The organism is Roseomonas sp. TS2, assembly GCF_058833935.1.
Map to the genome: position 1 here is coordinate 1 of NZ_JCACVY010000011.1, position 54905 is coordinate 54905.

At 69.2% G+C, this 54905-nt stretch carries 53 protein-coding genes and 4 pseudogenes (1 of these 57 running past the window's edge); 32 read left to right on the forward strand and 25 right to left on the reverse strand.

What is annotated here, in order from left to right; genetic code table 11:
- Nucleotides 1-120: 120 nt before the first annotated feature.
- Nucleotides 121-426, reverse strand: coding sequence for a hypothetical protein (locus ACZJYS_RS03940; RefSeq protein ID WP_493175942.1), 306 nt, complete (start codon nt 424-426; stop codon nt 121-123).
- Nucleotides 427-669: 243 nt separating this feature from the next.
- Here ACZJYS_RS03940 and ACZJYS_RS03945 point away from each other — a divergent pair, with 243 nt between their 5' ends.
- Nucleotides 670-1038: a DUF6481 family protein gene (locus ACZJYS_RS03945; protein WP_493175944.1), complete on the forward strand. Its 369-nt coding sequence runs from the start codon at nt 670-672 to the stop codon at nt 1036-1038.
- A 54-nt stretch (nt 1039-1092) separates the two neighbouring features.
- On the opposite strand, the gene ACZJYS_RS03950 is transcribed toward ACZJYS_RS03945, so the two are convergent.
- The 3 genes from ACZJYS_RS03950 to ACZJYS_RS03960 all read right to left on the reverse strand — a co-directional run bounded on the left by ACZJYS_RS03950 (nt 1093) and on the right by ACZJYS_RS03960 (nt 2010).
- A complete protein-coding gene (locus ACZJYS_RS03950; RefSeq protein WP_146202024.1) occupies nt 1093-1284 on the reverse strand; it encodes a hypothetical protein in 192 nt (63 codons plus the stop codon).
- Nucleotides 1285-1479: 195 nt separating this feature from the next.
- Entirely contained in the window at nt 1480-1686 is a 207-nt protein-coding gene (locus ACZJYS_RS03955) for a cold-shock protein (protein WP_109519260.1), read from the reverse strand.
- Nucleotides 1687-1737: 51 nt separating this feature from the next.
- Nucleotides 1738-2010, reverse strand: coding sequence for a hypothetical protein (locus ACZJYS_RS03960; RefSeq protein WP_493175946.1), 273 nt, complete (start codon nt 2008-2010; stop codon nt 1738-1740).
- Between the two features lie 120 nt (nt 2011-2130).
- Between ACZJYS_RS03960 and ACZJYS_RS03965 the strand changes: the two genes are divergently transcribed.
- The 5 genes and pseudogenes from ACZJYS_RS03965 to ACZJYS_RS03985 form a co-directional block, all read left to right on the forward strand.
- Nucleotides 2131-2385, forward strand: coding sequence for a hypothetical protein (locus ACZJYS_RS03965; protein ID WP_181378338.1), 255 nt, complete (start codon nt 2131-2133; stop codon nt 2383-2385).
- The gene (locus ACZJYS_RS03970; protein ID WP_379649860.1) at nt 2373-2759 is read left to right on the forward strand and encodes a hypothetical protein; all 387 of its coding nucleotides are present in this window, start codon (nt 2373-2375) and stop codon (nt 2757-2759) included. The genes ACZJYS_RS03965 and ACZJYS_RS03970 overlap by 13 nt, the downstream gene beginning before the upstream one ends.
- Nucleotides 2760-2769: 10 nt before the next feature.
- Nucleotides 2770-3108, forward strand: coding sequence for a hypothetical protein (locus ACZJYS_RS03975; protein WP_493175949.1), 339 nt, complete (start codon nt 2770-2772; stop codon nt 3106-3108).
- 116 nt (nt 3109-3224) lie between these two features.
- Nucleotides 3225-4451: an MFS transporter gene (locus ACZJYS_RS03980; RefSeq protein ID WP_493175951.1), complete on the forward strand. Its 1227-nt coding sequence runs from the start codon at nt 3225-3227 to the stop codon at nt 4449-4451.
- 51 nt (nt 4452-4502) lie between these two features.
- Nucleotides 4503-5000 (forward strand): annotated as a pseudogene (locus ACZJYS_RS03985) (BrnA antitoxin family protein); the annotation flags it as partial.
- Nucleotides 5001-5167: 167 nt separating this feature from the next.
- Here the strand turns inward: ACZJYS_RS03985 and ACZJYS_RS03990 are convergent.
- A complete protein-coding gene (locus ACZJYS_RS03990; protein ID WP_379637295.1) occupies nt 5168-6076 on the reverse strand; it encodes a polysaccharide deacetylase family protein in 909 nt (302 codons plus the stop codon).
- 20 nt (nt 6077-6096) lie between these two features.
- Nucleotides 6097-7119: a ketopantoate reductase family protein gene (locus ACZJYS_RS03995; RefSeq protein ID WP_109519255.1), complete on the reverse strand. Its 1023-nt coding sequence runs from the start codon at nt 7117-7119 to the stop codon at nt 6097-6099.
- A gap of 100 nt (nt 7120-7219) precedes the next feature.
- On the opposite strand from ACZJYS_RS03995, the gene ACZJYS_RS04000 reads away from it, so the two are divergent.
- From ACZJYS_RS04000 to ACZJYS_RS04010, 3 genes are all read left to right on the forward strand, one after another.
- Nucleotides 7220-7939: a GntR family transcriptional regulator gene (locus ACZJYS_RS04000; RefSeq protein WP_493175955.1), complete on the forward strand. Its 720-nt coding sequence runs from the start codon at nt 7220-7222 to the stop codon at nt 7937-7939.
- Nucleotides 7936-8694, forward strand: coding sequence for an SDR family NAD(P)-dependent oxidoreductase (locus tag ACZJYS_RS04005; protein ID WP_493175957.1), 759 nt, complete (start codon nt 7936-7938; stop codon nt 8692-8694). The genes ACZJYS_RS04000 and ACZJYS_RS04005 overlap by 4 nt, the downstream gene beginning before the upstream one ends.
- A gap of 79 nt (nt 8695-8773) precedes the next feature.
- Nucleotides 8774-9793 carry a Bug family tripartite tricarboxylate transporter substrate binding protein gene (locus ACZJYS_RS04010; RefSeq protein ID WP_493175959.1) on the forward strand — a complete coding sequence of 340 codons (1020 nt, stop codon included), beginning with the start codon at nt 8774-8776 and terminating at the stop codon, nt 9791-9793.
- A 526-nt stretch (nt 9794-10319) separates the two neighbouring features.
- On the opposite strand, the pseudogene ACZJYS_RS04015 reads toward ACZJYS_RS04010, so the two are convergent.
- The 3 genes and pseudogenes from ACZJYS_RS04015 to ACZJYS_RS04025 all read right to left on the reverse strand — a co-directional run.
- A pseudogene (locus ACZJYS_RS04015) lies at nt 10320-10761 on the reverse strand (transposase); the annotation flags it as partial.
- 18 nt (nt 10762-10779) lie between these two features.
- Nucleotides 10780-10923, reverse strand: a complete 144-nt coding sequence (locus ACZJYS_RS04020; protein ID WP_493175961.1) for a hypothetical protein — start codon at nt 10921-10923, stop codon at nt 10780-10782.
- A gap of 151 nt (nt 10924-11074) precedes the next feature.
- The gene (locus ACZJYS_RS04025; RefSeq protein ID WP_109519250.1) at nt 11075-11278 is read right to left on the reverse strand and encodes a cold-shock protein; all 204 of its coding nucleotides are present in this window, start codon (nt 11276-11278) and stop codon (nt 11075-11077) included.
- A 323-nt stretch (nt 11279-11601) separates the two neighbouring features.
- Here ACZJYS_RS04025 and hflX point away from each other — a divergent pair, with 323 nt between their 5' ends.
- A complete protein-coding gene (hflX, locus tag ACZJYS_RS04030; RefSeq protein ID WP_379649872.1) occupies nt 11602-12945 on the forward strand; it encodes a GTPase HflX in 1344 nt (447 codons plus the stop codon).
- Nucleotides 12946-13169: 224 nt separating this feature from the next.
- On the opposite strand, the gene ACZJYS_RS04035 is transcribed toward hflX, so the two are convergent.
- The gene (locus ACZJYS_RS04035) at nt 13170-13394 is read right to left on the reverse strand and encodes a YMGG-like glycine zipper-containing protein (RefSeq protein WP_109519248.1); all 225 of its coding nucleotides are present in this window, start codon (nt 13392-13394) and stop codon (nt 13170-13172) included.
- Nucleotides 13395-13448: 54 nt separating this feature from the next.
- On the reverse strand, nt 13449-14312 hold the full coding sequence (locus ACZJYS_RS04040; protein WP_493175964.1) for a transposase: 864 nt from the start codon (nt 14310-14312) through the stop codon (nt 13449-13451).
- Between ACZJYS_RS04040 and ACZJYS_RS04045 the strand changes: the two are divergent.
- Nucleotides 14311-15084 (forward strand): annotated as a pseudogene (locus ACZJYS_RS04045) (LysR substrate-binding domain-containing protein). The gene ACZJYS_RS04040 and the pseudogene ACZJYS_RS04045 overlap by 2 nt on opposite strands.
- 387 nt (nt 15085-15471) lie before the next feature.
- Here ACZJYS_RS04045 and ACZJYS_RS04050 read toward each other — a convergent pair.
- The 3 genes from ACZJYS_RS04050 to ACZJYS_RS04060 all read right to left on the reverse strand — a co-directional run bounded on the left by ACZJYS_RS04050 (nt 15472) and on the right by ACZJYS_RS04060 (nt 17748).
- A complete protein-coding gene (locus tag ACZJYS_RS04050) occupies nt 15472-15669 on the reverse strand; it encodes a hypothetical protein (protein ID WP_493175966.1) in 198 nt (65 codons plus the stop codon).
- A gap of 913 nt (nt 15670-16582) precedes the next feature.
- Nucleotides 16583-16918: a hypothetical protein gene (locus ACZJYS_RS04055; RefSeq protein ID WP_493175968.1), complete on the reverse strand. Its 336-nt coding sequence runs from the start codon at nt 16916-16918 to the stop codon at nt 16583-16585.
- A 29-nt stretch (nt 16919-16947) separates the two neighbouring features.
- On the reverse strand, nt 16948-17748 hold the full coding sequence (locus tag ACZJYS_RS04060) for a FadR/GntR family transcriptional regulator (protein WP_493175970.1): 801 nt from the start codon (nt 17746-17748) through the stop codon (nt 16948-16950).
- A gap of 100 nt (nt 17749-17848) precedes the next feature.
- On the opposite strand from ACZJYS_RS04060, the gene ACZJYS_RS04065 reads away from it, so the two are divergent.
- The 6 genes from ACZJYS_RS04065 (at nt 17849) to ACZJYS_RS04090 (ending at nt 24830) form a co-directional block, all read left to right on the forward strand.
- A complete protein-coding gene (locus ACZJYS_RS04065; protein ID WP_109517188.1) occupies nt 17849-18769 on the forward strand; it encodes an NAD(P)-dependent oxidoreductase in 921 nt (306 codons plus the stop codon).
- Between the two features lie 31 nt (nt 18770-18800).
- On the forward strand, nt 18801-19799 hold the full coding sequence (locus ACZJYS_RS04070; protein WP_493175972.1) for a TRAP transporter substrate-binding protein: 999 nt from the start codon (nt 18801-18803) through the stop codon (nt 19797-19799).
- A gap of 15 nt (nt 19800-19814) precedes the next feature.
- Nucleotides 19815-21098 carry a TRAP transporter large permease gene (locus tag ACZJYS_RS04075; RefSeq protein WP_493175974.1) on the forward strand — a complete coding sequence of 428 codons (1284 nt, stop codon included), beginning with the start codon at nt 19815-19817 and terminating at the stop codon, nt 21096-21098.
- Nucleotide 21099: 1 nt separating this feature from the next.
- Nucleotides 21100-21627 carry a TRAP transporter small permease gene (locus ACZJYS_RS04080; protein ID WP_379649878.1) on the forward strand — a complete coding sequence of 176 codons (528 nt, stop codon included), beginning with the start codon at nt 21100-21102 and terminating at the stop codon, nt 21625-21627.
- A gap of 542 nt (nt 21628-22169) precedes the next feature.
- Nucleotides 22170-22367, forward strand: coding sequence for a type II toxin-antitoxin system ParD family antitoxin (locus ACZJYS_RS04085; protein WP_109517184.1), 198 nt, complete (start codon nt 22170-22172; stop codon nt 22365-22367).
- A 6-nt stretch (nt 22368-22373) separates the two neighbouring features.
- Nucleotides 22374-24830, forward strand: a complete 2457-nt coding sequence (locus ACZJYS_RS04090) for a hybrid sensor histidine kinase/response regulator (protein WP_493175977.1) — start codon at nt 22374-22376, stop codon at nt 24828-24830.
- Between the two features lie 119 nt (nt 24831-24949).
- Here the strand turns inward: ACZJYS_RS04090 and ACZJYS_RS04095 are convergent, their stop codons facing one another.
- The gene (locus tag ACZJYS_RS04095; RefSeq protein ID WP_109517207.1) at nt 24950-25573 is read right to left on the reverse strand and encodes a LysE/ArgO family amino acid transporter; all 624 of its coding nucleotides are present in this window, start codon (nt 25571-25573) and stop codon (nt 24950-24952) included.
- 72 nt (nt 25574-25645) lie between these two features.
- Between ACZJYS_RS04095 and ACZJYS_RS04100 the strand changes: the two genes are divergently transcribed.
- Nucleotides 25646-26569 (forward strand): LysR family transcriptional regulator ArgP, encoded by a 924-nt coding sequence (locus ACZJYS_RS04100; RefSeq protein WP_493176020.1) that lies wholly within the window; start codon nt 25646-25648, stop codon nt 26567-26569.
- Nucleotides 26570-26687: 118 nt separating this feature from the next.
- On the opposite strand, the gene mog is transcribed toward ACZJYS_RS04100, so the two are convergent.
- From mog to ACZJYS_RS04125, 5 genes and pseudogenes are all read right to left on the reverse strand, one after another.
- On the reverse strand, nt 26688-27224 hold the full coding sequence (gene mog / locus ACZJYS_RS04105) for a molybdopterin adenylyltransferase (protein ID WP_493175979.1): 537 nt from the start codon (nt 27222-27224) through the stop codon (nt 26688-26690).
- 6 nt (nt 27225-27230) lie between these two features.
- Nucleotides 27231-27626, reverse strand: a pseudogene (locus ACZJYS_RS04110) (hemerythrin domain-containing protein); the annotation flags it as partial.
- A 12-nt stretch (nt 27627-27638) separates the two neighbouring features.
- Nucleotides 27639-27902: a DUF542 domain-containing protein gene (locus tag ACZJYS_RS04115; protein WP_493175981.1), complete on the reverse strand. Its 264-nt coding sequence runs from the start codon at nt 27900-27902 to the stop codon at nt 27639-27641.
- Nucleotides 27903-28032: 130 nt separating this feature from the next.
- Nucleotides 28033-30792: a nitrate/nitrite transporter gene (locus ACZJYS_RS04120; protein ID WP_493175983.1), complete on the reverse strand. Its 2760-nt coding sequence runs from the start codon at nt 30790-30792 to the stop codon at nt 28033-28035.
- The gene (locus ACZJYS_RS04125; protein ID WP_493175985.1) at nt 30789-31574 is read right to left on the reverse strand and encodes a helix-turn-helix domain-containing protein; all 786 of its coding nucleotides are present in this window, start codon (nt 31572-31574) and stop codon (nt 30789-30791) included. Before ACZJYS_RS04125 ends, ACZJYS_RS04120 begins: the two co-directional genes overlap by 4 nt.
- 210 nt (nt 31575-31784) lie before the next feature.
- Between ACZJYS_RS04125 and ACZJYS_RS04130 the strand changes: the two genes are divergently transcribed.
- Genes ACZJYS_RS04130 through ACZJYS_RS04175 form a run of 10 tightly spaced genes read left to right on the forward strand, consistent with a single transcriptional unit; the run spans nt 31785 to nt 42784 of the window.
- Complete coding sequence (locus tag ACZJYS_RS04130; RefSeq protein ID WP_493175987.1) at nt 31785-35492, forward strand: nitrate reductase subunit alpha; 3708 nt, start codon at nt 31785-31787, stop codon at nt 35490-35492.
- Nucleotides 35492-37024, forward strand: a complete 1533-nt coding sequence (gene narH / locus ACZJYS_RS04135) for a nitrate reductase subunit beta (protein ID WP_493175989.1) — start codon at nt 35492-35494, stop codon at nt 37022-37024. The genes ACZJYS_RS04130 and narH overlap by 1 nt, the downstream gene beginning before the upstream one ends.
- Nucleotides 37024-37704 carry a nitrate reductase molybdenum cofactor assembly chaperone gene (gene narJ, locus ACZJYS_RS04140; RefSeq protein WP_493175991.1) on the forward strand — a complete coding sequence of 227 codons (681 nt, stop codon included), beginning with the start codon at nt 37024-37026 and terminating at the stop codon, nt 37702-37704. The genes narH and narJ overlap by 1 nt, the downstream gene beginning before the upstream one ends.
- Before the next feature lie 13 nt (nt 37705-37717).
- Nucleotides 37718-38503 carry a respiratory nitrate reductase subunit gamma gene (gene narI / locus ACZJYS_RS04145; RefSeq protein ID WP_109517175.1) on the forward strand — a complete coding sequence of 262 codons (786 nt, stop codon included), beginning with the start codon at nt 37718-37720 and terminating at the stop codon, nt 38501-38503.
- Nucleotides 38504-38506: 3 nt separating this feature from the next.
- Nucleotides 38507-39337, forward strand: a complete 831-nt coding sequence (locus ACZJYS_RS04150) for a peptidylprolyl isomerase (RefSeq protein WP_109517174.1) — start codon at nt 38507-38509, stop codon at nt 39335-39337.
- Nucleotides 39338-39351: 14 nt separating this feature from the next.
- A complete protein-coding gene (locus tag ACZJYS_RS04155; protein WP_181378121.1) occupies nt 39352-39657 on the forward strand; it encodes a hypothetical protein in 306 nt (101 codons plus the stop codon).
- Complete coding sequence (locus ACZJYS_RS04160) at nt 39654-40916, forward strand: molybdopterin molybdotransferase MoeA (protein ID WP_493175993.1); 1263 nt, start codon at nt 39654-39656, stop codon at nt 40914-40916. The genes ACZJYS_RS04155 and ACZJYS_RS04160 overlap by 4 nt, the downstream gene beginning before the upstream one ends.
- The gene (locus tag ACZJYS_RS04165; protein WP_493175995.1) at nt 40913-41419 is read left to right on the forward strand and encodes a group III truncated hemoglobin; all 507 of its coding nucleotides are present in this window, start codon (nt 40913-40915) and stop codon (nt 41417-41419) included. Before ACZJYS_RS04160 ends, ACZJYS_RS04165 begins: the two co-directional genes overlap by 4 nt.
- A complete protein-coding gene (gene mobB, locus ACZJYS_RS04170; protein ID WP_493175997.1) occupies nt 41416-41946 on the forward strand; it encodes a molybdopterin-guanine dinucleotide biosynthesis protein B in 531 nt (176 codons plus the stop codon). The genes ACZJYS_RS04165 and mobB overlap by 4 nt, the downstream gene beginning before the upstream one ends.
- A gap of 13 nt (nt 41947-41959) precedes the next feature.
- Complete coding sequence (locus ACZJYS_RS04175; protein ID WP_493175999.1) at nt 41960-42784, forward strand: carbonic anhydrase; 825 nt, start codon at nt 41960-41962, stop codon at nt 42782-42784.
- Between the two features lie 172 nt (nt 42785-42956).
- On the opposite strand, the gene ACZJYS_RS04180 is transcribed toward ACZJYS_RS04175, so the two are convergent.
- Nucleotides 42957-43781 (reverse strand): hypothetical protein, encoded by an 825-nt coding sequence (locus tag ACZJYS_RS04180; RefSeq protein WP_493176001.1) that lies wholly within the window; start codon nt 43779-43781, stop codon nt 42957-42959.
- Nucleotides 43782-44856: 1075 nt separating this feature from the next.
- The gene (gene ilvD, locus ACZJYS_RS04185) at nt 44857-46710 is read right to left on the reverse strand and encodes a dihydroxy-acid dehydratase (protein ID WP_493176003.1); all 1854 of its coding nucleotides are present in this window, start codon (nt 46708-46710) and stop codon (nt 44857-44859) included.
- A gap of 99 nt (nt 46711-46809) precedes the next feature.
- Here ilvD and ACZJYS_RS04190 point away from each other — a divergent pair, with 99 nt between their 5' ends.
- Nucleotides 46810-47718 (forward strand): LysR family transcriptional regulator, encoded by a 909-nt coding sequence (locus tag ACZJYS_RS04190; RefSeq protein ID WP_493176005.1) that lies wholly within the window; start codon nt 46810-46812, stop codon nt 47716-47718.
- Between the two features lie 18 nt (nt 47719-47736).
- On the opposite strand, the gene hisD is transcribed toward ACZJYS_RS04190, so the two are convergent.
- A complete protein-coding gene (gene hisD, locus ACZJYS_RS04195; protein WP_493176007.1) occupies nt 47737-49020 on the reverse strand; it encodes a histidinol dehydrogenase in 1284 nt (427 codons plus the stop codon).
- Nucleotides 49021-49056: 36 nt separating this feature from the next.
- Nucleotides 49057-50661 (reverse strand): ABC transporter substrate-binding protein, encoded by a 1605-nt coding sequence (locus tag ACZJYS_RS04200; RefSeq protein ID WP_493176009.1) that lies wholly within the window; start codon nt 50659-50661, stop codon nt 49057-49059.
- Between the two features lie 238 nt (nt 50662-50899).
- Between ACZJYS_RS04200 and ACZJYS_RS04205 the strand changes: the two genes are divergently transcribed.
- Together ACZJYS_RS04205 and ACZJYS_RS04210 are read left to right on the forward strand one after the other, a co-directional pair.
- Nucleotides 50900-51448, forward strand: a complete 549-nt coding sequence (locus ACZJYS_RS04205; protein ID WP_493176011.1) for a cupin domain-containing protein — start codon at nt 50900-50902, stop codon at nt 51446-51448.
- 146 nt (nt 51449-51594) lie between these two features.
- On the forward strand, nt 51595-53091 hold the full coding sequence (locus tag ACZJYS_RS04210) for a M81 family metallopeptidase (RefSeq protein ID WP_493176014.1): 1497 nt from the start codon (nt 51595-51597) through the stop codon (nt 53089-53091).
- 18 nt (nt 53092-53109) lie between these two features.
- Here the strand turns inward: ACZJYS_RS04210 and ACZJYS_RS04215 are convergent, their stop codons facing one another.
- Complete coding sequence (locus tag ACZJYS_RS04215; RefSeq protein ID WP_493176016.1) at nt 53110-54168, reverse strand: alpha/beta hydrolase; 1059 nt, start codon at nt 54166-54168, stop codon at nt 53110-53112.
- 256 nt (nt 54169-54424) lie between these two features.
- On the opposite strand from ACZJYS_RS04215, the gene ACZJYS_RS04220 reads away from it, so the two are divergent.
- Nucleotides 54425-54905: the 5' end (the start) of an ABC transporter substrate-binding protein gene (locus ACZJYS_RS04220; protein WP_493176018.1), read on the forward strand. Its footprint extends 1121 nt past the window's final position; the window shows 481 of its 1602 coding nt (coding positions 1-481); its start codon is at nt 54425-54427; its stop codon lies off the right edge, out of view.

Genomic DNA, 54905 nt, shown 5'->3' on the forward strand with positions numbered 1-54905 from the left:
TAACGGCGAACCCTCAGTCAGCTATCAACAAAATCGGCCGGTTTGTGTGCTCGATAGGCTCTGCATGGGCCGGAACAAGGTGTGTGCTGTGGTAGCCACCCTGGCGGGGCGGTGCGATGGTTAACCCGCCTCCTGCGCCTTCCGCACCCCATCCAGCACCGCCTCGTGCGTCGCCAGGATCCGCCGCAACGTGGGTTTGCCTTTGTCGCTCGCTTCAGCGATGCCCTCGTGCATGTCCTCGATCCCCATCGTCATCTGCTCGGCCAAGCCCGAGAGTCTCTCCTGCAACTGCTCATCGTCGTCTTTGAGCTCGGCCGTCCAGATTGCCAAGACGCGGGAGAGTTCGGCGGCAGCGCGCTCGGGTGAAACACCCGCTTGCAACAGCTTGATGAGAGGAGCCAGGTCGGCAGCAGGGGAACGGGTCATGCGGGGGAAGATAGGGAGGCGGACTGTGGGCGGCTAGACCACGAGGGGTTGCCGGGTGGCAATCGCAGTGGGAGCAGCCATCACGGCCGTGGTGTCCTGCTGCACATGCGGCAAGACCATACCCTGATATCCTGACAGGCATTCTGTGGAACGGTTCGATCGAGGCCGGATGGACCCGCACGGATCACTGCTGGATCACAAAGATGATTAGGTGTTCTGGCCAATCGCGACTAGAATGGCAGTATGATCTCCCACAAAAGCGATGCTTTCGGCGAACGGCTGACAACAGCAGCCCGGGCGAAGGAGGCTATGCTGGAGCGCTTCCGGGCGCGTCCAGGACCAAACGATCCTGCGGTTGCCGCACAGGCGGCCGCACGCAAGGCCACCAGCGAAGCGCGCGACGCCAGGAATGCCGCTCGCAAGATCGCCTGTGATGCCGAGGCCGCGCGTCTCAAGTCTGAGGCGGCGGCAAAGGCTGAGGAGAAGCGGGCTTTGGCTGTTCAACAGGCTTTGGAAGCCGAGGCGGCGGCCAAGCACGCCGCTGAACTGCCGGCACAGCAGAAGGCGGCACGCGACGCGCGGTATGCAGCGCGGAAGGCTCGCCAACGTTGAGCGCCACACCATAAGCTTCAACAACAGAACAGCTTATGGTGTGAAGATCCGCGACTAGCGGCGCGCCTTGCCTTTCTGCAGCTCCCGCTCAACGGCACTCCGCTCTGTGGATCCAGCGCGACGCATGATTTCGCGGATAATGGCAGGTGATACCCGGTGCCGCTTCGCGAGGTACAGCACCTCGACCTCCTGATCAGCGTCAGCAACCGGACTGACGCTGTCGGTCTTCATGTTTTTGGATTGCACGGATTGTTCCTGTCGTGCTGCTTGCCCTGAAGCAAGGCCGGTCGGGATGATCGGCTATGACATGACGCGGATTCAGCATGATCGAGCCCGCATCAGAAAAAGCCTCGGATGGACAGGTCCATCCGAGGCTTCAGACCACCACAGCGGAGGCGCTGCGAAGGTTGTTCAGGGAGTGGCGCGGCGGCCACTCAACCTTCAGGCGTTGCGAAGATTGCCGGCCGAAACCTTGCCCTGCTGACCCTTCACCAACTCGAACTCCAGCCGGTCGCCTTCACGCGGCTCCTGCAGGCCGGAGCGCTGCACGTCGGAGATGTGCAGGAACACGTCCTTGGAGCCGTCTTCAGGCTGTATGAAGCCAAAGCCCTTGGTGCTGTTGAACCACTTTACGGTGCCGATCGGCATGAGAATATTCCCATCAAAACAGAAAACCACCGAGCACGATTGCGCGGCGGATCATCTTCGCTCTGAAACGGAAACAAGCTCAAAGCCCAAATGGTTGGACAGGAGGAGTAAACCGGAACAACGAAACTGACGCCACTTATCTAGAATGCCGTATGCTGTTTTACAAGATTGATTATGACGTGATCCCAAAAGGTTGAGCTTCTCTTTTTGCCCTGTTCTGATCTTTGCAGGTCGATCAAGGAGCAATACGGCCTCCCCACGGGCGCTGCCGCCCGCGACGCAGCAGGCCATCAGCCCAAGGCTTGGTTTGATGTGCCAGATCAAGCTTCTTCCATGCTACCTGCCATTGTCGGTCGAACGCCCTGAGGTGATATCTTGCATCAGCAGATGGCATGAGACCCCCAGGCACTGCTGGCAGCGGTGCCGCCGATAGGATTAGTTACCATGAGCGATGCGAAGTTTGAGGTCGGCCAGGCCGTAGCCTTTGGTCGAGGCACCGGGGACGCCCACATTCCAGCCGGTGATTTTACCATCACCCGGGTTATGCCGCAGGAGGGCGGCTTCCGGTCCTACAGGGTTCGCGGCAAGGACGGTGTGGAGCGCGTCATGCAAGAGAGCCAGCTGCGGCCCGCATCAGGTTCTGGTGCATCTCAGACGGGGCAGCGGCGGGCGGAGAAAACCGAGGTGTGGCCAACCTGAGCACCGTGAGTACGAGCAAGAAAAGCCCGCTGATCGGCTGGCTTTTCCATCGTCCTGCGCCAGGGATTTGCCCAGATCTCGTCTTCAATAGCCCGCAAGCCGTCTCCTTCAGCCGCGCCACCAATCGCTCAGCCGCCAAACTGGCCGTGAGCCACATGACGTACGACCTGGATGCGGCAATTCCTGATGAACAGCCGGCCAAGGCCGGCTTGGCGAAGGGCTTCGAGGTCAACCTCGACTACACGGCCGAGCCACCCTTCGCAGACATCGCCCAGGCCATTCAAGCCAACCTCGCTTTGATCGGCATCGGTCTGTGCATGAACCCGGGGGGGCAGCCGGCAAGTCGTCAGCCGGACACGCGCCCGGCAGCATGACCTCGCCCAGGTGCAGTGGGGCAGCGACTACTTCGACCCCAACACCAATGCCGAGGCCTTCCTGATCAACACCGACAACTCCGATGATGCCCGGAACAGAACTTCGGCCTGGCGCGCCAACTGGAGCATCCCGGAGATCAGCGCTCGTACCCTGGCTGCCCGCAAGGAGCCTGACGCCGCCAAGCGTGCCGCAATGTATGAGGCGCTACAGCGGGAAGGGCAGCAGACCAGTCCGTTCGTCATGCTGTTCCAGCTGATCGAGAACTCCGTCACCCACGCCGCAGTCACCTGCCTCGACACCGGGCCGATGTGTGGTCGGTACCGCTACGCCGGTATCACAAAGGTGTAGCGGCCAGAACCTCACCAGAACGTCGAGCATGTGGCACTGACGTGCTGTGCCTGGTCTGATGACAAGGATGTTGCCATCAGACCGTTCGCACAAGGTCGGGGGAAAAGGGTGCCAAGATGTCTGATGCCGCAGCCGCGCCGTCGCGCGGCGTGCCGTTGCTGACTGTTTTTGCCGAGCCCGATTTCCGTCGCCTCTGGATCGTCGGGCTGGTGATCTTCGGCGTCCGCTGGATCGAAACCATCGCAGTCGGTGTCTTTGTCTACCAGGAGCGCGGCTCGGCCCTGCTGGTCGCCACCATGATGCTGCTGCGGCTGGTGCCGATGGCGCTGCTCGGTGCCTTTCTCGGCGCCTGGGCGGAGCGGATGGAGCGGCGCACTGCGCTGCTGCTGATCGTGCTCGCCTCCTTCGCCACGTCCCTGGCGCTGGGGCTGCTGGCGATAGCGGAGGCGCTGCAGGTATGGCACCTCGCGGTGGCCAGCCTCATCAACGGCGTCAGCTGGGCGGCGGACAACCCGGTGCGCCGCATGATGCTCGGGCAGGTGGTCGGTGCCGAGCGGATGAGCATCGCCATGTCGGTGGATGTGGGCACCAACAATGCCAGCCGCATGCTGGGCCCAACGCTGGGCGGGGTGCTGCTGGCCACGACCGGCATCCAGGGCCCCTTTCTGCTCAGCGCGCTGTTCTATCTCGTGGCGATCGGCGCGACGCTGCGCCTGACCTACCGCAACGAGGCGCAGGCGCCCTCCGGCGAGGGCGTGCTGGGCCGGGTTGCCGCCGGCGTCAGGCTGGTGCTGGACGACCGCCGGCTGACCGCCATCATGATCATTACGCTGATCTACAACATCTTCGCCTGGCCGACGACAAGCATGGTGCCCGTGATCGGGCAGGACCGGCTGCTGCTCGGCGCGGAGGGCGTCGGCTTCCTGGCCAGCATGGACGGCGTCGGCGCCTTCTTCGGTGCGCTTCTTATTGCCTGGCTGGCGCGGCCGGACCGCTATGGCCGCCTTTATGTCGGCGGCGTCGCCTCCTATTGCGCGCTGATGGCGCTCTTCGCGCTGCTGCCGCATGTCCTGCCCTCCGGAGTGGCGCTGCTGCTGGCGGGGCTGGGCGGCTCGGGCTTCAGCATCATGCAGACCACGCTGGTGTTTCTCGCCACGCCGCCGGAGATGCGCAGCCGCGTGCTCGGCCTGCTTTCCGTCTGCATCGGCGTCGGGCCGGTCGGCTTCATCCATCTTGGCCTGCTGGCGGATGCGATCGGCGCGCACTACGCCGTGGCGCTTTCCGCCGCCGAGGGCCTGCTGGCACTCTGGCTGACGCGCCGCTGGTGGCGAAGCATTTCCTAGTGCTGGTTTGAGAATGCTGGTGTTGCGGCTGATGCCGGCAACCCGGAATGGACCGAGCAGGACCTTGCCGCCGCTCGACCTGCCGCAGAGGTGTTGCCTGCCGCATTCCTCGCCGAGCGGAAGGCGAGGGGCCTCCAGAAGGCGCCGGCCAAAGAGATGGCCTCCCCGCGGCCAGACCGTGATGTGCTTGATGCTCTCCGTGCGTCCGGACCCGGATGGCAGAGCCGCGCGAACGCGGCTCTGCGGAAAGCTTCGAACTGGCTTCGTGACGGACGGGGAGGGGCCTTCCCGACCCAATCCGCTCAATGCCCGCCGAACTGGTTCCCGGCCAGAGGCGTCCCGGTTTGCAGGCTCATGCGCACCAGATCGCTGGCAGGCATCTGCGCCAGACGGCTGGCCGTGCCCTACGCCGCGTGCGGGGCCTGCATCCCACCGGGAACCTCGCTTGCCGGCTGGGCAGCCATGGTGCCGACAGCCTTACCCGCTGCACCGCCGGTCATGCCCATCACCTGGGCGACCGAACAAAGGAAAGGCTGCCAAGATGCCTGACGCTGCAGCCGCCGTGCCTGCCTCCGGTGCGGCAAGGCACCAGATCGACCGCTGCGGCGTCGAGAGCAGCCAAAGGCTTGGCAGGAAACGATGGGCCATTGATGTGGCCCCGGTCCGGCCTGCATCGGCATGATCAAATCCGGGACGGTTCCGTTGGTGCGCGGCGATCACACGGCGTTCTGCTTGCACCAGGCGGCCACCTCGGCATGGGTCGCAAACCAGCAATCCCCCTTTGCTTTGGCGGCTGCAATGACCTTTTCCAGGACAGGCATGCGGCTGCGGTGGCCGATGTGGTGCGGGTGCATGGTGAGCAGATAGAGGCCGCCCTCGGCATAAGCCCCCTCCAGCTCCGCCAGGAAGACCTCGGCGACGGCCGAAGGCGGCGTGTAGGGGCGCAGCCCGCCGAAGCGGTTCATGTTGAAGTAGACGGCATCGTCACGGATCCACTCCGGCGGCAACTCCACGATGCCGGTGGGCTCGCCATTCGCTGTCAGCTCGTAGGGATCGTCATCGGCCATCAGCGAGCTGTCGTAGAGCAGGCCCATCTCGCGGATGATGTCGAGGGTGCGTGGCGAGAAGTCCCAGCTCGCCGTGCGCATGCCGACGGGCCGCTGGCCGGTGACGCGCTCCAGGGCATCGGCGGCACGGAAGGCGAGGTCGCGCTCGACCTCGTAGGGCAGAGCCGTGTTCCGCTCATGGATCCAGGAGTGGATGCCGATCTCGTGCCCATCCCCGGCCACGCCGCGCGCCTCCTCCGGGTGCAGCATGGCGGAGACGGCGGGATAGAAGAAGGTCGCCTTGACGTTCTCCCGCGCCAGCAGGCTGCGAATGCGCGGCATCGCGGCACGCGCGCCGTACTGGCCCTGGCTGATACGCATCGGGCTTTCATCCGCGTCGCGCAGCGGGATGGTTTCATGGTCGGCGTCGAAGGAGAGGGCGACGGCGCAGCGTGCGCCATTCGGCCAGGCACGCGGCCGCAGGTTGCGGCCGGCGCGCGCGCGCTCCACCACGCCGCGCCAGACATGCTCCGGCCAGTCCCAGGGTGCGCCGGCGGGATGGTGCTGCGGTTCGGTCATCGTCGTCGTTCCTCCGGGCTTCAGTGCTGCGCGGCGACCCGGGCCAGCGCGTCGGCGGCCTCCGGGCCGATGGCGCGCTCTCCGCGCTCGATCTCGCCGATCAGGCGGACCAGCGCATCGGCGATGGGGGTGGCGAGGCCATGGCGTCGCGCGGCGGCACGCACCGGCGCCAGCTGTGCCGCCACGTCGGTCTGCCGCTTGCGGATGGCGAGGTCACGCCAGATCCCGCTGCGCGGCTTGGCGGAGCCGCGGTTGAAGGTCTCCATCCGCTGCATGCAGGCGGCGATGGCCGCCTCGTCCCGCCGCAGGAAGGCGATCGGGTCGAAGCCATCGAAGCCCAGCGGGGTCACGCCCTCCGCCGCGGCCACGGCCAGGATCTCCTGCACCAGGCGGCGGATGAGAAGCTGACGCTCCGGCGCGGCGATGAAATCGGCGATGGTGTCGTTGGTCAGCGCCGAGGCCTTGAGGATGGCGCCATAGCCCGCCTTGCCCCAGAGATAGCCGAAGACGTTGCCGCTCAGCACCGCGTCCTCGTCGAACTCCCGCAGCAGGGCGTGCAGGGCCTCCAGCCGAGGAGTCCGCGCCCCGTCCAGCTCGCCCACCACCACGGCGCCACGCTTGGCATAGGCCAGGTGGCCGGGCGCCAGATAGTCGGCGTAGAAGTTCACGAAGGCGCCGATCGTGCGTTCCCGTCCGACGATCTCGGCGATGGTCAGCTCGTTGAGGCCGTTCTGGCAGGACACCACCGCCCCGTCCTCGGCGAGGTGCGGGGCGAGAGCCCGGGTTGCGGCTTCCGTGTGGTGGGCCTTGACGGCGAGAATGACCAGCCGGTGCCGGCCCCGCACATCCTGGGGCAGAACGGCGGGGCCGCCGGTCATGAAATCGGCGACTGGCCCCTCGATGTGCAGCCTTCCCTCGCGGATCGCGGCCACATGCTCCGGCACCACGTCCACGAAGAGCACTTCATGCCCGGCACGGCGCAGGAAGGCGCCGATCGTGCCGCCGATCGCCCCTGCGCCCCAGATCACCACGGGTTCCGCCATCGGTCATTTCCTCCACCACTCAGGCTCCCAGTCATCGGGGAGAGCGGAAGGCAGGTCAAGAACTTGACTGTTTGTCATACAATAATTCATCCTGTCCCGGATGGAACCCGTCAACGACAGCATGTCCTTCCAGGTGGCCGCACAGGTCGTCACCCTTCGCTCGGTGCTCAGTGACACCTTGCGCGCCGCCATTGTCTCCGGCCGCTTCGCGCCGGGGCAGAAGCTGGTGGAACGTGAGCTCTGCGCCCTGACAGGGGCGAGCCGCACCTCGGTCCGCGAGGCCCTGCGGCAGCTGGAGGCCGAAGGGCTGGTGACCTTGCGCCCGCATCGTGGCCCCTCTGTCGCGGCAGTGACGGCGGAGGATGCGCGCCACCTCTACGGTGTACGCGGCGTGCTGGTCGGCTACGCCGCCCGGCTCTGCGCGGAGGCCCGACCGGCGGCGGCGCTCGCCGCCATCGCCGCCGCGACGGTGGCCCTGGAGCAGGGCGCGGAAGCGCAGGACCATCGCGCCATCGTCCGCGCCGGCGATGCTTTCCACGCGGCCATCGGCGAGGGCAGCGGCAATCCGGTGCTGCAGCAGATGCTGGTCTCGGTGCACAACCGGCTGGTGCTACTGCGCAACCTGTCGATGGCGATGCCGCACCGGGTGCGGGAGGGGCTGGCGGCCTACGCCGCCATCCGGGACGCCATTGCCGGTGGTCGCGCAGCCGAGGCGGAAGCGCTCTGCGCCGCCCATAACGACGCCGGGGCGGAACTGGCGCTGCGGATCCTGGACCAGGCGGAAGCGAAGAACACCAAGCGGGAGAAACGGGCGGGATGACACTGGATTTCAGCGGCAAGGTTGTGGCGGTCACCGGGGCGGCGATGGGCTTCGGCCGCGCCATCGCCAGAAGCTTCGCCGAACGTGGCGCGGAGGTTCACGCAACCGACCTGGATACGGCGGGCCTCCAGCAGACCGCCGCAGGCACGACGATCCGAACGGCCCCGGCCGACCTGACCGACCGGGCCGCCGCGGCCAGCTGGATCGCGCAGGTGGAGCAGTCGGCGGGGCGTGCCATCGACGTTCTGGTCAACAACGCCGGCGGCATGATGGGCCAGCATCACCGCCCGGTGGAGGCGGTGCCGGACGAGGACTGGGATGCCATCATGGCCCTCAATCTCGGTGCCACCTTTGCCACCATCCGCGCCGCTGCCCCGGGCATGAAGCGGGCCGGCGGCGGGCGCATCGTGAACATCAGCTCCGGCGCCGCCTTCCGGCCCTCCCGCACCCGCATCCAGGCCTACTGCACCGCCAAGCACGCGGTCCTGGGATTGACGCGGCAGATGGCCATGGAACTCGGCCCCTACGGCATCACGGTGAACAGCGTGGCGCCCGGCCTGGTGCTGACCGACGCCGGCAAGCTGCACAGCTGGGAGACGCAGGGGGAAGAGCGGCGCGCCGCCGCCCTCTCCGGCATCGCGCTCGGCCGTCTCGGCGAGGCGCAGGACATCGCCGACGCGACGATGTTCTTCGCCTCGGACCTCGCGAAGTTCGTCACCGGGCAGCTCCTGCCCGTCAATGGCGGATCATTCTGACCACCGGCCTGACCACTGGCCGGCGGAACAGCCGGCGGATACGCCCGAAACGCTGCGAACCACGCAGGAGCGAAGAGACATGACCCAGATGAAAAGCGGCCACCCGATGCTTGCGGTACAGCGGCGCGGCCTGATGGCGCTGACAGGTGCCGCATTGATGGCGCCGGCCGTGCTGCGCGCGCAGACCGGCGGCAACTGGCCGAGCAGGCCGATCACCCTGATTGTTCCCTTCGGGCCCGGAGGCGGCACCGACATCACCGTGCGCCTGCTGGCGCCGAAGCTGAGCGAGTTGCTGGGGCAGAACGTCATCGTCGAGAACAAGCCGGGAGCGGGCAGCGTCCTCGGCACCGATTTCGTCGCCAAGGCACGGCCGGACGGCTACACCTTCGTGCTGGCCACGCTCTCCTCCACCGGCGTGGCGGCGGGGCTGTACCGGAACCTGCCCTACGACCCGGTGAAGGACCTGACGGCGATCGCGCCCACCAACTTCATTCCCATCTGCCACAGCGTCGTCACCAAGGGGCTTGTGGTGCGCGATACGGCGGATTGGATCGCGCAGCTGAAGGCCAATCCCAACAAATACTCCTATGGCAGTAGCGGCATCGGATCGACCGGGCACCTGGCCTCGGCCAATTTCCTGCAGCGCATTGGTGCCGAGGCTGTGCATGTGCCCTATCGTGGCGCCGGGCAGGTCTTTACCGCGTTGCTCTCCGGCGAGATCCAGTTCAACAGCGACATCCCCAGCCTGATGCTGCCCTACAACCGCGATGGCCAGATGAAGACGCTGTTCGTGGCGACGGACGAACGCTCCAGCATCATGCCGGATGTGCCGACTGCCGCGGAAGTTGGCCTGCCCGGCTACAAGGCCTACTCCTGGTACGGCATTTTCGGACCTGCCGGCCTGCCCAGGCCCATCGTCGAGCGCATGGCGGCGGCGGTGGATGCTGCGCTCGGGGATGCCACGATCGGGCGGCGACTGGAGGAGATGGGTACACCGATGATGCGTGGCTATACGCCAGAACGCTTCGCGCAATATGTGAAGGACGAGGTCGACCTCTGGGTGCCTATCGTTAAAGCTTCCGGGGCTTCGGTCAACTAATCCTGCCTGAGCGCCGCGGGGCTGAGGCCGGTCTCTCAACCTGCTGGATGCCACAGCAGGCAGTGACGATGCCAAGGCCCTCGGCCATAGCGCGAACTCGACAGCCGATGCTGTAGCCTCCGGCGGCAGATGAGACTTCGAACTGTCTGCTGCTGCGCGGTATCCGAGAACAGGAACGTGCTTCAGTTCATGACGCTCCGACGCTGACGAGCTTCGGGGGACTGGCTGGATGCGGCCGGTGACGTTCCTCGCGTGGGCTGTGAGCCTATAAGGGCGCAGCTCATGTGGTGAGCCAGGCGAGGCCAAAAGTTGTAGGCGAGATCGGCAATACCGGTCCTCACCCACGCCCTGGCCGATGATGCTCATGCACAGCCTGGCGTGGCTCCTGTTTCAACCGGGCACGGCGCATAGCCACGATCGCCCAGGCTCGTGCCGATGCCGAACAACCCGATGCATGTCTTGCCCCGTGCGCTCATGGCGTCGTCGGCTGGCTGTTGCCGCAATCTGGGGCTTGAGCATAGTCTGATCAGTCTGGTTCATATCCTGCGGCGGTGAAGTGGCTGGCACATTCCTGGGGCGGGAACTGCGGGAGCGCATCTCGGATCATGTCCCAGAGCGCGCCGATGGTGCGGGCGGCAGGAACCGCAGTGTCGCGCCCGCAGCCTGGATGGCTTCCCGGACCGCAGCGCCCCCTGTGGGCGGCCAAGTTGTCGAGGATGACGATGTCACCGGGGCGCAGGGTGGATGTCAGGATCTGCCGGGCATGGGCGGTGAACCATTCGCCTGTCATCGCGCCGTCCAGCACCATCGGCGCGGTCAGGCCAGGCAAGCGCAGCGGTGAAGGTGGTCGTCTTCCAGTAACCGTGAGGCACGGGTGCCCGGCAGCGGGCGCCACGTTTGGAGCGGCCATGGAGCCGCGCCATCTTGGCCGGGGCGCTGGTCTCATCAATGAAGACCAGCCGCCCGGGAATCCCTGTCCGACCCGGTCAGGTCAGATCATGCTCTGCCCTCAACGCCGCCGGCGGCGGCCTGCTGGGTGCTTCTTCCCTGCCTTGAACTGCGTCTTCATCGGGTATGCCGATGTTCAAAAGGCGCTGCTCCTCGCCGATAAAGGCAGAGAATTGGCGCATGATCGCTGCTGGGGAAGGTCCAGAGACACAAATCTGCCGAATCCAAAAAACAGAAAAGCCCCGGTCGGGGATCCGACCGGGGCTCGAGGCCCATCAAAGCGCAGGCGCTGCGATGGCTATAGGGGGAGCGGCAAGACTGCCGCTCCTGCCTTCAGGCCTGGCGAAGATTGCCGGCCGAGAGCTTGCCCTGCTGGCCACGCTGAACATCGTACTCGAGCTTGTCGCCCTCACGCACGTCCATGCCAGCGCGCTGCACGTCGGAGATGTGCAGGAAGACATCGTTCGAGCCGTCCTCGGGCTGAATGAAGCCGTAGCCCTTGGTGCTGTTGAACCACTTAACGGTGCCGATAGACATGAGGATATTTCCGATCAAAACGGAAAGCCGCCGAGCAGTATTGCGCGACGGATCATCTTCAATTTGAAACGGAAACAAGCTCATAACCCAAATCAATGGGCAGGACCAGCAAACCGGAACAACGAAACTGACAAATCCTATGTAGAGGATGGTCTTCCGTTTTACAAGTATTATTTTGCGTGCTGTGACAAGGATAAGCTTATCATTTTATCAGGCCTGATCCCTCCTGATTGGCGTCGCTGCGGCGGGCCGCGGCACAAGGCGGACTTCGCACCGTTCCTGGACGTCGAGGATGCGGCCCGATCCATGCTACTGAAGTGCCCATGGAGACCACACCCCCTATCCCCTGCGCCATCCTTGTCGGCATTCAGACCCCGGAGGTCGATGACATCGCGCACCAGGCCAGCCTTGAGGAGCTCGGACGTCTGGTGAAGACGCTGGGCTACAAGGTGGTCGGCACGGTGTCCCAGCGCCGCGAGGGCACCGGCGCCAGTGCCTTGCTGGGCAGCGGCAAGCTGGCGGAACTGGCGGCGCTGACCGGCGGCCCCGGTGTGGTCGCGTCGATGGCGGGCGCCCCAAAATCCAAGGCGTCGCGACGGTCCGAAAACGCAGCTGAAAATGCCGAGCCCGAGCTGGGAGCCAGCAACAAGCCGGAGTTCGTCATCGTCGACCATGAACTCTCGCCCAGCCAGATCCGCAACCTGGAGCGTGCCACCGGCGCCGAGGTGTTGGACCGCACCGGCGTCATCGTTGAGATCTTCCACCGCCATGCCAATACACGTGAGGCGAAGCTGCAGGTGGAGATGGCGCGCCTGAAATATGTCGCGCCCCGCCTGCGGGAATCCTCGGGGGGCGGCGAGCGGCGGCAGGGGCCGGGCGCGGGCGAGAGCACCCTTGATCTTGACCGCCGCAAGATCCGAGACCGGCTGGCGGAGCTGAAGGATCAGCTGGAAGCGGTGCAGCGTGACAGCGACCATCGCCGCTCCGCCCGGCGCGACCAGCTGCGCGTGGCGCTGGTCGGCTACACCAATGCGGGCAAGTCCTCGCTGATGCGGGCGCTGACCGGTAGCGAGGTGCTGGTGGAGGACAAGCTGTTCGCCACCCTGGACACCACCATCCGCATCCTGCAGCCGGAAACCCGGCCCCGCGTGCTCGTTTCCGACACGGTGGGCTTCATCAAGCAATTGCCGCATGACTTGGTCGCCTCGTTCCGCTCCACCCTGACGGAAGCTCTGGAGGCTTCGCTGCTGCTCTTCGTGGTCGATGCGTCGGACCCGACCTATGAGGCGCAGCTGGAGGTCACCCGCAGCGTGCTGCGTGAGATCGGCGCGGAGACCGTGCCGTCCCGGCTGGTGCTGAACAAGATGGATCGCGTGGACAATGTCAGGCGCGCCGCCCTGGCCGAGAAACATCCCGATGCGGTCCTGCTCTCTGCCCACAGGCCCGAGGATGTCAGTGCGCTGCGGGACATCATCATCGCCTTCTTTGAGGCGGCTATGGTGGAGGATGTGCTGGTGCTGCCCTATGCCACCCAGGGCCTGATCGGCGAGGTCTATGACAGCGTGCGGGTCTTGTCCGAAGAATATGACGAAGCCGGCCGGGTGCTGAAGGTGCGCGGTCTGCCTGGCGCGCTGGCACGGCTGCGGCGGAGCTTGGCCACGCCCTGAGCCTGGAAGCCTTTAGCCAAGTGAGCCTGCGTCACTGCAGATGGTGATCTTCCCCTGATTTGATGGGCAAGAATCAGGCGGCAGCGTTCTCCATCTGCTCGTGGGTTCTGTAGCCCAGGTTCTGATAGGCGCTGTAACTCAGGCTTCCGGCACAGCAATGCGCTGTTAGTTTGCCGATCCTGAAAGAGGGGAGCATTTCTGCTCCCCTTATCTGCGGCCAGTGATCAGTATCGGTTTCTAGGCGCAGTAAGCGCACCACCTGCTGCGCCAAGACCGCCACCAACAAGTGCGCCTGTGCCTGCGCTGCCGCCGGTTAGAGCTCCAACACCAGCGCCGGCACCCGCTCCCAGCAATCCGCCAGACACAGCACGTCCACCAGGGCTATCACCACACGCTGCCAGCCCGAACACCAATACGCCAACACCCGCAAGCTTGATGACGCTGCGCATTGTGCTGATCCTCCCTTGTTGTGTGTCAGCACAGCGATAACAGCGCCCCTTCAGCTAGGTTGCTGGGACAATGCCAAAAAATGACACCTCAGCCCCCTCCCTGGGCTTTAAGTGAACGCACGGACCAGTGAGCAGCGGCAAGATCACCAAATTGAATGCGGTTGGACACTCCGAAGAATTCATCAGTGCGCCCGATCGGAGGCAATCTCGGGCGCGGAGCCAAGTCAGGCGGCTGACGCTGTGGATGAGATTGGCCATGCCGGTCTTCACCCGCACCCGGGCGATGCCGATGGTGCGGACGAAGAGCGCCATGCGGTGCTTCTGCGCGGCGAAGACATGCTCGATGCCGGAGCGGATCCAGGCGCGCGACGCATTGGCTTTCGCCAGCCGCTCGGAGAGTGAACGCCGCAGGGGATGGCGGAACTGGATGCGTTCACGCAGCCGACGGCGTTCCAGGGTCTCCAGATTGCGCCTCGCCCGGTAGGCGGTGTCCGCCCAGACGTGGCTGGCGGCGTTCTCAGGATCAAGCACGCCAGCAAAGCTGTGACGGTCATGTTGAGCCGCATCGATCACCGTCCAGCAGCGGATCGGGCCATGCCGCCGGTCGATGCCGATATGGCTCTTGTACCCGAAAACAGGCGCCGCGATCTGGATGGTTTGGCGCGGCGCACCCTCGGGTCCTGGCGTGGTGGGGATTGTCAGGAATTTTGCGTGAGGCGGGGCGTAGTAGGGGAGAAGGAGACCTCCTATGGCCTGACGGAAAGAGCCTCGGACCCCGGATGCGCTCCTGGACCAGTTGCTGGCTGGTGCTGATGCCGGGACACCTTTGAGCAGGGCGGCCTGACCAGCCCCCATCAACTGGTCCGGGCAAGATTTTAGTGGAGCATGGTCAGAGGCGCCGGCGCTGAGCCATGCCATGCGGACCCTGGAGGGCAGGCTGGACATCCGCCTGCTGGACCGCACCACCCGCTCACTCTCGCCGACTTCTGCGGGTGAGCAACTCCTGCTGCGGCTGCGCCCGGCCCTGGCCTCCGTGGAGGACATGCTGGCCGAGCTGGACCAGGCGCGCGACCGGCCGATGGGTCGGGTCCGCATCAATGCGCATCGGCCAGCGGCCGTGCATGTGGTCCTGCCCCGCCTGGCGACGCTGGCGCAGCGCTACCCGGAGGTGACGGTGGAACTGGTCATCAACGACGGGCTCGTCGACATCGTGGCCGAGCGGTTCGATTGCGGCGTGCGGCACGCGGGCGGGCTATAGGGCGACATGATCTCGGTGCGGATCAGCGAGCCCATGGAACTCGTTTTCGCGGCGGCACCAGCCTATCTTGCCTCGCACGGTGTGCCTGCAACGCCGGATGACCTCGGCGCACATCGCTGCATCAGTTACCGCCACACTTCGTCGGGGGCGCTCCACCGCTGGGATTTCGTGCGCGACGGCGAGATGTTCGGGCGTGCGGTCCCCGAGACCTTCATTACCAACGATGTCGACCTGATGCGCGACGCCGCACTGTCCGGGCTTGGAATCGTATGTCTGCTGCGTCTCCAGGCTGCCCCGTATCTCGCCGCCGGGCCGCTGGCTCAGGTGCTACCGGGATGGGCAGCGGTATTGGCGGCCAACCACCTCTATTACCCAGGCCGCCGCCAGCCGAGCGTTGCATTCCGTGCCTTCCTGGAGGTCATGCAGGCCTGACCGCGAAGCCCCGAGATCTGGGCGGGTTCCAGCAGCCGTGGCAGAAACCGTCACCTCGGTCCGTCGAAGCGGAGTGCGCCATGTCCGCCTACCGGAAGGGCGGCGCATGCAGCCTGCGACCGGGATGGGCGCATAGCGACCAATCACGGCACGTGTCGGCCGGCAGCCCAACGGGCACTCTGCCCCAAACCTAGCCGAATCTTGCCTGATGAGGTCCTGCGCTGCCAATTTCCCTCTAGCAGGAATGTATTAATTATGAGAATAGGATCGAAATAATATCCACCGCAACTGGCGGCCTGCCCCCGATCCCAGCAGGCCGCCACCTTTTTCCGCCGGCTTATCGGGCATGTGTTGGTTCTGCCATGAAGCGGCGGGCGGGCCTGCCAGTCAGTCCAGAAAGTGCGGATCGTGCCTGAGGCGCTGCGCGCGGCTGCGACGGATCACCGGCACCGGATGGCGGGCGAACACAGCGCGCAATTCAGCAGCGATCCTCTGCATCCACGCCGTGATCTCGGGTGGGATGCCGCTTGTTCCGCAGGACCAGCGCCTGACGGTGATCTGCTCCACCCCCAGGACACGAGCCACCTCTGCCGGCTTCCAGTGGAGATCGGCTAGGTACTGCCGGAACTCTGCAGGCATCAGACGAGATGTACAGCCGGCCGCGCGCTATAGCGTTGCGCAGCCACCAGAGGCGGTTTACCGATCATCCAAAAAATAAGATTAATATTTTAATAACGAACCGTTGAAGCCTGGCGACACAACTCTGGATTGCGCGTCACCAGCTCTGCCTTGAGTATTGTGACGGCGCCGAACCGGCGCAGCGATCCAGCGAATGCCAGGACGTCATGCTTCCATGCCGTATTCACTCTATGAAATACGCCCTTGTCCCAATGGCTTGATGGACGAAGCCTGGCACGGCAGCCCATTCCAGGGCCCCTGCTGGGTCATCACGACATCTCCCACGCGTGCCCGCTTCTGGGCCGCAGGCGCTTTCACGAAGTCTCTGGCTGAACCAGCCGGTGCGGCAACACCCTCGCCCTGGCTGCGGCCCTCCCTGGTCAGCGTCTACGAGCGAGAGCGATGCGCGGCAGCAGATCCCCGGCAGGAGGGTATTGTCCTGGTGCAGGATCGGACCGGCTCTGAAGTGCTGCACTCTTCGATGAGTGCCAGCTCTTGGGTCGTCCAAGCAGCCTCTTCTGCGCAAGCCGGTCGCGACAGGCAGGCCAGTTTGTGCCTGGTGATCTCGCAGACCCTGGCTTTGACAGGAGCAGCTCCTCCAGCGCGACGCCCGCACCCCTTCAAGGCATACAGTGACCGCCAGACCGGCCTTCGTATCACCCTGGCGGGCTGCGATCTGTTCGTCTGAAATCCACCCCGCCGGAGTGCTCCCCCTGCAATTACCCAGGCCTCCTGGCCTCTCTTCCTGCAGGCCAGTTCGCAATGACCATCAGGCTGGAGAGCGGCTGCCCTTCGCTGCCCCTTTGAATCTGGGAGGCGTTTAATGGGCGAACGACATTTCGCACCCACCGATGCGCCAGGGCGTTGAGGGCCTGCACACGGCGCTTCCAGGCCTCGCGCCAGGCGCGCTGGGCGCGCGGCGCTCTTCCTGTGCTGCCTGCACGGCCTCCGGCGGCGGCAGTACCGCCTCCAGCAGCTCCAGCACCACCACGCCACGCTGGACGTCGTAGCGGTGCTCCAGGTACCCGGCCGCGCGCAGCTGGTGGTCGGCGTGCTGGATTGCGCGACGCGTGCAGCCGAGCTGGGTGGCCGGCGAGGCAGTCAGGGTGACCAGGCGCCCGGCCTGGTCAGCCAGCGAGCGCACCAGCAGCAGCACCGGGAGCGCGCAGCCGCGCAGATGGGTTATCAGATATCAGCCAAATCGGCGCGGGCCACCAAACGGGCTGCGGCGGCCGTGAAATGGCGCCGCGCACTGCTGCGTGCGGCTTCCGCATCACCGGCGGCGATGGCGGCATGAACCGCAATGTGCTCGGCCAGGACCGCGCCGCCAAGCTCCACCGCCATGGCGTTCTTCACCACCACGGAGGACAGGTGCATGCTTATCTGCACCGACATCATCTCGAGGAACACCCGGACGTGCTCGTTCCCTGCCGCTGAGGCAATGGCAGCGTAGAAAGCATTCTCCGCCGCAACCCAGTCGGCGGCGCCGTCCCGACCACGCGCATCGGCGGCGACCAGGTTTGCGAGTTCCGCCTCCATCGCTTGCAGGTCGGCGGGGCGCCGGTGCAGCGCGGCGAGGGCAGCGGCATCGGCCTCCAGCCCGGTGCGCATCTCCAGCAGCTTCGCCAGTTCCTGCCGCTTGGCGAAGCAGGCCGGCGAGATACGGAAAACGCCGGCACGGGCCGGATCGGCGACAAAGGCGCCGCGTCCCTGCTGCTTCTCGACAAGCCCTTCCTGCTGCAGACGGGAGATCGCCTCGCGCACCACAGGGCGGCTGACGCCGAACTCGCTGGCGAGCTGCTGCTCGCCCGGCAGGCGATCCCCGGGCCCCAGGCGTCCGGCGCGGATCGCCTGTGTCAGTTCACCGGCCACGGCCTCCGGTAGGGTCGGGCCACGGCGGCGCAGAGACGGGAAGGAGGTTCGGGTCACGTAGTATCCCATGCGATGGAGGATCTGGCGGCCCGATGCCATCAAGGCGTCGCGCATCGCAAATCCACTTGTAAGACATCTTACGGTGTGCTGACGTCCACGCCAAGCACGACTGTTCCGGGCTTCAGGAGCAGAGCAGGGGAGGGTGACGGCAGGCATGTCCGACGACGCGCGCAGCATCGGCTTCATTGGACTGGGCGGCATGGGCGGCGGCCTGGTCCGCAACCTGCTGCGGAAAGGCCGCCAAGTCATGGTGGCCGACCGGCGCGAGGAAGCCGTGGCGCAACATGTGGCGCTCGGGGCGACTGCGGCCCCCTCGCTGGCCGCGATGGCCACCGCAGCCGACATCCTCGCCATCTGCGTCAACACTGCCGAGGATGTGGAGGCGCTGTCGCTCGGCCCTGACGGGCTGCTGGCGGCGATGCGCCCCGGCAGCATCCTGCTGGACCACACCACCACCAACCCGGAGGCGGTGCGGCGGATGAGCGAGGCGGCCGCCGGGCGCGGCATCGCCTATGCCGAGGCGCCGATGACCCGCACCCCTGTCCATGCCGAGCAGGGCTGCGTCAACGTGCTGTTCGGCGGCGAGGCGGCGCTGCTGGACTCGCTGCGGCCGGTCTTCGCGCTTTACGCCGAGAACGTGTTCCATATCGGCCCCGTCGGCCACGCCATCCGTCTGAAGCTGATCCACAACTACGTGGCCTTCGCCAATGTCGCCGCCTGGTGCGAGGGCTTTGCGCTGGCCGCCAAGGATGGATTGGATCTGGGGCGCGCGGTCGAGATCATCTCCGCCGCCGGCGGCCGCAGCGGCATGCTCGACCTCTACGGCCGCAAGACCCTGTCGCGCGACTTCGACCCCGGCATCAGCATCGCACTGGCCCGGAAGGACGTGAAGTACTACGCGCGCTGGCTGGAGAGCGCCGGCCTCCCGGGCTTCATGGCGGACAGCATCCATCAGACCTACGCGATGGCCGAGGCGCTGGGCTTCTCCGAGGAAAACTGCGCGGCCGTCATCAAGGCTTACGAACATTTCACCGGCATCGAGGCGACGCTGCCGGATGGCGCGAAAGCCGGCTGAGACCGGCCGCATCGAAGGGGAGTCCAAGGCAATGAACACCAACCGTCGCGCGCTGCTGCTGGGCAGCGCGGTGCTGGCCGCACCGGCCCTGCTTGGCCGCTCGGCCGCCGCCACCACCACGCTGAAGCTGGCGCACCTCGCCGCCGACAGCCATCCCGGCCACAAGGCGGCGCTGCAGATGAAGGAGGCGGTCGAGCGCCGCTCCGACGGCGCCCTGAAGATCGACATCTTCCCGTCGAACCAGCTTGGCGCGCCGCCCGAGCAGCTCGAGCAGACCAAGCTGGGCGTCATCGACATGAACCTGCCCACGCAGGGGGCGCTCGACAAGTACGAGAAGGCCTTCGCAACCGTGATGGCGCCCTTCATCTTCCGTGATCCGGCGCACGCCTTTGCCGTGCTGGATGGCGCTTTCGCGGAGTGGAGCGCGCCACTGCTGGAGAAGCAGGGCCTGGTGCAGCTCGCCACCTGGGACTATGGCTTCCGCAACATCACCAACTCGCGCCGGCCGATCCTGACGCCGGACGACGTCAAGGGACTGCGCATCCGCACGCCGCCCGAGGTGCAACTGGTCGCCTGCATCGAGGCGCTGGGCGGCCGCGCCACGCAGATCGCTTTCACCGAGCTTCCCAGCGCGCTGAACCAGGGCGTGGTGGACGGGCAGGAGAACCCGGTCGGCGTCATCTGGCACATGAAGCTGCACGAGACGCAGCCGCATCTGGCGCTGACGCGGCACTGCTACAACAGCCTGGTGCATGTGATGAACCGCGGCCGCTGGCAGAAGCTCGACAAGAAGCAACAGGAGCTTCTGCGCGAGGAAAGCACCAACGCCGCGGCGCTGATGCGCCGCCTGGTGGCGGAGCAGGAGACGGAGGAGCTGCGCAAGCTGGAGGCGGCCGGCGTCAGGATCACCCGGCCCGAGCTGGAGCCGTTCCGCGCCGCGATGGGCCCGGCCTATGACCGCGTCGCCGCCTATGCGGGCCGCGCCAACATGGACCGGATGCTGAAGATCGTGCAGAGCGCCAGGGCCTGAGGCAGGGGCGCCGCCATGACCGCCTTCCTCATCCTCGGTGCCGTGGTGGCGCTGATCGCGCTGGGCCTGCCTGTGGCGGTCGCCATCGGCGGCACCGGCATCGTCCTCTACCTGTTGGCCGATCAGGCCATGGTGCTGCCGATGCTGCCGCAGCGCATGTACGCGGCCGGCACCAGCTTCACCCTGCTCGCCATCCCCTTCTTCGTCATGGCGGGCACCATCATGAACACCGCCGGCATCACCGACCGGCTGTTCCGGCTGGCCAGCGTGATGGTCGGGCGGATGCGGGGCGGGCTTGGCCAGGTGAACGTGCTGGCCAGCCTGCTCTTCTCCGGCATGTCCGGCGCCGCGGTGGCCGATTCCGCAGGCCTCGGCCAGGTCGAGATCCGTGCCATGCAGAAGAGCGGCTACGGCCTCGGCTTCTCGGCCGCCGTCACCGCCGCCTCCTCCACCATCGGGCCCATCTTCCCGCCCAGCGTGCCCTTCGTCATCTATGGCGGCATCACCGGGGTCTCGGTGGTGCAGTTGTTCCTGGCGGGCGTCGTGCCGGGTCTGCTGATGACGGCGGTGATGATGGTCGCCGTCGCCGTCACCGCGCGGCTGCGCAACTACCCGCATGAGGCACGGCCGACCCTGCGGGAGGCAACCGTCGCGGTGCTGGGCGGCGTGCTGCCGCTCGGTGCTCCGGCGCTGCTGATCGGCGGCCTGCTCGGCGGCCTGTTCACGCCGACCGAGGCCGGCGTGGTCGCCTGCGCCTATGCATTGTTCCTCGGCATGGTGGTGTACCGGGAGATCACCTGGCGCCACCTCCCGGGCATCCTGTGGTCCACCGCGCGCTCCACGGCCGTCATCATGTTCGTCATCGCGGCCTCCGGCTTCTTCGGCTGGATGCTGACGCACCAGCGGGTGCCGGACGCGCTGGTCTCCGGCCTGCTCTCCGTGGCCGATGGCCCCATGGCGGCCACCATGCTGATGCTGGCAGTGCTGCTCGTGCTCGGCATGTTCATCGAGGGCGTGGCCATCATCGTCATCACCACGCCCTTGTTCATGCCGGTGGTGCAGCATTTCGGCATCGACCCGCTGCAGTTCGGCGTCATGCTGGTACTGACGACGGCGATCGGCCTGCTGACGCCACCTGTCGGCATGGTGCTGTTCGCCATCTGCACCGTCTGCCGTGTCCGCATGGGGGAGCTGGTGGCGGAGCTCTGGCCTTACCTGCTGGGAATCCTTGTCGTGACCCTGCTGGTCGCTTTCATCCCCGCGGTCTCTACCCTGCTGCCGCATTACTGGGCCCGCTGACATGGAACAGCTCAAGACGATCGACCGCGGCATCGGCTTCGCGCTGCGCTTCCTGGCTGCGGGGGCGCTGGCGCTGCTCATGCTGCTCGTCGCGGCGAACATCCTTGGCCGCGCCGCCGGCATGGCCGAGATCGCCTGGGTGGGGGAGGGGGTGGAGTTCCTCTTCGCCTGGATGGTCTTCCTGGGCGCCGCCGAGCTGTGGCGGGAGGGGGGGCACTTCGCCGTCGACGTGCTGCTGCAGGCATTGCCGCAAGGCCTCGCTCGCCGGGTGCTGCGCCTGCTCGTCACGCTGTGCTGCCTGGCCTTCGCGCTGATCCTGGGCTGGTACGGCCTGAACCTGGCGCTGGATGCCAGTGCCACCTCGCCGATTCTCGAGCTGCCGGTCGCTGCCTGGTACGCTGCCATCCCTGTCAGCGCCGCGCTGATGACGCTGGCCTCCCTGCGCGATCTCGTCCTGCTGGTCATCGAGCCTGCGGCCGAGGGGCACCCTGCCGACGTTCCTGTTCAGGAGACGGCTTCGAAATGCTGATCGACCATCGGACCTGCATCTGCCGCCCTGGCGCCACCCGCAGGCATCTTGCCTTCCACGGAAAGCGGGGCTGAAGGGTGGCAGCGCCGCTGCCCCGGAGAGCCGCTGGCATACGACCGGGACCAGCCCGGGACCAGCAATGTGAAGAGCTGCGCCCACATCCGGGCTTATGAGGACGCCGCCGACCGGGCAACGGAACGCCGATCATCCGGCGCCGGCTGGTCCACCCACCGCCGGGCGCTCCAGCCCCTGGCCCGGAGCGACAGCCCTTCTTCGGCATAGAGCCGATGGCCTTCTTCGGCACAGAGCCGGTGGCCGCCCTTCCGGTCCTCCGGCCAGCCTTCCCGCCGGAGCGGCACGGGCAGGCGCCGCTAGCCGGACCAGGGCCGCGGCCGGCCGCTGAGCCCGGGAGAGTAGCGTCCCGAGTGGAGCGGTTTCGGGGGCCAGGACCACATTCGTCACCCCCAAAGCCGTGGGAGCCGCCACGCTCGGCAGCGCCTATCAATCTTTGACATTCCGCCTGAATTATCATTCCTTGCCGCATGCCTCGCCAGATCTGCAAGAACGTCTCCATCACTCCGGCCATGGACCGCTTCATCCTGGAGCGGGTCTCCTCCGGCCGTTACCAGAACGCCAGCGAGGTCGTTCGGGCAGCGCTCCGGGTCCTGGAACGGGAGGAGGCCATCGAGCAGGAGCGGCTCCTGAGGCTTGCAGCCTGCCCGGCCGAGATGGAGCGCTAGAGAGCCGTGCCGGAAGAGATGTGTCTCGCCGGCGGCGGGGAAGCTGGGGCACGGCTGCGCGCGGTCGACTGGGCCAGCAACCCGCTCGGCCCCATCGAGGGCTGGCCACTCTCGCTGCGGACGGCTGTCCGCATCATCCTCAGTTCCGATTTCCCCATGATGATCCATTGGGGCCCGGAGCTGGTCACCTTCTACAATGATGCCTACGCGCCCAGCCTGGGCCGGAAGCACCCAGGGAACCTCGGCCGGCCTGCCTACGAATGGTGGTCGGAGATGTGGGACCAGCTCACGCCCATTTTCAACCGCGTGCTGTCCGGCGAGTCCTTCTTCGTCGAGAACGCCAGATACACGCCCGACCGTGACGGGGCGCCGAAGGACGCCTACTTCACGCACTGCCACAGCCCGCTGTGGGACGACCATGGCAAGATCACGGGCATCTTCCTGGTGGTGACCGAGACGACGCGCCAGGTGGTGGCGGAGCGCGACCTGCTCCAGGCCAACGCCGCACTCGCGCAGCAGAACGAGGCGCTGCAGGCCAGCAAGGCGCGGCTGGCCGCCGTGGTGAGCGCCTCCTCGGAAGTGCTGTACTCCATGAGTGCCGACTGGGCCGAGATGCACCAGCTCACCGGCAACGGTTTCCTGGTCGACACCGGCTCGGCCAACCCGCATTGGCTGGCCGACTACATCCCGGAAGACGAGCAGGCGCGTGTCACCGCGGCGATCCAGGAGGCGATCCGGAACCAGACGGTGTTCTCGCTCGAGCACCGGGTCCGGCTCGCGGCGGGCGGCGTCGGCTGGACACAGTCGAAGGCCGTGCCCCTGTTTGGCTCGGCGGGCGAGATCACGGAGTGGTTCGGCACCGCCAACGACGTCACCGCGCGCCGCGTGGCGGAGGAGGCACTTCGCCGCCTGAACGAGAGCCTTGAGCAGCAGGTCGCCGAGCGCACCGCCGACCGCAACCGGCTCTGGACCTTGTCGAAGGACATCATGCTGGTGGCCGGGTTCGACGGCACCATCCAGGCCACGAACCCGGCCTGGGCCGCGACGCTGGGCTGGACGCAGGACGATCTGGTCGGGCGCAATCTGCTCGACCTCATCCATCCGGAGGATCATGAGCGGACGGCCGAGTGCACCTCCGCCATCGCGGGAGGACAGGCCTTCCGGCGCTTCGAGAACCGCTACCGGCACACGGACGGCACCTACCGCTGGATCGCCTGGACGGGCGGGCCGGGCGATGGCCTGATCATCGCCGCGGGACGCGACATCACCGAGGAGAAGGCAACCGCCGACGCGCTGCGCAAGGCGGAGGAGCAGTTGCGCCAGGCGCAGAAGATGGAGGCGGTGGGGCAACTCACGGGTGGCCTCGCGCACGATTTCAACAATCTGCTGACCGGGATCATCGGCAGCCTGGAGCTTCTGCAGGCCCGGGTAGCGGAGGGCCGGATCGGCGCCCTGGACCGCTACATCGGCGCCGCCCGCGGTGCCGCCGACCGCGCGGCGGCGGTGACGCACCGGCTGCTGGCCTTCTCGCGGCGGCAGACGCTGGACCCGAAGCCCACGGACATGAACTGGCTGGTCGGGGATATGGGGGACCTGATCCGGCGCACCGTTGGCCCGGCCATCACGGTCGATATCGTGGGCGAGCCGGGGCTTCCGCCCGTCCTGATCGACCCGAACCAGCTCGAGAACGCTCTGCTGAACCTCTGCATCAACGCCCGCGACGCCATGCCGGACGGCGGCAGGCTCGTGATCGAGACCGGCCGCCAGGGGCTGGACGCGCGCGCGGCGGACGACCTCGGCGTCCCGGCGGGCGATTTCCTGACGCTCTGCGTCACCGACAACGGCACCGGCATGGCGCCCGACGTGATCGCCCGCGCCTTCGACCCCTTCTTCACCACCAAGCCTCTCGGTGAGGGCACCGGCCTGGGCCTGAGCATGATCTATGGCTTCGCGCGCCAGTCCGGCGGCCAAGTGCACATCGCCTCCGAGCCGGGGCAGGGTACCAGGGTGTGCCTCTACCTGCCCCCACATGCCGGCAGGCCGGTCACCGGGGAGTCCCCCGTCGAGCTGGCCGAGGCACCGCGGGCGCAGCAGGGCGAGACGGTGCTGGTGGTGGACGACGAGCCCACTGTGCGCATGCTGGTCACCGAGGTGCTGGGGGAGCTGGGCTACACGGCCATCGAGGCGGCCGATGGCGCCGAAGGGCTGAACATGCTGCGCTCGAACGCGCATATCGACCTGCTGGTGACGGATGTGGGCCTGCCTGGCGGCATGAACGGGCGGCAGATGGCCGAGGCGGGGCGCGTGCTACGTCCCGGCCTCAAGGTGCTGTTCATCACCGGCTACGCGGACAGCGCGGTGCTCAGCCATGGCCATCTGTCCGAGGGGATGCGGGTCATGGTCAAGCCATTCTCGATGGAAGGGCTCGCCACCCGCGTCAGGGCCATGATCGCAGAAGCCTGACCACTGACGGCCCACCCCCTGCCGGAAGGGAAACGGAGCATCATGGCGGTGATGCTCCTGAGCGCGGCCCGGCACGCTGACGAGAGGATGACCGGGTTCCGCAGCCCTGCAGGCCGTGCTCACGCCAGGCCGTGGACAACAAGCCCGGCAGCCATGGCCAGCATCGTCAGCCCGATCATTCCATCCAGCACGCGCCATGCCGCGGGGCGCGAGAAGAGCGGCGCCAGCAGGCGTGCGCCATAGCCCAGGGCGGCGAACCAGAACGCGCTCGCCATGCCTGCTCCGGCCAGGAAGGCAGGCTGCCCGCCCGGCGGCTGCGCAGCGCCGATCCCGCCGACCAGCAGGACGGTGTCGAGATAGACATGGGGGTTGAGAAGGGTGAACCCTGCCGTGCGGGCCAGTGCCGCCCGCAGGGTGAGGGCCGCGGCCGGCTGGTCCGCCAACAGGCCCCCGGCCGGGCGCAAGGCACGGCGGAGCGCCCCGGCCCCGTACCAGGTCAGGAACAAGGCCCCGCCCAGGGTGAGAACCGTGACGAGGCCTGGCAGGCGCTCCAGCGCTGCGCCAAGCCCGGCGACGCCGGCACCCATCAGGATGACGTCCGCCAGGGCGCAGAAGAGGACGACCGGCCCGACATGCTCGCGCCGCAGGCCCTGGCGGAGCACGAAGGCATTCTGCGCGCCGATGGCGACGATGAAGGCCGCGGAAAGGGCAAAGCCGGTCAGGAAGGGGGTGGCGGTGATCATGGGCGCTTTCCTGCCGTCACGCCTTCCTGTAGGCCAGATCATCTTCCTAACCTCGATGAAGCGGAGCTAAACCTGCTCGACTATCCGTCCCTGGCTGCCTTGGCCGCCGTGGTGCGCGAAGGCGGCTTCGAGCGCGCCGCCGCCGTCCTGGGCGTCACGCCCTCGGCGGTGTCGCAGCGCGTCCGCGGCCTGGAGGAGCGTCTCGGCGCGGTGCTCGTCATGCGCGGTCAACCGCCGGTGCCGACCGAGGCCGGGGCGAAGCTCTGCGCGCATGCCGAGCGGGTCCGGCTGCTGGAAGGCGAACTGGCCGCGCAGCTCCCCGGCATCGCCGGCAGGGGCGAGCGGAGTGAAAGCCGGGTCACGCTGCGCATCGCCGTGAATGCCGACAGCCTCGGAAGCTGGTTCCTGCCGGCCGCGGCGCGCTTCGCGGAACGGACCGGAGCGCTGCTCGACCTCGTGCTGGACGACGAGGAGCACACGGCCGGCCGCCTGCGCTCGGGCGAGGTGCTGGCGGCGGTGACGACCGATCCCGCCCCCGTGCAGGGCTGCCGCACCGTCGCGCTCGGCGCCTTGCGCTATGCGGCGACGGCCAGCCCGGAGTTCGTCCGCCGCCACTTCCCGCGCGGCGTGGACGCCGAGGCGATCACGCGGGCACCGATGCTGCGCTTCGACCGGCGGGATGGCCTGCAGGCACGCTGGGCAGGCGAGGTCCTCGGCGCCGCCGCGCTGGATGCGCCGGTGCATTGGGTGCCGTCCACGCAGGGCTTCGTGGATGGCGCGCTCGCCGGGCTGGGCTGGGGCATGAACCCGCTGCCTCTCGTCGCGGACCATCTGGGCTCCGGCCGGCTGGTCGAGCTGGTGCCGGAACGCCGGCTCGGCGTCGCGCTGCACTGGCAGGCGGCCCGGATCGGCGCACGGCTCCTCGACATGCTGTCCGGAGAGGTCATGGCCGCGGCGAGGGCGAATCTCCGCGAAGGACAGGCAGGCGCAGGCTGAGGCCGGGAAAGGACGCCGGCTTTGCGGGGACCCGCCCGTGGCAGGCGATGGCAGGCATGAGAGGCCCTTGGCACACACCGGCACTTCCGGCGCCAGGACCTGGCCGCGGGGACGTCCTTCAGGCGCCTTGCGGGCGGAAGGCCTTGCAGATGGCAGGGTCGGTCTCCAGCCGGGGGCCACCGATCAGGTCGATGCAGTAGGGGATGGCGGGAAAGACCGCCTCCAGGCATTCGGCGATGGCCGAAGGCTTGCCCGGGAGGTTCACGATCAGGCTGCGCCCCCGCGTGCCGGCGGCCTGGCGCGACAGGATGGCGGTCGGCACGGCTCGCAGCGAGACGGCGCGCATCAGCTCCCCGAAGCCGGGCAGGAGGCGGTCACAGACCGCCTCCGTCGCCTCGGGCGTGACATCGCGCGGCGCCGGTCCCGTGCCGCCGGTGGTGATGATCAGGGGGCATCGCTCCTGATCGGCCAGCGCCGTCAGCGCCGACATGATCTGCGGCTGCTCGTCCGGCACCAGCCGCGCGGCGGCGCGCCAGGGCGTGGCCAGGATGCGCGCCAGAACCGCGTGGATGGCGGGGCCGCCCGCATCCGCGTACACGCCCTGGCTGGCGCGGTCGGAGACGGTGACGATGCCGATCGGGACGGAGGCCGGCATGGCGGATCAGGCCGAGAAGCGCGGGAACAGCACGTTGTTCTCCAGATGGACGTGCTCCATCAGGTCGTCGGCGAATTTGCGCGTGCCGGCGTAGAGGGCGCGCCAGGTGTTGCAGGCGTCCTCCGGCGGAACCCCGCCCTGCGTCAGCCCCTCCAGCGCCTGCAGATGCCCGCCATGGTCGTCGTGCTCGGCGCGCATGACGCTGATCGGCTGGCCGATCATCGGGTGGCCGCCCTGGCGCATCAGCGGGAAGAGGATCCGCTCCTCCTTCTGCATGTGGTCTTCGAGCTCGGCGGCCATCCGCTCCAGCAGATCGGCCAGGCCGCGCGGCGCGAGGGGATGTTCGCCATGCACCGCCTCGACGCGGCGTGCGAGGCGGACCAGCTCCGGCAATTCGCGCCGGTGCGTCGCGTGCTAGCGCTGCTCGATCAGGGTGATCAGCGGGCCCGTCTCCTGCGGCACCGTGGCGGCGGCGGCATCGGGGAGGAGGGCGGCAAGCTCGCCCTCCACCGTGGCGAGGTCGACGCCACGCCGTGCCGCCGCCTCGGCGAGCGGAGCCTGCCCGCCACAGCAGAAATCCAGCTTGTGGCGGCGGAACACGGCCGTCGCGCCCGGCAGGGCGGCGGCGATCTCGGCGACGCTGCGCGGGCCGAAGACGGAAGCAGTGGAAGCGCTCATCGGGCGGCTCTCCTGGAGGCCCCGGAAGGGGCCGGTTCTGGCTGATGCGGCGCCGGCGGCTGCAATGTCCCGCCGGCGCGATGTTCCCTTGGTGGGGGAGGCGTGGCGCCATCCTCCCGCGCGGGCGTGCCTACTCCGCCGGGGAAGGCGCAGGCACGGGCGCCTTGCGGCCGCCGCGCTCCACGTCGTGCAGCAGGCCGCCGCGCCGGGTGTAGAACCACCAGGTCATGGCGATGCAGCTGACGTAGAAGCCGAGGAAGCCGTAGAGGGCCAGCTCCGCCCCGCCGGTGGCCGCGATGGAACTGCCGAACGACTTCGGGATGAAGAAGGCGCCATAGGCGGCCACGGCCGAGGTGAAGCCGATGATCGCCGCCGATTCCTTGTCCGCCTGCTTCACCAGCTCCGCCGCCGGGCGGCCCGGGTTCAGGCGCGCGACCTCCTTGCGCATGATCGCCGGGATCATCTGGAAGGTGGAGGCGTTGCCGACGCCGCTGGCGGCGAACAGGAAGAGGAAGCTGCCGAAGAAGGCCGGGAAGGCCGAGGCGCTGCCCTTCATGCCGATGGCGTAGAGGATGCCGAGCGTGCCGAGGCTCATCGCCACGAACACCCACAGGCTGATGCGCCCGCCGCCCACGCGGTCCGTCAGCCGCCCCGCCGCCGCGCGCGCCAGGGCGCCGACCAGCGGGCCAAGGAAGGCATAGGAGAGCGCATTGACCTCGGGGAAGAGGATCTTCGTCAGCAGCGGGAAGGCCGCCGAGAAGCCGATGAAGGAGCCGAAGGTGCCGGTGTAGAGCCAGCACATGATCCAGTTGTGCGAGCGGCGGAAGATGACCGACTGGTCGGCGAAGGAGGCCTTCATCGTGGCGATGTCGTCCATGCCGAACCAGGCGGCGATGGCGCTGGCCACGATGAAGGGGACGAAGACGAAGCCCGCATTCTGCAGCCACAGCGAGGCCTGCGCGCCGCCCGCGGGAGCGGCCTGCGGCGCGCCGCCCAGCCAGCCGAAGACGCCCGTGGTGATGACCAGCGGCACCACGAACTGCACCACGCTGACGCCGAGATTGCCGAGCCCGGCATTGATGGCCAGCGCATTGCCCTTCTCCGCCTTGGGGAAGAAGAAGGAGATGTTGGCCATGGAGGAGGCGAAGTTGCCGCCGCCCAGGCCGCAGAGCAGCGCCAGGGCCAGGAAGATCCAGTAGGGGGTGGAGGGCTCCTGCACCGCGAAGCCCATGCCGAGCGCCGGCAGGGCCAGCGACCAGGTGGTCAGCGTCGTCCACAGCCGGCCGCCGAACATGGCGGGCATGAAGGAATAGAAGACGCGCAGCGTGGCGCCCGAGAGGCCGGGCAGGGCGGCCAGCCAGAAGAGCTGCTCGTTGCTGAAGGCGAAGCCGATGGCGGGCAGCTTGGCCACCACCACGGACCACACCATCCACACCGCGAAGGAGAGCAGCAGGCAGGGCACCGAGATCCACAGGTTGCGGCGCGCGATGCGGCGGCCGGCCGCGGCCCAGAAATCGGCGTCTTCCGGCCGCCAGTCACGGATGGCGCCGCTCGCGGCCAGCGCGCCCTGCTGGGCGGTGCCGTGGATCGGCTGCATCTCGGGCAGCTCGGGCAGGCTGCGTGCGGGCAGCCCGGCCTCGGCGGCGGCCTGCTCCATCCGGCGGATGGCCAGGTGCATCCACACCAGTGCGGCCGCGACGACAAGGAAGAGCAGCCAGAAGCAGCTCTGCCAGATGCCGGTGAGGTCGTTCAGCAGGCCGAAGGCGATCGGCAGCAGGAAGCCGCCCAGCCCACCCACCAGCCCGACCATGCCGCCCACCGCGCCCACGCGGTCCGGGTAGTAGATGGGGATGTGCTTGTAGACGGCGGCCTTGCCCAGGCTCATGAAGAAGCCGAGCACGAAGGCCACCACCATGAAGCCCACGATGCCGAGGCGGGCCGAGAACGCCACCGGGCCGCGGATGCCCTGGATGACATAGTGCGCGGGCGGGTAGGAGAGGATGAAGGCGCAGGCGACGCCGACGAGAAGCGACCAGTACATCACCCGCCGCGCGCCGTAGCGGTCCGACAGGTGGCCGCCATAGGCGCGGAACACCGAGGCGGGGATGGAATAGACGGCGCCGATCATGCCGGCGGTCTTGATGTCAAGCCCGTAGACGCCGATCAGGTAGCGCGGCAGCCACAGCGCCAGGGCGACGAAGCCGCCGAAGACGAAGAAGTAGTAGAGCGAGAAGCGCCAGACCTGGACATTGGCCATCGGCGCCAGCATCGCGGCCAGGGATTCCGGCCGGGCGCCCGCCGCGCGGCGGCGCTCCAGGTCCGGATCGTCGCGGGTGAGCAGGAAGAACAGCACTGCCGTGACGGCCAGCGCTGCCGCCCAGATCAGCGCCACGCTCTGCCAGCCATAGGCCACCATGACGCTGGGGGCGGCGAACTTCGTCACCGCCGCGCCGACATTGCCGGCACCGAAGATGCCGAGCGCGGTGCCCTGCTTCTCCTTCGGGAACCACTTGGCCACATAGGCCACGCCGACCGAGAAGCTGCCGCCCGAGAGGCCGACGCCGAGCGCGGCCAGCAGGAAGGTCGGGTAGTCGTAGGCGAAGGTCAGCAGCACCGTCATCGCGGCGGCCGAGAGCATGGTGAGGGTGAAGACCACCCGCCCGCCATACTGGTCGGCCCAGACGCCGAGGATGAGGCGGATCAGCGAGCCGACCAGGATCGGCGTGCCGACCAGCAGGCCGAACTGCGTGTCGGTCAGGCCCAGATCCTTCTGGATCTGGATGCCGATGATGGCGAAGATCGTCCACACGGCGAAGCAGACCGTGAAGGCGAAGGTGGACAGCCACAGGGCGCGGCCCTGATCGGCCGGGGCGACCGGAGCGGTCGTCATCTTGGAACTCCCCTTGCCAGGAGCGGATGGAGGGTTTCGGGGCCGTCGATCAGCGGATCGAGGGCGAAGCGGGCGCGGGCCGCCATGAGGTCCTCGGCGTGCAGGAGGTCTCCCTCCACGCGCAGGCCATGGCGGGCCACCGCGGCGAGGGAGCGGGAGAAGGTCTCCCGCGTCATGCCGAGCTCGGAGGCGATCAGGCGCTTCTCGGTGGGCAGGCGCGCCGCCTGGCCGGGCGGCGTGGCCTCGGCGAGGCGGAGCAGGTAGCAGCCGACCCGCTCCTCGGCCGAGCGCAGCCGCACATTCTTGGCGAGCTTCACCTGGCGGCGGAACTGCGCCGCCTGGCAGGCCAGCACAGCCAGGCAGAAGGCGTGGTCGGAGGCCACCGCCTCGCGGAAGATCTCGGCCTGGATCAGCAGCAGGCGCGCCTCGCCGAGCACGCGGGCCCGCAGCAGGTAGGGCTGGCGGTTCAGCACGGCAGCCGGCAGCAGCAGGTCGACCGGACGGACCAGCTCGACAAAGGCCTCCTCGCGGCCGCGGATCCCCAGCAGCTCGACGCTGCCGCCGATCAGGATCTGCGCGAAGCTCGGCGTCTCGGCCTGCTCGAACACCACGCTGCCGACCGGCAGCCGATGCAGGATCGCCAGGCTCGCCAGCCGGTCCAGGAGCGCCTCCGGCACGGCGCGCAGCCAGGGCGTGGCGGCCAGGGCCTCCCGGGGCGTCGCGGGCTCGGCGCCGCTCTCGGACAGGGCCGCCCCTGCGGTCTCCGCAGGGTCATGCGGCATCGTGGCATCCACCGAAGAGGTCTTTCGCTGTGCCGCGGAGCGCTGATCGTCGGGCCCGTCGGCGTGATTTGTATCAATCCAATTATGCATTTTGATCACTCCGGTTCCTTGACTCAGATCAATGAATGCCACGCCTGAGCTCATCCATAACCTGGGCACGCTTCGCGGTCCTCGCTGCCCGAGGCACCGCATACCGCAGGAAATCCAGGGATGAGCCACTTCCTTGACCGGCTGACCTTCTTCCGGAAGCAGGTCGACACCTTTGCCGACGGCCACGGGGTGGTCACCAACGAGCCGCGCGCCTGGGAGGACGGCTACCGCAAGCGCTGGCAGCACGACAAAGTCGTCCGCTCGACGCATGGGGTGAACTGCACGGGCTCCTGCTCGTGGAAGATCTACGTGAAGGGCGGCATCGTCACCTGGGAGACGCAGCAGACGGACTACCCGCGCACGCGCCCGGACCTGCCGAATCACGAGCCGCGCGGCTGCGCCCGTGGCGCCAGCTATTCCTGGTATCTCTACTCCGCCAACCGCGTGAAGCACCCGATGGTGCGCGGCCGCCTGCTGAAGCTGTGGCGCGAGGCGCGGGCGATCCGCACCCCCGTCGCCGCCTGGGCCTCGATCGTGGAGGATGCGGAGAAGCGCGCGAGCTACACGAAGAAGCGCGGCCTCGGTGGCTTCGTGCGCGCGGGCTGGGACGAGGTCAACGAGATCATCGCCGCCGCCAACGCCTACACCGCCAGGACCTATGGGCCGGACCGCGTGATCGGCTTCTCGCCGATCCCGGCGATGTCGATGGTCTCCTACGCCGCCGGCTCGCGCTACCTGTCGCTGCTTGGCGGCGTCTGCATGAGCTTCTATGACTGGTACTGCGACCTGCCGCCCGCCAGCCCAATGACCTGGGGCGAGCAGACCGATGTGCCGGAGAGCGCCGACTGGTACAATGCCGGCTACCTGATGCTCTGGGGCTCCAACGTGCCGCAGACGCGCACGCCGGACGCGCATTTCTACACCGAGGTGCGCTACAAGGGCACCAAGAGCGTCGTCGTCTCGCCCGACTACGCCGAGGCCACGAAGTTCGCCGATCTCTGGCTGCACCCCAAGCAGGGCACCGACGCGGCGCTGGCGCTGGCCATGGGCCATGTGATGCTGCGCGAGTTCTACCTCGACCGCACCGTTCCCTATTTCGACGATTATGCCCGCCGCTACACCGACATGCCGATGCTGGTGCGCCTGGTGCGGCAGGGCGACCGCTACGTGGCCGAGCGCCTGCTGCGCGCCGACGACTTCGTGGACGGGATGGGCGAGGCGAACAACCCCGCCTGGAAGACGGTGGCCTTCGACGCCGCCGGCAACCCGGTGGTGCCGAACGGCTCCATCGGCTTCCGCTGGGGCGAGCAGGGCAAGTGGAACCTGGAAGCCCGCGAGAGCGGCGGCACCGATGTCGCCCTGGCGCTGACGCTGGCGGGGCATGGCCCCACCGCGCGCGTCGCCTTCCCCTATTTCGGCGGCGCCGCCACCAACGGCTTCACGGCGACCGAGCACCCGGACGTGCTGGTCCGCAACATCCCCGTGCGCAACCTGCAACTGCGTGACGGCGAGGCGCTGGTCACCACCGTCTTCGACCTGCTCTGCGGCAATTACGGGCTGGACCGCGGCTTCGGCGGCGGCCATGTGGCGCATTCCTACGACACGGACGAGCCCTTCACCCCCGCCTGGGCGGAGCGCGTGACGGGCGTGCCGCGGCAACAGATCATCCATGTGGCGCGGGAATTCGCCTCCAACGCGGAGAAGACCAAGGGCCGTTCCATGGTCATCCTCGGCGCGGGGCTGAACCACTGGTACCACATGGACATGGCCTACCGGGGGATCATCAACCTCCTGGTCTTCTGCGGCTGCATCGGGCAATCCGGCGGCGGCTGGGCGCATTACGTCGGGCAGGAGAAGCTGCGGCCGCAGACCGGCTGGGCGCCGATCGCCTTCGCGCTGGACTGGAGCCGCCCGCCACGGCAGCAGAACTCCACCTCCTTCTTCTACGCCCACACCGGCCAGTGGCGCTACGAGACGCTCGGCGTCTCCGAGATCCTCTCGCCCACCGCGCCCGAGGGCGACTGGAGCGGCGCGCTGATCGACTACAATGTCCGCGCCGAGCGGATGGGCTGGCTGCCCTCCGCGCCGCAGCTCCGGCAGAACCCGCTGACCATCGCGGCCAGGGCGCGCGCGGCGGGGATGGAGCCCAAGGACTATGTGGCGCAGGCCGTGCAGTCCGGCGAGCTCGAGCTCTCCTGCCAGGACCCGGATGATCCGGCGAACTGGCCGCGCAACATGTTCGTCTGGCGCTCCAACCTGCTGGGCTCCTCCGGCAAGGGGCACGAGTATTTCCTCAAGCACCTGCTGGGCACCAGCCATGGCGTGCTGGGCAAGGATCTGGGCGAGGAAGGGCACGAGACGCCGCGCGAGGTGCGCTGGCACGACAGGGCGCCGGAGGGCAAGCTGGACCTGCTGGTGACGCTGGACTTCCGCATGTCCACCACCTGCGTCTATTCGGACATCGTGCTGCCGACGGCCACCTGGTACGAGAAGAACGACCTCAACACCTCCGACATGCACCCCTTCATCCACCCGCTCTCCGCGGCGGTGGACCCGGCCTGGGAGGCGCGCTCGGACTGGGAGATCTACAAGGGCATCGCCCGCAGCTTCTCCGAGGTGGCGCCCGAGGTGCTGGGGAAGGAAACCGACGTCGTGCTGACGCCGATCCAGCACGACACGGCGGGCGAGCTGGCCCAGCCCTTCGACGTGCAGGACTGGAAGACCGGCGCCGTGCCGCCCATCCCCGGCCGCACCATGCCGAGCGTGGCCGTGGTGGAGCGTGACTACCCGGCGCTGTACGAGCGCTTCACCTCGGTGGGCCCGCTGCTGGAGAAGCTCGGCAATGGCGGCAAGGGCATCGGCTGGGACACCCGGCACGAGGTGGAGTTCCTCCGTGCGCTGAACGGCACCGCGCCGAACGGCCAGCCCAGGCTCGACGCCGATCTCGACGCCATCGAGGCCATCCTGAGCCTGGCGCCGGAGACCAATGGCGAGGTGGCGGTAAAGGCGTGGGAGGCGCTCGGCCGCTTCACCGGCCGCGACCACGCGCATCTCGCGCTCCCCAAGGAGGACGAGAAGATCCGCTACCGCGACGTGCAGGCGCAGCCGCGCAAGATCATCTCCTCCCCCACCTGGTCGGGGCTGGAGAGCGAGAAGGTCTGCTACAACGCCGGCTACACCAACGTCCATGAGCTGATCCCGTGGCGGACGCTGACAGGGCGCCAGCAGCTCTACCAGGACCATCTGTGGATGCGCGGCTTCGGCGAGAGTCTCGTCACCTGGCGCCCGCCGGTCGACACCAAGGCCGTGGCCCCGGTGCGCGGCCGGCACGGCAACGGCAACCCGGAGATCGTGCTGAACTTCATCACGCCGCACCAGAAGTGGGGCATCCACAGCACCTATTCCGACAACCTGCTGATGCTGACGCTGAACCGCGGCGGCCCGGTGATCTGGATGAGCGAGGAGGACGCGAAGCGCGCCGGCATCGCCGACAATGACTGGGTGGAGGCCTACAACGCCAATGGCGCGCTGGTGGCCCGCGCGGTGGTCTCGCAGCGCGTCAATCCGGGGATGGTGATGATGTACCACGCCCAGGAGAAGATCGTGAACATGCCGGGCAGCGAGGTCACCGGCCAGCGCGGCGGCATCCACAACTCCGTCACCCGCGCGGTGCTGAAGCCGACGCACATGATCGGCGGCTACGCGCACCAATCCTACGGCTTCAACTACTACGGCACGGTCGGCGCCAACCGCGACGAGTTCATCGTTATCCGGCGCATGAACAAGGTGGACTGGCTCGAGGATACCGCCGCGAAGGAGATCGTGTGATGAAGGTTCGCGCGCAGATCGCGATGGTGCTGAACCTCGACAAGTGCATCGGCTGCCACACCTGCTCGGTGACGTGCAAGAACGTGTGGACCAGCCGCGAGGGCGTGGAATACGCCTGGTTCAACAATGTCGAGACCAAGCCCGGCATCGGCTACCCGAAGGACTGGGAGAACCAGAAGCGCTGGAAGGGTGGCTGGGTGCGCCGCGAGGACGGCCGGATCGAGCCGCGCATCGGCGCCAAGTGGCGCGTGCTGAGCAAGATCTTCGCCAACCCCGACATGCCGGAGATCGACGACTACTACGAGCCTTTCACCTTCGACTACGAGCACCTGCAGAAGGCGCCCGAGGCGAAGGCCATGCCGACCGCCCGTCCGCGTTCGCTGGTCAGCGGGCAGCGGATGGAGAAGATCGAGTGGGGACCGAACTGGGAGGAGATCCTGGGCGGCGAGTTCAGCAAGCGCAGCCAGGACGCCAATTTCGAGGGCGTGCAGAAGGAGATCTACGGCGCCTTCGAGAACACCTTCATGATGTACCTGCCGCGGCTGTGCGAGCACTGCCTCAACCCGGCCTGCGCGGCGGCCTGCCCCTCCGGCGCCATCTACAAGCGCGAGGAGGACGGCATCGTCCTGATCGACCAGGACAAGTGCCGCGGCTGGCGCATGTGCGTCTCCGGCTGCCCCTACAAGAAGGTCTATTACAACTGGTCCTCCGGCAAGTCGGAGAAGTGCACCTTCTGCTTCCCGCGCATCGAGGCAGGGCTGCCCACGGTGTGCTCCGAGACCTGCGTCGGCCGCATCCGCTACCTCGGCGTGGTGCTCTACGATGCCGACCGCATCGCGGAAGCCGCCTCGGTGCCGGACGAGGGCGATCTCTACGAGGCGCAGCTGAAGGTGTTCCTCGACCCCGCGGACCCGCGCGTGCAGGCGCAGGCGCGGCTGGACGGCATATCGGACGCCTGGCTCGAGGCCGCGAAGCACTCGCCCGTGTGGCGCATGGCGATGGACTGGAAGATCGCCTTCCCGCTGCACCCCGAGTACCGCACCCTGCCGATGGTCTGGTACGTGCCGCCGCTGAGCCCGATCCAGTCCGCCGCCGCCAAGGGTGACCTCGGTGCCGTGGGCGGCATCCCGGACGTGGCGTCGCTGCGCATCCCCGTCGAGTATCTGGCGAACCTGCTGACCGCCGGGCGTACGAAACCCGTGGAGCTGGCGCTGGAGCGGATGCTGGCCATGCGCGCCTACATGCGCGGCAAGACCGTCGATGGCGTGCTGGACGACAGCCTCGCCGAGCGTGTCGGCCTGACCGGGAACGACATCGAGGCGATGTACCGGCTGATGGCCATCGCCAATTACGAGGACCGCTTCGTCATCCCCACCGCGCACCGCGAGACGGGGGAGGATGCCTACCAGCTGCGCGGCTCCTGCGGCTTCTCCTTCGGCGATGGCTGCTCGGGCAAGACCGGCTTCAGCCTGTTCGGCGGCGGCAAGGCGCCCGGCAGTTCCCCGGGCAAGACCCCGATGGAGGTCGAGTGATGGCCCGCACCTATCGCGCTCTCGCGGCGCTGCTCTCCTATCCCACGGAGGCGATGCGGGCCGCCGCGCCGGAGATCGCCGCCGCGCTCGAGGCCGAGGCGATGCTGCCTGAGGCTTCCCGCACTGCGCTGGCGGCCCTGCTGCGGGATTTCGCCGCGCAGGACATCTATGCGCTGCAGGAGCGCTACGTAGACCTGTTCGACCGCGGCCGCGCCGTCTCGCTGCACCTGTTCGAGCATGTGCATGGCGAGAGCCGCGACCGCGGCCAGGCCATGGCCGACCTGATCGGCCTCTACGCGCAACACGGGCTGGAGATGGCGCCGGGCGAGCTGCCGGATTTCCTGCCGCTCTTCCTGGAGTTCCTCTCCCTGCTGCCGGAGGCCGAGGCGCAGGCGCTGCTGGCCGAGCCGGCCGCCATCCTGCGCGCGCTGGCCGGGCGGCTGGCGGCGCGCGATGCCGGCTATGCGGCGGTGATGGAGGCGGTGGCCACGCTGGCGCGGGCGCCGGCCACCGGCGCCTCGGCCATCCCGGACGAGGACCCGGATGATCTCGCCGCGCTCGACGCGGCCTGGGAGGAGGCGGCCGTCCGCTTCGGCCCCGGAGAGGCGCTGGACGGCTGTGGAACGGACCGGCTGCGCACCCGCCTGCGGGCGGCGACGCGCGACGCCGCGGCGGCCTGAGGAGGCACACACCATGGGCAACTGGATCAACAACGCCCTGTTCGGCTGGTATCCCTATGTCGCGCTGGCGGTCTTCCTGCTGGGCAGCCTGCTGCGCTTCGACCATGGGCAGTACACCTGGCGCGCCGGCTCCAGCCAGCTGCTGCGCCGGAAGCAGCTGCGGCTCGGCTCCAACCTCTTCCACCTCGGCATCCTCGTCATCTTCGGCGGCCATCTGGTGGGGCTGCTGACGCCCGTGGCGGTGTTCGACGCGCTCGGCATTGGCCATGGCTTCAAGCAGGGCATGGCGATGCTGGTGGGCGGCATCGCCGGCATCGCCTGCTGGATAGGCATCGCGCTGCTGGCGCACCGGCGGCTGCTGGACCCGCGCATCCGCGCCACCTCCAGCACCAGCGACACCGCCATCCTGCTGCTGCTCTGGGCGCAGCTGACGCTCGGCCTGCTCACCATTCCCGTCTCCGCCCAGCATATGGACGGGCATGAGATGGTAAAGTTCATGACCTGGGCGCAGGGCATCGTGACGCTGCAGCCCGGCGTGGCGGCGGAAGTCGCGGATGTCAGCCTGATCTTCAAGCTGCACCTGTTCCTCGGCATGACGCTGTTCGTCGTGTTCCCCTTCACCCGGCTGGTGCACGTCTGGAGTGCGCCCGTCTGGTATTTGGGCCGCACCGGCTACCAGGTCGTCCGCACGCGGCGCCCGGTGGCTCGCGCCATGGCCGATGCCACGCCGGCCGTGGCCGGCAGCACCGGGCGGAAGCCCGTGGCCGAGGCGCCTGCCCTGCCGGCCGGGGGGAACTGAGCCATGCGCCGCGTCACCCTCCGCGAGGCGGCGGCGGCGCCGCCGCCTGCCGTCGCCGTCAATGGCCATGTCATCGCGCATGCCGCCATCGCCCAGGAGGTGCAGCACCATGCCGGGGAGAGCGCCCGGCAGGCCTGGGATGCCGCCACGCGGGCGCTGGTCGTCCGTGCGCTGCTGGCGCAGCGCGCCCGGGCCCTGGGCGTGGTCGCCGCGCCCCAGCCGGGCGAGGGCCCGCGCGAGACGGAGGAGGAGCGGCTGATCCAGGCCCTCCTCCAGGCCGAGATCCGCACGCCGCAGGCCGATGAGGCGGCCTGCCGCCGCTACTACCAGGCCAACCCCGCCCGTTTCCGCGCCCCCGACCTGTTCGAGCCGGTGCACATCCTGTTCAAGGCCGCGCGCGGTGATGCCGCCGCCCATGCCGTGGCGGAGGCGCGGGCGCGCGCGGTGCTGGCCGAGGTGGCAGGCCACCCGGAGCGCTTCGAGGCCCTGGCCCGCGCCCTGTCGGACTGCCCCTCCGCCGCCGAGGGCGGCCGGCTGGGGCAGGTCGCGCGCGGCGAGACCACGCCGGAATTCGAGGCCGCGCTGCTGGCCCTGCGGCCGGGCGAGACCTGCGCCGCGCCAGTCTGCACCCGCTACGGCGTGCATGTGCTGCGGCTGGAGCGGAAGGTGGAGGGACAGGCGCTGCCCTTCGCGCAGGTGCGCGCGACGATCGCGCGCTACCTGGAGGAACATTCCTGGCGCCGCGCCGTCGCGCAGTATGTCGCCCTGCTGGCCGGGCAGGCCCGGATCGAGGGCTTCGACATGCCGGGCGCGGCGACGCCGCTGGTGCAGTGAGGAAAGGGGCCGCCATGCTCGGCGCAATTCTCGAGGGCCTGACCGATCCCGGCCGGGCCGAGGCGTTCCTCGCCATCGTCGGCCCCTCCGCGCTGCGGGAGCGCGTCGGGCAGGCGGCGCGGGCGGAAGGCGTGGCGGCCGGGCCGCTGCTGGCAGAGAGGGTCCGGCACCTGGTGGAGCATGGCGGCGAGGAGGTCTGGCTGGACCTGATGAGCGCCATGGCCGCCTCCCCGCAGCCCGCCGCCGCCGCGGTGGAGCGCCTGCTGCGCCAGGCCTTCCCAGATCCGGTGCGCGTCCGCATCACGCGGGTGCCGGCATGAACGCCATCACCCCCGGCTTCGCCCGCGCTGACCTCACCTGTCCCGGGGGCGGCATGCCGTTCGAGGAGGCGCGGGCGCGCGTCCTGGCCCTGGCGGAGGCGCCTCTGCCCGCCGAGACGGTGCCGCTGGAGGCATGCTGCGGCCGCATCGCCGCCGCCCCCCTGCAGGCCCGGCTCGACCTGCCCCGCTTCGACCAGTCGGCCATGGATGGCTACGCCATCGCCACGGGCGCGGCCCTGCCGGGCGCCTGGCTGCCCGTCGCCGGCCGGACGGCGGCGGGCGAGGCGCCGGGATGGCTGGCGCCCGCCACGGCCCACCGCATCCTCACCGGCGCGCCGCTGCCGGAGGGGGCGGACGCGGTGATCGCGCAGGAACATGTCGTCCTGCGGGAGGGTTTCGTCCAGCTGGCCGGGCTGCCGGCGCCCGGCACGAACCTGCGGCGCCGCGCCGAGGACATCGGCGCGGGCGAGGTGCTCATCCATCCCGGCACGCGGCTGGACTGGCGGCACGTCACCCTGCTGGCCGCGCAGGGCGTGGAGGCTGTCCCGGTGCGGCGCCATCCCCGGCTGGTGCTGCTCTCGAGCGGGCGGGAACTGCGCGGGACAGGCCAGCCCCTGGCGCCCGGGCAGATCCATGATTCCAACACGCCCATGCTCCGCGCGCTGCTGCGGAGCTGGGGCGTGGCGGTGCAAAGCCGCCCGGCCGTGGCCGACGAGGCCGGCGCCATGCGCGATGCCCTGCGCGCGGCTGCGGGCGAGGCCGACCTCGTGCTGACCACCGCCGGCATCTCGGTGGGCGACGAGGACCATGTCCGCGAGGCGCTGCGGGCGCTGGGCGGCGAGCTGGCGGTGCTGAAGGTGGCCATGAAGCCGGGCAAGCCGCTGGCGGCGGGGCGGATCGGCGATGCCCTCTTTCTCGGCCTGCCGGGCAACCCGCAGGCGGCCCTGGCCGGCGCGCTGGCTTTCCTCCGCCCGCTGCTGGCCCGCATGGCGGGGACGCCGGCACCCCGCCCCGTGGTGTCGCGCGCCGGCTTCGCCCTGCGCCGCAGGCCGGGGCGCGCCGAGTTCCTGCCCGTCCGCCTGCATAGCCGCGACGGCGTGCTGGAGGCGGCGCGCACGGGGCCGGACGGCTCCGGCCGGCTGTCGCCCCTGCTGGGCGCGTCCGGCCTGGCCTTCCTGGAGGCCGGGCTGCAGGAGCTCCGGCCGGGGGATGCGCTGGACGTGCTGCCCTTCGGCGCGGAAGGGGAGGCGCTGGCATGAGCGGCCCGACGCACGGGCCGGAAGGCCGCGCAACCCGCGCCGCCGCCCTGATCGCTCGCCGGATGGCGGCAGCCCCTCCGGCGCCACGCCCGGCAGGGCTGGACGAGGCCATGTTGGAGCGGCTGCTCCGCGCCTTCTACGCCGAAGCGCGGCGCGACAGGCTGCTCGGCCCGCTCTTTGCCGGGGTCACGGACTGGGAAGCCCATATCGCCCGGCTGCGCGATTTCTGGTCCTCCGTGGCGCTGATGAGCGGGCGCTACCACGGCCAGCCCATGGCCGCGCATGCGGCGATGGAGTTGCGGCCGGAACATTTCGCCCAATGGCTGTCGCTCTTCGGGCAGACGGCGGAGGCGGTCTGCGGACCTGCGGCGGCGGCCTACCTGATGGAGCGTGCACACCGGATCGCCCGCAGCCTTGAGCTGGGCATGGCCGTCCGCCGAGGGGAGCTGCCACGGGTGGCCCGCCGGGCGGGGGCTTCACCAACGGAGATATCCTCGCCATGAAAGTCTTCGGGATCATCGGCGGCTGCGCTGCCAAGGCAGGGCTGGCGCGCAGCCTCGTCGCCGAGCTGTCGGCGCGGGGGCTGCGGGTCTCCACCATCAAGCACGTGCCGGACGATGTCGACCTCGACAGGCCGGGCACGGGCAGCTGGGTGCAGCGCGAGGCCGGCGCGCAGGAGATCATCCTGGCCAGCGGCACGCGCCAGATCCTGATGCGCGAATTGCGGGGGATGGAGGCGGAGCCGGATGTCGATGCCCTGCTGGCGCGGCTGCTGCCGGTGGACGTGGTGCTGCTGGAAGGCTTCCGGCTCTCGCCCTACCCCAAGCTGGAGGCCGTGCGGGCGGGGCAGGACCGGCGTCTGCAGGCAATGGACGACCCCTCGGTTTGCGCCGTCACCGGCAGTGCGCCGGTGGCAGCGCCCGTGCCCTTCCTCCCCTCGTCCGACATCGGCGCGCTGGCGGATTTCGTGCTGGCGCAGGCGGCCGAGGCCTGCCGGGCACCGGGCCTGCCTGCCGTTGCCCCGGCCTAGGAGCGGCATCGTCATGGCACGGAGCAGCCACTGGCCTGACGCCTGCGATTGCAGCCAGCCCGGCCGGGCATTGCCTCCTTCCGCCGGCGGCCCGGCGCCGGGCAGCGCCGCCGGCGCCTCACCCGCCGGCCACGCGGCGCTGCGTCGCCTGGTGAGCGGCTTCAACCGGTTCCGGCACCAGCATTTCGAAGCGGATGAGGAACTCTACAGCCGCCTGCTGGAAGGCCAGCATCCGGAAGTGATGGTCATCGCCTGCTCGGACAGCCGCACCGACCCTGCGATCATCTGCGGCGCGCGCCCCGGGGACCTGTTCGTGGTGCGCAATGTCGCCGCCCTGGTGCCACCGCCGACGCCGGATCGCCAGCCCCATGGCACCGCCGCAGCCATCGAGTTCGGCGTCAGGGCGCTCGGCGTGCGCCATGTCGTGGTGCTGGGCCATTCCTTCTGCGCCGGCATACGCTGCCTGCTGGAACATGATCACGGGGCCGGGCGCTTCGAGTACGTCTCGGACTGGGTCGATGTGGTACGGACGGTGCGCGAGGAGATGGAGGGTCTGGTCACCGAGGCCGATCATGCTTCTGTCGCGCGCCAGGCTGAGCAGGCGGCAATCCTGGCAAGCCTGCGGAACCTCGTGGCCTATCCCTTCGTTGCCGAGCGTGTGGCGCAGAGGAACCTCATGCTGCACGGCTGGTACTTCCATTTCGGATGGGGGGTGCTTCAAGCGGCCGCCGGCCCCTGCGGACCGTTCATGCAACTCGATCCGGAGGAGCCGCCACGACCGGCCATATGCGGCTCCGGCATGGAGGGCCCGGCGAGTGTGGCAGCCCGAGGAATTTGACGCCCGGCCTTTCATGATCTGCAGGCGATGACAATGGGCCGGGCGCCTATCGGCGGGCATCCTGCCGTTGTTCATGGCGGTGGAGACATCAACGCGGCCGCCCGGTTTCTGGCCTCCGCTCGGCCCAGAGCGGCCGGGCGGACCAAGCCAGTGGATCGACCGGCCGACAATCCTACGCTGCCATCAGCGTGGGCAGTGCGGGGCCCTGGTCGAGCAGATCCATCGTCGCGCTGCCGAACACCAGGTTGTGCAGAGAAGCGTGGCGAACGGCCCCCATCACCATCATGTCGGCCTGGATCTCGCGTGCAACATCCATGACGGCGTGAACCACGCCGCGGCGGCCTCGTTGGACGGGGCGGAAGGTTGCGTGCGCGCCGTGACGCGCCAGCAGATGCACCAACTCGACCCCAGACTGGCCGGGCCGGAACTCCTTGTCATCCGTGACGCTCACAACGGTCACCTCGTCCGCCCGCTTGATGAACGGGAGCGCTCCGTGGACCGAGCGAACCGCCGCAGGCGAAGCATCCCAGGACAGGATGACGCGCGACGGGTAGGAGGAAGCGGCGTGGCCGGGCGGCACGAGCAGCAGCGGCCGCCCGGACAAGAAGATTCCGCCGGACACCACGAAGCGCTTACCGATATCGACGCCCGGGCCGAACGACGCGATTCCAAGGTCGCTGACCCGCATCTGGTCAGCAAGGACTTCACCGACCCCGTAGGCGAAGTTGCTGCGGCCACGCACCTCGAACCGGATTCCCCGCGAATCCAGAACCTTCTGGACATGCGCGGCCACCCTCTCCTCGCGGGAAATGAGGTCCTGATCAGTCAGGAAGGTCGTGTCCGCGCCGGATGCGTCGCGAAACGCGCCTGCTCCGAACACGAGTGCGGTCACATGCGCGGCGTGGGCCTCGGCGATCGCCATCGGCAGCGCAAGGCATGCGTCCACTGCTTCCGAAGCGCCGGGTTCGACATGGAGCGCAATTGTCGTGATAGCCACGGTGTCTTCTCCTCGGGATTGACGCGGCTCCTGTGCACCGCCCTTCTGCGAGGTGGGCACGCACACGGAAGCAGGCTGATCTTGGCAGCGGCGCCATCTGCCAGTCGGACCAGACCTGACCGTTACCGTTGCCTCATCGTCGGCCGGGTTCCGCGGAGCAGCCTCCAGGACGCTTACGCCTAGATGCATTCAATGATGCTCAAGCAGCATTGATGCATGTCAATCGCTCATTCCCATGCTCCGCCGATGGTGGAAGCAGGGCCTGGAATGGCCCCTGTTTCGGCGGGGCATCGGGCATAGCCGCCGAGGGCGCAGGCTTACGCCTATGCCGGCCGACCCGGCGCGCGTACAAATCATAGCTGGCTGCGACCGCTACAGTGCCGGGCAGAAGCTCCGGGCTTGCAAGGGTGTGAAGCGCCGCTTCACAGCAGGCTGGAGGCGGGCTCCATCGAGGAAGCCTTCTAGCGGGTCGGACCGCAAGGAGGCCTGCTGCCGCAGGGATTCGTGCTGCCGCCGGATGGCCCCCGGCGAAGCCCGCCGCCAAGGCCCGCAGCCCCCGAGGATGCCTGGACGAGTCCGACGCCGCCTGCGACTGCGGCGAGCGGGTCCGGGTGGCGTTCACCCTCGGCTGCCGCGGCCGGGAAGCCGTCCCCTTCGCCGATCCTGCCGGCGGCATCGACCCCGGAGCATGCCCGCAACCTGATGGTGGAGTCGGCCAAGCGCCGGTCCGGCCACATCAGCCCTGCCGGACCCGGCCGAATGCTCCGGCGGTCACGAGAGCTGCGGCATCGCCCGCGACATCTCGCGGATCACGCCGCCCAGAGCCCGCAGAGCAACAGCATGGCGAAAGCCTTCGTCCGGACCTTCAGGCGTGACGACGCTCGCCTCCGGCCCGGATTCCCAGGCTGTCCTCCACGCATTTCCGGCCTGGTTCACCCACCCGACGAGGCCACCCGTACAGCGCGCTCTGAGACCGCCCCCCCTCCCGGTTCACCGGTGCCACGTCAACGACATGACCCTGTCCGAGCATGTGGGGATGACAACACCGCCGGTGCCGTGGTGCCGGAGTGGCGGATCATCGCCGCCTCTGCTGCTCCACGTCGCGCACCGCGCCACGGGCGGCGCTTGTGGTCAGCGCCGCATAGGCCCGCAGCGCCGCGGAGACCTGCCGGTCCCGGTTCACCGGCTGCCAGGCCTGGGCTCCCCGCGCCTCCATGGCCGCGCGGCGGTGTTCCAGTTCCTCCTGGGGCACGGCCAGGCGGATGGCGCGGTTCGGGATGTCGATCTCGATCCGGTCGCCATCCTGCACCAGGCCGATCAGCCCGCCCTCCGCCGCCTCGGGCGACACGTGGCCGATCGACAGGCCGGAGGAGCCGCCGGAGAAGCGGCCATCGGTGACCAGGGCGCAGGCCTTCCCCAGCCCCTTCGACTTCAGGTAGCTGGTCGGGTACAGCATCTCCTGCATCCCCGGCCCACCCTTCGGCCCCTCGTAGCGGATCAGCACCACGTCGCCCGGCACGATACGGCCGCCCAGGATTCCCTCCACCGCCGCGTCCTGGCTCTCGAAGATCCGCGCCGGCCCGTCGAAGACCAGGATCGAGGCATCGACGCCCGCCGTCTTCACGATGCAGCCATCCTCCGCGAGGTTGCCGTAGAGCACGGCGAGGCCGCCATCGCGCGAGAAGGCATGCTCCGCGTCGCGGATCACCCCCGCCGCGCGGTCGAGGTCCGGCGCATCCCAGCGGGCGGACTGGCTGAAGGCCTCGGTGGTCGGGATGCCGCCGGGGGCCGCGCAGAAGAACTCCCGCACGCCGCGGCTCTCCGTGCGCTTCAGGTCCCACCGCGCGAGGGCCTCGCCCATGGTGGCGGCGTGCACCGTGCCGACATCGCGGGAGATCAGCCCGGCGCGGTCCAGCTCGCCCAGGATGCCCATGATGCCGCCGGCGCGGTGCACGTCCTCGACATGCACATTGGCCACCGCCGGCGCCACCTTGCAGAGCACCGGCACGCGGCGCGAGAGGCGGTCGATGTCGCGCATGGTGAAGTCGATGCCGCCTTCCTGCGCCGCCGCGAGCAGGTGCAGCACGGTGTTGGTGGAGCCGCCCATGGCGATATCCAGCGTCATCGCGTTCTCGAAGGCGGCGAAGGTCGCGATGTTGCGGGGCAGGGCGGCGGCGTCCTCCTGCTCGTAGTAGCGGCGGGCGAGGTCGACGATCAGCCGCCCGGCCTCCAGGAACAGCCCGCGCCGGTCCGCATGGGTGGCCACCACCGTGCCGTTGCCGGGCAGCGCCAGGCCCAGCGCCTCGGTCAGGCAGTTCATGGAGTTGGCGGTGAACATGCCGGAGCAGGAGCCGCAGGTGGGGCAGGCCGAGCGCTCGATCACCGCCACCTCGGCGTCGGTGATGTCGCTGTCGGCGGCGGCGATCATCGCATCGACCAGGTCGACCGAGCGCCGGACGCCGCGATGGACGACCTTGCCCGCCTCCATCGGGCCGCCGGAGACGAAGACCACCGGGATGTTCAGGCGCATCGCCGCCATCAGCATGCCGGGCGTGATCTTGTCGCAGTTGGAGATGCAGACCAGCGCGTCGGCGCAGTGCGCGTTGACCATGTACTCGACGGAATCCGCGATCAGCTCGCGCGAGGGCAGGCTGTAGAGCATGCCGCCATGGCCCATGGCGATGCCGTCATCGACCGCGATGGTGTTGAATTCCTTCGCCACGCCGCCGGCGGCCTCGATCTCCCGCGCCACCAGCTGGCCGAGGTCCTTCAGGTGCACATGGCCGGGCACGAACTGGGTGAAGGAATTGGCGATGGCGATGATGGGCTTGCCGAAATCGCTGTCCTTCATGCCGGTCGCGCGCCAGAGGCCGCGCGCCCCCGCCATGTTGCGGCCATGGGTGCTGGTGCGGGAGCGATAGGCCGGCATGGGAACCCCGAATCTGTTGAGCGGCGCAGCGGTAGCTTGCCGCGTTCAGGCTGTGAAATATATTTCAGAGGCCCGATTAGGTCGCAAGGCGTATCACCGATGGACGTCCGGCAACTCCGGCATTTCATGGCCGTGGCGGAGACCCTGCATTTCGGCCGCGCGGCGGAGCGCCTCGGCATGACGCAGCCGCCGCTCAGCCAGTCCATCCTGTCGCTGGAGCAAGCGCTGGGGGCAGCGCTGTTCACCCGCACGAAACGCACCGTCTCCCTCACGCCGTTCGGCGCGGCATGGCTGCCCCATGCGCGGGCCGCGCTCGAGCGGATGAACGCGCTGCCGGAGATCGCCCGGCGCCTGCGCGAGGGCGAGGCGGGGCGGCTGGAGCTCTCCTTCATCAGCACGGCGGATTACAGCATCCTCCCCGACCTGGTCCGCCGCTACGCGCAGCTCTGCCCCGGCGTCGAGATCGTGCTGACGGAGGCGACCAGCGACGTCCAGATCGCCGCCCTCCTGGCCGGGCGGCAGCATGCGGGCCTGATCATCCCGCCATCCGACATGGCGCTGCCGGACGCCTTGCGCTACCGGCCACTGGTGTCGGAGCCGCTGGTCATGGCCCTGCCCGAGAGCTGGCTGCGGGAGGGGCGCCTCTCCCTCGCCGCGGGGCGCCTGCCGCCGGAGGCGCTGGCCGGGCTTCCCCTGGTCATCTTCCCGCGCCGCTCGGCGCCGGCCTTCCATGATCTCGTGACCGGCTATTTCGCCGCGCATGTGGGCGGCGCCCATGTGGTGCAGGAGGCGATCCAGATGCAGACGATCATCAGCCTCGTCTCGGCCGGCATGGGGGTCGCCATGGTGCCGGCCTCGCTGCGCAACCTGGCGCGGGCGGGGGTGCGCTACGTGGACCTGGCAGGGCCGGCGCCCTGCCTGGAGACCGGGATCGTCTGGCGAGGCGGCGACACCTCCCCGACCCTGGAGCGCTTCCTCGCGGTCGCGCAGGCGGGCGCGGTGCCCTGACCGCGCCCTGGCGCCGCATCAGGCCGTCACGCTGTTCAGCTCCGTGCGGAAGGCGGCGGCGCGGCGGTGGCCTTCCAGCCCCTCGCGCGCGCTCTGGCGGATGGCCGGCGGGGCCACCACCGCCACACCGGCCGGCTCCAGCCACTGGTGGGTGCACACCTTGAGGTAGGAGCCGACCCACAGCCCGCCGGTGTAGCGGCCGGCCCCCAGCGTCGGCAGGGTGTGGTTGGTGCCGCAGCACTTGTCGGAATAGACCACGCTGGCCAGCGGCCCGATGAACAGCGAGCCGTAGTTGCGCAGCTGCCGCGCCGTGGCGTGCGGGTCGCGCGTGTGCACCTGCAGGTGCTCGGCGGCGATGCGGTCGGAGCAGGCGAGCATCGCCGCCGTATCGGCGCAGAGGACCACCTCGCCATAGTCCCGCCAGGCCTGCCCGGCGACGCCCGCGGTGGAGAGATCGGTCAACTGGCGCTCCACCTCGGCGATGGTGGCCTCGGCCAGGGCGCGGTCGGTGGTGATCAGGCCGACGCGCGTCATCACGTCATGCTCCGCCTGGGCCAGCAGGTCGGTCGCGATCATGCGCGGGTCGCCCGTCTCGTCGGCCACCACGTAGATCTCGCTCGGGCCCGCGAGCTGGTCGATGCCCACCGTGCCGAAGACCTGCCGCTTCGCCTCGTTCACATAGGCGTTGCCGGGGCCGAAGATCTTGTCCACCGCCGGCACGCTCTCGGTGCCATAGGCCATGGCGGCGATCGCCTGCGCGCCGCCGATGCGGAAGATGCGGTCGGCCCCCGAGAGGTGGCAGACCGCCACCATGTCCGGGTGCGCGGTGGGCGGCAGGCAGGCCACCACCTCGTCGCAGCCCGCCACGCGCGCCGGCACGATGGTCATCACCGGCGCCGAGAGCAGCGGGTAGCGCCCGCCCGGCACATAGGCGCCCACCCGGGCGATGGGGATGACGCGGTGGCCGAGATGCAGCCCCGGCAGCACCTCGGCCTCCAGCGGCAGCATGGTGGCGCGCTGGCGCTCGGCGAAGTCCCGCACGCGGGCGATGGCGAACTCGGCATCCTCGCGCGCGGCGCCGTCCATGCGCGCCACGGTCTCGGCGCGCTCGGCGGCGCTGACCTCGAAGCGCTCGAGGTCGGACTTGTCGAAGGCACGGCCGTAGTCGCGCACCGCCGCGTCGCCACGGGCGCGGACATCCTCCAGCACGGTCTTCACCGTGCCGGCCAGCGCGTCATTGTCCTGGAAGGAGTTGCGCCGCGCCGCCTTGAGGTAGGTCAGCGAGTCATCGGGGAAGGGCATGCCAGTGTTCCGGTTGTGGGCGGTGCGCGGCGCGGGTCAGACGCGGCGGACGTTCCAGGGGTAGCGGACGGAGCCGCCCAGCACGCCCTGCAGGTCGGCGCGGTAGGCGGTCTTGGGGAAGTAGATGCCGAGCGGCAGGCTCGGCACGTCGCGGAGCGCCAGGGCGTGGGCCTCGCCCATCAGGCGCTCCCGCTCGGCATCGGCGGTGGCCGAGAGCCATTCGGCGGTCAGCCGCTCCATCTCCGCGCTCTCGTACCAGCCGGGCCAGCCGGCGGCGCCTTCGCCGCGGATGGTGGTGTTCAGCACCGGGTTGGAGATGGCGATGCCGGGCCAGGTGCTGTGGTAGATGCTCCAGCCGCCCTGGTCGGCCGGCGCCTTGGAGAGGCGGCGCTGCAGCAGCGTGCCCCAGTCCATGTCCTGCAGGTCGACGTTCAGCCCGGCCCGGCGCAGCCGGTCGGCGGTGACGAGGCCGAGCGGGGCGATGGCGGCGCTGTCGGCGGCGTTGATGATGACCACCTTCTCGCCGGCATAGCCGGTGCGCTTCAGCGCCTCGGCCATGCGGGCCGGGTCGCCGGCGAGGCTGCCGAAATCCTCGCGCCCCAGCTCCTCGACGCCCGGGATGGTGCAGGGGAACATCGCCTTGCACTCGCGCCAGTCCTGGCTGTTGCCGCCGGTGACGGTGGCCAGGTAGTCCGGCTGCTGCACCACGGCCATGACGAAGCGGCGCAGCGCCGGGTTGTTGAAGGGCGCGACGCTGTGGTTGAAGCGCATCACCAGCTCGGTGCCGAGCGGGTCGGCATTCTCCACCTTCACCTGCCGGCTGCGCGCCACCAGCGGCTCGAGGTCGGCGGGCAGGTTCTCCACCCAGTCCACCTCGCCCTGCTGCAGCGCCGCGACGCCGGTGGCCTTGTCGGCGATGATGCGCCACTCGACGCGTTCGAAATTCGCCACCTTGCCGCCGGAGGTCCATTCCGGGGCGCCCGCGCGCGGCTTGTAGCCGTCGAAGCGCGCATAGGCGACGAGATTGCCGGAATCCAGCTCATCGGCCAGGAAGCGGTAGGGGCCGGAGCCGACCATCTCGGTGATGGGCTGGTCCGGCGCCGCGCGGGCCAGCCGCTCCGGCATGATGAAGGCGGGCGAGGAGTGCGGCTTGCCGATGGCGTCCAGCAGGCGCGGGAAGGGGCGCTTCAGGTGGATGCGCAGCACGCGGTCGTCGCTGCTGTCGTAGCGGTCCACCGCGGCGCCATAGGCGCGGCCGAAGGTGTCCCGCCGGCTCCAGCGCTCCAGGCTGGCGGCGCAGTCGGCGGCGCGCACCGGCGTGTCGTCGTGGAAGCGCAAGCCCTCGCGCAGGCGGATGCTCCAGACGCGGCCGTCATCGCTGACCGAGGCACCCTCGGCCATCTGCGGCTGCGGGCGCATCTTCGCGTCCACGCCATAGAGCGTGTCGAACACATGGTAGCCATGCTGCACGGCGACGAGGGCGGTGGAGAAGACCGGGTCGAGCGAGACGAGGTCGGTGGACGGCACCAGGCGCAGCGTGGCGGCGCGCCGGCTCTGCGCCAGGGCAGGGCGGGCGAGGGTGGCGCCGGCCAGCGGCAGGGACGCTGCGGCCAGCATCAGGTTGCGGCGTCTCAGGCTCATTCTTGGTTCCTCCGGTTGCGGTCAGCCTCCACCGCGTCGTCGTCGCGGCGCTTGCCGGCAGTCTGGCAGAGTTTCCGCGCCGGAAGGCCGACCTGGGCCGGGGTGATGAGAATACTGAACAGCGGGGAAAGGGAGCACCCCTGCCGCTGCTGGCTTCCCTGGGGCGGGTGGAAGGGCCTTGTCGAGCATTCTGACCGGCTCCACCCTGGCCGCGGGCAGAGGTAAAGGAGGGACGGGCATGGCCATGGTGGGGGCGAAGCTGCGGGCGCTGCGGCAGCGCCGTGGTCTCGGCATGCGGGAGCTGGCGCTGCGCTCGGGGGTGTCGCACTCGGCCATCTCGCTGATCGAGCGGGAGCGGATGAGCCCGTCGGTGGACACGCTGGGCGCCATCCTGGCGGCGCTCGGCACCACCTTCTCCTCCTTCTTCGCCGACCTGGAGAGCGGATTGCCGAGCCGTCCCTTCTACAAGGCCGAGGAGCTGGCCGAGATCGGCCGCGCCGACCGCATCTCCTACCGGCTGGTGGGCATGGACTACCCCAACCGCCGCATGCTGATGCTGGCCGAGCGCTACGCGGCCGGCGCCGAGACGGAGCTGATGATCACGCACAATGCCGAGGAGGCCGGCATCGTCACCCGCGGCGCGGTGGAGGTGACGGTGGAAGGCCGCAGCCAGGTGCTGCGCCAGGGCGACGCCTATTATTTCGACAGCCGCCTGCCGCACAGCTTCCGCAATGTCGATCCCGGCGTCAGCGAGATCGTCAGCGCCATCACGCCGCCCACCTACTAGAGCGCGGCTCTGGCGGCCGGATGGGCAGGATAGTGGCCAGCCCGGCCGCCCCCGCTTGCGCGGCCCGCCTTGCCGGGCTGTCCTGCCACGACAGAACAAACTCCCGCGCGGCACGGCCGGCACGGGACAGGAAGCGGAGACGGGCAATGGGCAGAAGACGGATCCTGGCAGGCGGCATCGCGCAGGAATCGCACAGCTTCAACCCGGTGCCGACGGGGCGGGAGCGCTTCAACATCCAGTCCGGCGCCGCCGCCATCGCCGGCGCGCGGGGCAGCAACTCGCTGCTCGGCGGCATCCTGGACGCGGCGGCCGAGGCGGATGTCGAGGTGATCGTGCCGACGCTGTTCCGTGCCCAGTCCGGCGGCCCGGTGGAGGATGCGGTCTTCGCCGAGATGCGCGACATCCTGTGCGACGCGGCGCGGCGCGGCGATTTCGACGCCATCGTCCTGCCGCTGCATGGCGGCATGCTGACGCCGACGCTGCACGACCCCGAGGGCGCGCTGATGACGGCGCTGCGCGCCATCACCGGCCCGGACCTGCCGATGACGGCGGCCTTCGACCTGCACGCCCATGTCACGCCCGAGATCCTCGACACCTGCGACCTGCTGGCCGGCTACCTGACCAACCCGCATGGCGACCAGGGGGCCACCGGCCGCCGCGCCACCCGCGCCGTGCTCGACATCCTCTCGGGCCGGCTGCGCCCGGTCCTCTCCGCCGTGCACGTGCCGATGCTGACGCTCGGCAACGACCGCACCGACGAGGAGCCGCTGCAGGGCCTGCAGGCCCGCGCGCGGGCGGCGGTGGAGAGCGGCGCGGCCTATGACGTCTCAATCTTCAACGCGCAGCAGTTCCTCGACGTGCCGGGGCTGGGGCAGTGGGTGCTCGCCTATGGCAACGGCCGCGATGCCGCGCCGGACGCCCTGGCCCTGGACCTGGCGCAGAGCCTGTGGGACCAGCGCCGGGCGCTGATCGGCACCTACCCCTCGCTGGAAGCCTGCCTGGACCGGGCGGAGCAGGGCACGCCCCGGCCGCTGATCCTGGGCGACCAGGGCGACCGCGTGGCCGGCGGCGGCCCCGGCGACAGCACCCATGTCCTGCGCGCCCTGCTGGCCCGGCCGAAGCTGCCCCCCGCCGTCGTGCCGCTGACCGACCCCGAGGCGGTGCGCGCCTGCCACGCCGCCGGCCAGGGCGCCCGCGTGACCCTGACGGTCGGCGGCCGCCACTCCACCGTGGCGCCGCCGCTGGAGGTGACCGGCGAGGTGCTGGGCCTCGGCACCGAGGCGCATGTCACCTATGACGGCCCGGCCGATGCCGGCTACAAGGCGCGGCTTGGCGCCTATGCCCTGCTCGGCCTGGGCAATGTGCAGGTGCTGCTGACCGACCAGCCCTATTCCTATCTCGACCCCGACTATTTCCGCGCCATGGGGGTGGACCCGGCGCGGATGGGCGTGGTCGTCACCCGCTCCGGCTACCACTTCACGCTGAACTTCGCGGCGACGGGCGAGTGCATCACCGTCGACACGCCGGGCATGACCTCCTACCGGGTGCAGGAGCTGCCCTTCACCGTGGCACGCCCCTTCTTCCCGCTCGACGAGATGGACTTCGCCCCCGCCCTGCACGCGCATCGCAGCCGGGCCGGCTAGGCCCGGCCCGCCGCGGGCTCAGCGCATCAGCCCGCGGCGCTCCATCCAGCCCTGGATGCGCGCGGCGACCTCGTCGCTGTTGCGGTCCATCATCAGCATGTGGCTGTTGCCGCGCACCCCCTCGGCGGGAAGGTCCAGGATGTCGGCCGTGCCGCCGGCATCGCGGATGGCGCCGGCCCAGCGCTCGACATTGCCGCGGATGCGCTGCCAGAACGGCGAGTCCCCGAAATGGTCGCCCCAGACGATCAGGTGCGGCACGTCCTTCAGCGGCGATGCGTCGGTCATCGCGGAGGGCGTGCCGGAGGGCTCGATGGCGATCACCGCCCGCACCTTGCCGGGCGCCGCCAGCGCGGCGTTGAAGGCGAAGTTGCCGCCCTGGCTGTGCACGACGATGACGCAGGGGCAGACCTTCTCCACATAGTCGTTGTAGGCCGCCTGGATCTGGCTGTCGGTGGTCGACCAGCGCGGCACCGACTGCCGCGCGAAGGCATCCCACGCCGCGACCGGAAAGAGGGTGTCCGGAAAGGCCTTGCGGCGGGCGGGGTCGCGGCTCCAGCCCTCCTGCGGGCCGACGCGGAACAGGCCCCAGCCCTCGCCCATGGTGCGGAAGACCGGCTCGCCGGCGAAGATTTCCGGGTAGCGGGCCCAGCCCGCCCGGCCGCGCTCCACCGCGTCGCTGACATAGACGTCGTGGCCCTGCCGCAGGAAGTACATCTGCCAGCCCGGCCGCCCGTCGGGCGTCGTCTCCCAGGTGACGCCGGTCAGCCCGCCGCCATGCCAGAGCAGGAGGGGCTGGCGCGCGCGCGGCGCCGCCAGCTTCACATACTGCGCGTACATCCCCTCGACCATGAACTCGCCATTGGGATCGACCCGGATGGGCGGCGCGCCGGGGGAGGGCACCATCTCGCGCACCGGCATACCGTCCAGCGCGCGGACCCGGCCGCCGACATGCAGGCTGCCGATCTCGCGCACCTGGAGTGGCGGGGCGGAGGTGGGCGGGGTGGCGGTGGAGGGAGTCTGGGCCTGCGCGGCGCCGATGCCGAGCGCGAGCGCGAGAACGGCCAGATGATGCTTCAACGTTTTTCCTCCCGGTTGCCTTGGGGCGGAGGCTAGCAGCGCCGCCGGCGGGGCGGGAGCCCGGCGCCGCTCACCCCTGCGTGCCCGGCGCGGCGGCGCAATTCCGGCGAGCGGAATCGCCGCCTTGCGGCGGCGGGACCGGCATGACCCATACTTCGTTCCGCTGCCCCACCGGCACTGCGCCGCTCCGCCGGCCAGGGCGTGCCGGATGGCGCGCCAGGGGGGCCAGACGCACAAGCATCCGGGGAGTTGCTTCATGACAGACGAACCCGTCCGTGTTCGCGGACCCTTCGCCCGCATCGGCGCCGCGGCCTGTGGCGCCCTGCTCCTCGCCGCGCCGGCCGCGGCCGAGACGCTGCGGATCGGTGTCGGCGCGCCCGCCACCTCGCTCGACCCGCATTTCCACAACAACGGGCCGAACAACGCCCTGACCATGCACCTGTTCGACCGGCTGGTGGAGCGCGACGCGCGCGCCCGGCCGCAGCCCTCGCTGGCCGAGAGCTGGACGCAGCTTTCGCCGACGCTGTGGGAGTTCCGGCTGCGCCGCGACGCGACCTGGCATGATGGCCGCCCCTTCACCGCCGACGACGTGCTGTTCAGCTTCGAGCGCGCGCCGGCTGTGCCGAACAGCCCTGGCGGCTTCGGCGCCTTCCTGCGCATGATCGCGCGCGCCGAGGCGGTGGACGCGCACACGCTGCGGCTGCACACGCGCCAGCCGCACCCGCTGCTGCCGGTCG

What these genes read in the sequence shown, in the direction of transcription:
- ACZJYS_RS04070 (WP_493175972.1), top strand. Translation starts at nt 18,801, where the DNA reads ATGAACACCAACCGTCGCGCGCTGCTGCTGGGCAGCGCGGTGCTGGCC.
- ACZJYS_RS04040 (WP_493175964.1), bottom strand. Translation starts at nt 14,312, where the DNA reads ATGGCATGGCTCAGCGCCGGCGCCTCTGACCATGCTCCACTAAAATCT.
- ACZJYS_RS04025 (WP_109519250.1), bottom strand. Translation starts at nt 11,278, where the DNA reads ATGTCTATCGGCACCGTTAAGTGGTTCAACAGCACCAAGGGCTACGGC.
- ACZJYS_RS04130 (WP_493175987.1), top strand. Translation starts at nt 31,785, where the DNA reads ATGAGCCACTTCCTTGACCGGCTGACCTTCTTCCGGAAGCAGGTCGAC.
- ACZJYS_RS04120 (WP_493175983.1), bottom strand. Translation starts at nt 30,792, where the DNA reads ATGACGACCGCTCCGGTCGCCCCGGCCGATCAGGGCCGCGCCCTGTGG.
- ACZJYS_RS03995 (WP_109519255.1), bottom strand. Translation starts at nt 7,119, where the DNA reads ATGGCGGAACCCGTGGTGATCTGGGGCGCAGGGGCGATCGGCGGCACG.
- ACZJYS_RS04115 (WP_493175981.1), bottom strand. Translation starts at nt 27,902, where the DNA reads ATGAGCGCTTCCACTGCTTCCGTCTTCGGCCCGCGCAGCGTCGCCGAG.
- ACZJYS_RS04080 (WP_379649878.1), top strand. Translation starts at nt 21,100, where the DNA reads ATGGAACAGCTCAAGACGATCGACCGCGGCATCGGCTTCGCGCTGCGC.
- ACZJYS_RS04060 (WP_493175970.1), bottom strand. Translation starts at nt 17,748, where the DNA reads ATGCGCGACGCCTTGATGGCATCGGGCCGCCAGATCCTCCATCGCATG.
- ACZJYS_RS04190 (WP_493176005.1), top strand. Translation starts at nt 46,810, where the DNA reads ATGGACGTCCGGCAACTCCGGCATTTCATGGCCGTGGCGGAGACCCTG.
- ACZJYS_RS04085 (WP_109517184.1), top strand. Translation starts at nt 22,170, where the DNA reads ATGCCTCGCCAGATCTGCAAGAACGTCTCCATCACTCCGGCCATGGAC.
- ACZJYS_RS04125 (WP_493175985.1), bottom strand. Translation starts at nt 31,574, where the DNA reads ATGCCGCATGACCCTGCGGAGACCGCAGGGGCGGCCCTGTCCGAGAGC.
- ACZJYS_RS04200 (WP_493176009.1), bottom strand. Translation starts at nt 50,661, where the DNA reads ATGAGCCTGAGACGCCGCAACCTGATGCTGGCCGCAGCGTCCCTGCCG.
- ACZJYS_RS04160 (WP_493175993.1), top strand. Translation starts at nt 39,654, where the DNA reads ATGAACGCCATCACCCCCGGCTTCGCCCGCGCTGACCTCACCTGTCCC.
- ACZJYS_RS03965 (WP_181378338.1), top strand. Translation starts at nt 2,131, where the DNA reads ATGAGCGATGCGAAGTTTGAGGTCGGCCAGGCCGTAGCCTTTGGTCGA.
- ACZJYS_RS04165 (WP_493175995.1), top strand. Translation starts at nt 40,913, where the DNA reads ATGAGCGGCCCGACGCACGGGCCGGAAGGCCGCGCAACCCGCGCCGCC.
- ACZJYS_RS04150 (WP_109517174.1), top strand. Translation starts at nt 38,507, where the DNA reads ATGCGCCGCGTCACCCTCCGCGAGGCGGCGGCGGCGCCGCCGCCTGCC.
- ACZJYS_RS04005 (WP_493175957.1), top strand. Translation starts at nt 7,936, where the DNA reads ATGACACTGGATTTCAGCGGCAAGGTTGTGGCGGTCACCGGGGCGGCG.
- ACZJYS_RS04000 (WP_493175955.1), top strand. Translation starts at nt 7,220, where the DNA reads ATGGAACCCGTCAACGACAGCATGTCCTTCCAGGTGGCCGCACAGGTC.
- ilvD (WP_493176003.1), bottom strand. Translation starts at nt 46,710, where the DNA reads ATGCCGGCCTATCGCTCCCGCACCAGCACCCATGGCCGCAACATGGCG.
- ACZJYS_RS03955 (WP_109519260.1), bottom strand. Translation starts at nt 1,686, where the DNA reads ATGCCGATCGGCACCGTAAAGTGGTTCAACAGCACCAAGGGCTTTGGC.
- mobB (WP_493175997.1), top strand. Translation starts at nt 41,416, where the DNA reads ATGAAAGTCTTCGGGATCATCGGCGGCTGCGCTGCCAAGGCAGGGCTG.
- ACZJYS_RS03980 (WP_493175951.1), top strand. Translation starts at nt 3,225, where the DNA reads ATGTCTGATGCCGCAGCCGCGCCGTCGCGCGGCGTGCCGTTGCTGACT.
- ACZJYS_RS04210 (WP_493176014.1), top strand. Translation starts at nt 51,595, where the DNA reads ATGGGCAGAAGACGGATCCTGGCAGGCGGCATCGCGCAGGAATCGCAC.
- ACZJYS_RS04175 (WP_493175999.1), top strand. Translation starts at nt 41,960, where the DNA reads ATGGCACGGAGCAGCCACTGGCCTGACGCCTGCGATTGCAGCCAGCCC.
- ACZJYS_RS04010 (WP_493175959.1), top strand. Translation starts at nt 8,774, where the DNA reads ATGACCCAGATGAAAAGCGGCCACCCGATGCTTGCGGTACAGCGGCGC.
- ACZJYS_RS04155 (WP_181378121.1), top strand. Translation starts at nt 39,352, where the DNA reads ATGCTCGGCGCAATTCTCGAGGGCCTGACCGATCCCGGCCGGGCCGAG.
- ACZJYS_RS04205 (WP_493176011.1), top strand. Translation starts at nt 50,900, where the DNA reads ATGGCCATGGTGGGGGCGAAGCTGCGGGCGCTGCGGCAGCGCCGTGGT.
- ACZJYS_RS04065 (WP_109517188.1), top strand. Translation starts at nt 17,849, where the DNA reads ATGTCCGACGACGCGCGCAGCATCGGCTTCATTGGACTGGGCGGCATG.
- ACZJYS_RS03990 (WP_379637295.1), bottom strand. Translation starts at nt 6,076, where the DNA reads ATGACCGAACCGCAGCACCATCCCGCCGGCGCACCCTGGGACTGGCCG.
- ACZJYS_RS04095 (WP_109517207.1), bottom strand. Translation starts at nt 25,573, where the DNA reads ATGATCACCGCCACCCCCTTCCTGACCGGCTTTGCCCTTTCCGCGGCC.
- ACZJYS_RS04020 (WP_493175961.1), bottom strand. Translation starts at nt 10,923, where the DNA reads ATGCGCCAATTCTCTGCCTTTATCGGCGAGGAGCAGCGCCTTTTGAAC.
- narJ (WP_493175991.1), top strand. Translation starts at nt 37,024, where the DNA reads ATGGCCCGCACCTATCGCGCTCTCGCGGCGCTGCTCTCCTATCCCACG.
- ACZJYS_RS03945 (WP_493175944.1), top strand. Translation starts at nt 670, where the DNA reads ATGATCTCCCACAAAAGCGATGCTTTCGGCGAACGGCTGACAACAGCA.
- hisD (WP_493176007.1), bottom strand. Translation starts at nt 49,020, where the DNA reads ATGCCCTTCCCCGATGACTCGCTGACCTACCTCAAGGCGGCGCGGCGC.
- narI (WP_109517175.1), top strand. Translation starts at nt 37,718, where the DNA reads ATGGGCAACTGGATCAACAACGCCCTGTTCGGCTGGTATCCCTATGTC.
- mog (WP_493175979.1), bottom strand. Translation starts at nt 27,224, where the DNA reads ATGCCGGCCTCCGTCCCGATCGGCATCGTCACCGTCTCCGACCGCGCC.
- ACZJYS_RS03940 (WP_493175942.1), bottom strand. Translation starts at nt 426, where the DNA reads ATGACCCGTTCCCCTGCTGCCGACCTGGCTCCTCTCATCAAGCTGTTG.
- ACZJYS_RS04075 (WP_493175974.1), top strand. Translation starts at nt 19,815, where the DNA reads ATGACCGCCTTCCTCATCCTCGGTGCCGTGGTGGCGCTGATCGCGCTG.
- hflX (WP_379649872.1), top strand. Translation starts at nt 11,602, where the DNA reads ATGGAGACCACACCCCCTATCCCCTGCGCCATCCTTGTCGGCATTCAG.
- ACZJYS_RS04035 (WP_109519248.1), bottom strand. Translation starts at nt 13,394, where the DNA reads ATGCGCAGCGTCATCAAGCTTGCGGGTGTTGGCGTATTGGTGTTCGGG.
- narH (WP_493175989.1), top strand. Translation starts at nt 35,492, where the DNA reads ATGAAGGTTCGCGCGCAGATCGCGATGGTGCTGAACCTCGACAAGTGC.